Raw genomic sequence first — 57,671 nt, 5'->3', positions numbered from 1 at the left:
GACGGTAGGACCGGTTGGCGGGAGCCGCACCACTTCAGCTTCGGGATCATCCATTTTCAGTTCAGGGTATTGCGTGGCATACCAGATCAGGAACAGGTAACCCACCAGCATCACTACGCCAGCAACAAGGTAAGAACCATCGCCCAGATAGGTTTTTGTCCAGCCAAGACCGTAATAGATCGCCAGAGAACCAATACACACACCCAGAATGATAAACGCCCATACCGTCAGTTTTTGAGCAAGGGTTGCGGTATTACTGGAAGGCAATCCCTCCATACCGGCTTTCATCGCCTCAAGATGCACGATATAGATCAGCGCGATATAGGAGATTAAGGCAGGCAAAATGGCATGCTGGATCACTTCTATGTAGGAGATGCCCACATATTCAACCATCAGGAAAGCAGCAGCCCCCATGATAGGTGGCGTTAACTGTCCATTTGTTGACGCCGCAACCTCTACAGCTCCAGCCTTGTAGGCAGGAAAACCAACTCGTTTCATCAGTGGAATGGTGAATGTACCGGTTGTCACCACATTGGCAATTGAGGAGCCTGAGACAAGCCCACTCAAGCCCGAAGAAACCACAGCCGCTTTCGCAGGCCCGCCACGCATATGACCCAACAATGAAAACGCGACCTGCGTGAAGTAGTTACCGGCACCCGCCTTATCCAGCAGTGCACCGAACAGTACAAACAGGAAAACAAAACTGGTCGACACACCTAATGCAACACCAAACACACCTTCCGTGGTGAGCCACTGATGTGACATAGCTTTATTCAGGCTTGCCCCTTTATGCGAGATCACTTCAGGCATGTAGGGTCCGGCAAAGGTGTAGGCCAGAAAGACTGTAGCCACCACCATCAACGGTGGACCCAGGGCTCTTCGGGTCGCTTCCAGCAGCAACAGCATGCCACAGACAGCCACCACTATATCCTGCGTAATGGGTGCTCCGGCGCGGTCTGCTAACTGCGCATGAAACACCACCAGATAACTGGCACTGAATGCACCCGCCAGGGCAAAAAGCCAGTCATGCCAGGGCACTGAATCGAAAGAGGAATTTTTGAAGGCCGGAAACGCAGTAAAGGAGAGAAAAATCGCAAAGCTCAGATGAATGGCGCGCGCTTCAGTGTCATTAAAGACAGCAAAGTTAACGATAAATGGCAAAGGTGATGCATACCAGAGCTGGAACAACGCCCAACTGAGTGCCACCAGCCATAAAAATTTACCGGGCAGACCTGCTGGCGATCTTGCACCTGAGTCTGCCTGCGCAACCATCTGCTGAACTTCTTCAGACACACGATGAGAATGCTGAGATTTCTCTTCCATGGACGACTCCTTAACGTTAAACCTTACGCGACTGCCCGGGACCTAGCCCGGGCAGATGTGCTTAGAGCAGCCCAGCTTCTTTGTAGTATTTAAGTGCGCCAGGATGTAGAGGCGCGGAGAGACCATCTTTAACCATCTCTTCTTTGGTGAGATTTTCGAAGGCCGGGTGTAATTTGCGGAAGTCATCGAAGTTTTCAAAGACTGCTTTTACGACCTGATAAACAACGGCATCAGGTACTTTCGCTGAGGACACAATCGTTGCACCCACACCAAAGGTTTGCACGTCGTCTGGATTACCACGGTACATGCCACCTGGAATTGTTGCTTTTCGGTAGTAGCTGTTATCTGCGATCAGCTTGGCTACATCAGCATCATCGACATTTACCAGCGTGCTGTCACATGAAGTTGTTGCTTCCTTGATGGCACCACTCGGGTGTCCCACCACATAGACCATGACATCTATTTTGTTATCACAGAGTGCACTGGCCTGTTCCGATGCTTTCAGCTCAGACGCCAGAGCAAAATCGTCTGTTGTCCAGCCTTTAGCATTCATCAACACTTCGATAGTGCCGCGCTGACCTGAACCCGGATCACCGATATTGACCCGTTTCCCTTTGATATCATTAAAATTTTTGATACCGGAGTCCGCCCGCGCCACTACGGTAAATGGCTCGGGATGAATTGAGAAGACAGCGCGCAGATCCGGATTAGGCCCCATCTCTTCAAATTTACTGGTGCCATTGTAGGCATGATATTGCCAGTCAGACTGAGCAACACCCATATCCAGCTCACCGGCCCGGATCGTATTCAGGTTATAGACAGACCCACCTGTGGACTCAACAGAACAGCGAATACCGTGTTCCTTGCGCCCTTTGTTGACCAAACGACAAATAGCACCACCGGTCGGGTAATAGACCCCCGTGACGCCCCCTGTACCAATGGTTATAAAATCCTGCGCCTGCACGGTTGGAGCAGATACAGACATACCCAACCCCAGTGCAGTACCCACCACTGTGGTAATCAATCTTTTTTGCAATTTCATCTTACTCTCCCTGCTAGCAGAACCCTGACGCTCTATCGGGTCAGATTTTTTTAAGGCAATTTTTAGCCTAGTTCCAATCCTTTGATTTTCAAGAAAATCAAAGGATTAATCGTTGCGAGGAAAACGATTCAATTGTCGGTAGGGAAACACATCCACCAGCACACCCTGTCTAACCTGAGACTGCATGCCTTGCCAGAACCCCACCGTGAGCAAATCTCCATGTAACTCATTGAAAATTTTACGTACAGAGGGATCGCAGGCAGTTAACAGACTGAACTCTTCCGGGAAAACATCATTGGGACCGACCGAGTACCAGGGTTCACTGGAGAGCTCCTGTTCAGGGTAGAGGGGTTCCGGAATCGCACGAAAATGACAGTCGGTCAGATAGAGGATTTCATCATAGTCATAGAATACAACCCGGCCATGACGGGTCACTCCAAAGTTTTTAAACAGCATATCCCCGGCAAAGATATTGGCCGCCGCCAGCTGTTTGATCGCTTTGCCGTATTCATTGATGGCATGAAACAACGCGGTAGCATCCTGCCGCTCAAGCGCATCATCAATGAAGATATTCAGTGGCGTCATATAACGCTCCGTCCAGAGGTGACGGATAATCAGCCGGTCTCCCTCAACTCTCAGAGAACTACCCGCAACCGCCTCAAGCTCATTGATAAGCTCTGTCGAAAATCGCTCAAGCGGAAAACTGAAATTCGTAAACTCCTGTGTGTCCGCCATTCGGCCAACCCTGTCATGACGTTTCACCAATTGGTATTTTTCCTTCACTCCCTCCCGCGTAATCTGTTTGGAGGATGAGAAATGATCCTTGATTACTTTGAATACGACGGGATAAGAGGGCAGTGTAAATACCGTCATCACCATGCCCTTTACACCCGGGGCGATAATAAATTGATCCTGACTTTGCTCTAAGTGGGAAACAAAGTTACGAAAAAACTCAGCCTTACCCTGCTTATAAAAACCAATTGAACTGTAAAGCTCGGGAATCGACTTGGCCGGAATCAGCGTATGCAGAAATCTGACAAATTCTGACGGCACATCCACATCCACCAGAAAATAGGAACGGGTAAAACTGAAAATAATTGAGACATCGTTCTCATCACAGATCAGTGTGTCGACATAAAGCTTACCCTGTCCATTATTGAGAACAGGCAACACGAACGGGACACTTTTCTCACCCAGATGCACCCTGCCGACCACATAGGCTGCTTTATTGCGGTAAAAAAGACTGCGAATCACCTGCACCACAGCACCACGTTCAGACAACTGAGCCAGCGGCAGAATCGTGCGGGCGCGCAGCAGAATGTTGCGAATATCACGCCGTAAACTTTCCCAAGGCGCCTGAAAAGGCAAGTCCTGCAACAACCTGAACAGAACCCTGACACCGCCCTCCTCTGCCAGAGGATAGGTCTGATAGATCCCCCCCCCGGTGTTAATAAGACGGTCCCGCCAGGAGGAAAAGATAAACATATGCTCATCATCGATCTGTCCGTGCCGGAATACCCTGCAATAGACCGAGTTATAGAAAGTTTCTGCCAGTTCCGGATCGGTCCTCTGCTGCAGCAGTCGCCGATAATATGGCTTTGCTTTATTCCAGAGACGGGATAGATACAACTCCTCACCGAGCAGATGCTCCATCTCAGTGACTGCGGCAGCCACCATCGCTTCGTAGAGATCTATTCGCTGCGCAGAAAGGTCCTGGATAGCTCCCCAGTCGCCCGATTCAAAACACACACGGGCCTGCTCTGTCATCTCCTGGAAATTGAGCCGGTATTCAGCAAAGTACACCATCACACTGGCAGCAATACGCTGGTAGGGCTTTCGCTCCATAACCGATATTTCCAACCTTAAACCGCTGCGAAAATTTAACCTGATTTTAGTTCAGGGATAGGATGATTCTGTCACTTAGCATAGATTACACTGAGAACAAATCCTGCCACGGACGCCTTTTATGTACAGCATTCCAACTCTGGAAGTGACCCATAAACCCAATGCGATTGCCGTCCTGACCAGCGGTGGCGACTCGCCCGGCATGAATCCCGCCATCCGAGGGGTTGTAAGGGCGGCCCTGAATCAGGATATCCGGGTCGTGGGCATCCACAAAGGTTACAGCGGTTTGATTACCGGCGACTTTGAGGAGATGAACTCAGCTTCAGTGACGAACATCGTTCAGCGCGGCGGCACTCTGCTCAAGAGCGATCGCTGTCTGGCCTTCAAGGATCCGAAAGTACGCAAACTGGGTGCTGAGATACTTGCCGATAATCAGATAGATGCCTTGGTTGTCATTGGCGGTGATGGCTCCCTGACCGGCGCTCACCTGCTCTGCAGAGAGACTGGCATTCCTGTCATCGGCCTGCCCGGCACCATCGACAATGACATCTATGGCACCGAGGATACCATCGGCTTTGATACCGCGGTTAACACCGCTTTAGACGCCATTGACAAGATTCGTGATACCGCCCTGTCCCATGAAAGTCTGTTTCTGGTTGAAGTCATGGGACGAAATTCCGGCTTTATTGCGACCCATGTTGGCATCGCCTGCGGTGCAGAGATGATTGTGGTACCGGAATATGAAGTTAAAGTCGATACCATCTGTTACCAACTGGCCCATAACCGACAAACCGGTCAGGGTTCCAGCGGTATCATCGTCGTCGCAGAAGGCCCAATACCCGGTCTGACCTATAGCCTCGCCCATCAGCTTGAAGCCAATGGCCAGGCCCCCAAGGTCTGCATTCTTGGGCATATCCAGCGCGGTGGCAGCCCCTCCGGTCATGACAGGGTGCTGGCATCCTGCCTCGGCGCTTCGGCAGTAGACTACCTTTGTGCAGGCATATCCGACATTATGGTGGGCGTACAGAATGGTGCGATCTGCGCCACCCCTCTTGCCGAGGTGATCGCCCACAAAAAAGCGCTGGATCCTGTGCTCTTTCAGCGCGCATTACTGTTGCACAAATAAACCCGATTACCCTCAAGGAATGGATGCATGAAAAATCACCTGATTTTCCGCAGCCTGCTCAGGTTCTTTTTTCAGGGCTTGCTGATCCTGCTACCGGCGGTTTTGACCGTGTATCTGGTGTATCTGATTTTTGCAGCACTCAACAACACCGTTTTTTCGGCCATCGGGCGTTTATTGCAGGTTTTCTTTCCCTCAGTATCACCTGGTGTAGAAACCGTTGTTTTAGGGGGTATCTGCACACTGGCGCTGATCATTCTGACGGGGGCAATTGCCTCAAACTACCTGGGCGCAATCATACTGTCCTGGCTCGACCGTCTGTTAGAAAAAACACCGGTTGTAAAGCTGCTCTACAACACACTTAAAGATCTGTTTCAGGCGTTTTTGGGTGACCAAAAAAGCTTTGAAACACCGGTGCTGGTGACACTGACACCGGATGGCGCCATTAAAGCGATGGGGTTCATTACTAACGAGAATCTGGCGGATTTCGGGCTGGAACAGGATGTCGCCGTCTACCTGCCACAGTCTTATAATTTTGCAGGCAATCTGATCATTGTCCCCCGCGAGCGAATCTCGATGCTGGACGCAAAAGCCAGCCGGGTCACCACCTTTGTCGTCAGCGGTGGTATTACCGGGGCTGGCAAAGCAGATTCAGACGCGGCCAAAATTACTGAATAAACGGGTTGGAGCGACGTTCAACGCCTAACTGGGAATTAGGTCCGTGGCCTGGAATAAAGGTCACCTCATCTCCCAGAGGCAAAAGTTTCTGCTGAATCGCCTTAATCAGATCAGCGTGATTGCCTCGGGGGAAATCGGTCCGTCCAATCGACCCTCTGAACAGCACGTCGCCTACCAGCAACAACTGATCCTGACGGTGATAGAACACCACATGTCCCGGTGTATGCCCGGGGCAGTGCAACACCTCAAGTGTTTCCTCTCCCACCGTGACGGTATCCGCATCATTTAACCAGCGATCAGGCGTAAAGCTCTCACATTTTGGAAAATTGAACATCCGGCACTGTTCAGCCATACCGTCTATCCAGAACTTATCGTCAATATGCGGCCCCTCAACGGGAAGCGACTCACGTTGCATAAGTTCTGCTGTTCCACCCGCATGATCGATATGCGCGTGCGTCAGCAGAATTTTCTCCAGACAAAGTCCTTTATCAGCAACAAAAGCAAGAATACGGTCGATTTCACCACCCGGATCGACAACAGCCGCTTTGCCTGATTTTTCACACCAGATAACAGTGCAGTTTTGTTGGAACGGGGTAACCGGAATAGTTTTAAATTTCATAACCCTGACTGAGTCTATCAAAGAATAGTTGGCTAAAAATTAACACGAATTGTTACTATCTATCGCAATCTGTCTCATAATAGAGACAGGTTTTTTTCTGGAAAGACGTCAGTTTAACAGACTGACCACTTATCTTGACCATGCCGATAGATAAACAGGTGATTTTGCTGGCAATTCAAAAGCCTAAGAGTAGGCACAGCCAAATCGGATGAGTGAGTTTGAAGCGTTAAGGAAGTAAGCCAGAAAAAGAAAAAAGATCTCTCTCGTTCGGTAGTCAGACTATCCACTGAGGGACTCTTGACTTTGCGTCCCGTGCTTTCACACGGTTTGCCTTTTTCGAGAGAGGATCTTTTTCGCTGGAGACGGAAGTGACCAGATCAGGTCGATCTGAATCACAAACCTTAACGTAAGATTAACAGAGATGAATGCAAAAGCAATTCTCAAACGTTACAATTTTTCACTAAATTGAAAAAAATACCTAAAAATTTTCCATAAATGACCGATCAAGAATATTATCTTTAAAGATTCAGCTTGTACTGACAGGAAACCCTTATATGGAAACCGGCATTAAAACCAAGACAGCAGCCTCTTCAGCAGACTTCCTGGATTGTATGCGCCTCATTGAGCGCCTGCACCGGCGAATCCTCGATCTGTTGAAACTTCGGCTAGACTCTCTGGGTTATACCGATGTAAACAGCGTACAGGCACTTCTGATGCACAACATCTCTGATCGTGAGATGACTGCAGGTGAACTGAGAACCCGCGGTTATTACCTCGGCTCTAACGTGTCCTATAACCTGAAGAAACTGGTCTCCAATGGTTATATCAATCAGGTACGTTCAGAACACGACCAGCGTTCAGTCCGCATCAGTCTGAGTGATAAAGGCAAGGCGATTCACGATCTTGTTCAGGAAATGTTTGATAAACAGCTGGAACAGATCAATGCTGACAATGTAATGAGCAATACCTCGTTTGGTCAGCTCAGCGGTCAGCTGAAAGAAATCGAGAAGTTCTGGGATCTGCAGATCGGCTTCTCCTGAGGCTCTGCTACCCCGCTATAAACAAAAGGGCGAACCCGATGGGTTCGCCCTTTTTTGTGATCAGAGCTTATGGTAAATCTCGGCTCCTGAGGACTTAAACTCGGCTGACTTTTCCTGCATGCCCTGCTCAGCCTGGGCATTAATAGCGGCCACCTGATCCGCATCCAGTTCCCGCACCTCCTGAGAGATCTTCATTGAACAGAATTTCGGACCACACATTGAGCAGAAGTGAGCCACCTTGGCAGACTCTTTCGGCAGGGTCTCGTCGTGATAGGCCCGTGCGGTATCCGGATCCAGACCAATATTGAACTGATCTTCCCAACGGAATTCGAAACGCGCTTTCGACATCGCGTTATCACGGATCTGAGCGCCGGGATGCCCCTTGGCCAGATCAGCTGCATGGGCTGCAATCTTGTAAGTAATGATGCCGGTTTTCACATCATCCTTGTTCGGCAGACCTAGATGCTCCTTCGGCGTCACATAGCAAAGCATGGCACAGCCGTACCAGCCAATCATTGCAGCGCCAATACCTGAGGTGATGTGGTCGTAACCCGGCGCGATATCCGTGGTCAATGGACCCAGCGTGTAGAAGGGTGCTTCGTGGCACTCTGTCAGCTGCTTATCCATATTTTCTTTGATCATATGCATCGGCACATGACCCGGACCTTCAATCATGACCTGAACATCATGTTCCCAGGCAATTTTCGTCAGCTCGCCCAGTGTTTCAAGTTCGGAGAACTGCGCTTCGTCATTGGCATCATAGACTGAACCCGGACGCAGGCCATCCCCCAAAGAGAAGGAGACATCATAGGCTTTGCAGATTTCACAAATTTCTTCGAAATGGGTGTAGAGGAAGTTCTCTTTGTGATGCGCCAGACACCACTTAGCCATAATTGAACCACCACGGGAGACGATACCCGTCATACGTTTCGCGGTCATTGGCACGTAACGCAACAATACACCGGCATGAATCGTAAAGTAATCGACCCCCTGCTCAGCCTGCTCAATCAGAGTATCCCTGAACACTTCCCAGTTCAGATCTTCTGCGACCCCGTTCACTTTTTCCAGTGCCTGGTAAATTGGCACAGTACCGATTGGCACAGGAGAGTTACGGATAATCCACTCCCGGGTTTCATGAATGTTCTTACCGGTTGAGAGGTCCATGATGGTATCCGCACCCCAGCGAATACCCCAGGTCATTTTCTCTACTTCTTCCTCAATGCTTGAAGTCAGCGCAGAGTTACCAATGTTGCCGTTGATTTTCACCAGGAAATTACGACCAATAATCATCGGCTCAACTTCGGGGTGATTGATATTTGCCGGAATAATCGCCCGCCCTTCAGCCACTTCTTTGCGCACAAACTCGGGCGTGATCTCCTCCGGCATGTAGGCACCAAAGTTTTCACCCGGATGCTGTGTCGCAATCAGATTACCTTCCGCACGGGCCTTGGCCAGCTTCATATTTTCGCGGATCGCGATATATTCCATTTCCGGCGTCACAATGCCTTTGCGCGCGTAATGCAGCTGCGTCACATTCTGTCCGGCTTTGGCACGCAGCGGTTTACGCTGCAACTGAAAACGCAAAGCGTCCAGTCGCAAATCCGCCTCACGCATACGGCCATATTCCGAGGTCAGCGCTGAGAGCTGTTCAGTATCCTGACGCTCTTCAATCCAGGCTGCCCGCAATGGATTAAGGCCTTTGCGCACATCAATCTGTACATCCGGATCGGTGTAAGGGCCAGAGGTATCGTAAACGTACAGTGGCTCATTCTTTTCACCACCAAACGCCGTTGGCGTGTCATCCAGTGAGATTTCACGCATCGGCACACGAATGTCAGACCGTGATCCTTCCACATAAACTTTACGTGACTTGGGAAACGGCTGAACCGAATCGCGGTCAACCTGAGCTGTCTGACTCAGTACTTTTGCTTCTGCTGCCTGCTGAGGCGATTTATCCGTCATAACATTAACCTGTTTTATTTATTGTCATTCAACGCTCGGCTGAGCGCGCATAGAAATGGTTGACTGGCCCGTGACCAGAACCTACGTTCAGTTCATTCGAATATCTGATGGCCTCAGTCACATAGTGCTTGGCATGACTCACCGCTTCAGCCAAATCTAACCCTTTAGCCAGGCCGGTTGCTATCGCCGAAGCAAGAGTACAACCTGTGCCATGTGTATTGGCTGAATTCAGTTTTGCTGCCTCAAACAGATGAAACTCCCGGCCATCAAAGAGCACATCGGTACATAGATCTCCATCCAGATGCCCTCCTTTAAGAAGTACCGCCTTTGCTCCGAGCTCATAAAGTTCACCAGCGCGTTGTTTCATTGTGATGATCGAATCCGGCACTGGCTGATCCAGCAATTTGGCGGCCTCTGGCAAATTGGGGGTAATCAGGGTCGCAAGTGGGATGAGCTCCTGCAGATACGCATTCACAGCGGCAGTCTCTAAAAGACTGTCTCCACTGCTTGCCACCATCACCGGATCAACCACCACTGGACCTGAAAAATGTTCTTTAAGGTATGCAGCAACAACCTGAATCACTGCCGCATTACCCATCATCCCGGTCTTAATTGCACTGATGCCAAGGTCATCAAGTACTGCTTTCAACTGAGCATTAACCAGTTTGGGTGACAATACTTCGCTGGCGCTGACACCCTGAGTGTTCTGCGCGGTTATTGCCGTGATTACAGAGCAACCATAGCCGCCTAACGCAGAGATAGTTTTGAGATCAGCCTGAATACCAGCACCACCACCGGAGTCAGATCCCGCGATTGTGAGCACATTAGGTAGATGTGAAGAAGATGTTTTATGCACAACTGCACCCCGTTAAATCAAAAGTCGGGTCACAGCATCGCAAATTTGAACAGGATGAGGACATCTCGATTTCCTACGCCGGTACCAGCCGGATCAGGTTCTACGGGTATATTCTCAGCTCCAAAAGAGCACCCCGACCAAGATAATTGTCCCAGTGTATCGCCGAAGAAGCCGACTGTCCATTCACAACCCGACGGGATCGACACACTGAGCCACATATGAAAATAGGAAATTTTCTTATACCAAAAACAGCTAATAAAAAGCATCATAGCTTTATGGATCATGCATTCATGGATGAATTCAAAGGCTTATAAAGCGGCAAAGGAAAACGGATTCACAGGGATGAATCATTGCCGCAGGGATGATGGAAGCCAGCATATCAGGCGCTTCATATATTGGAGCGCCTTTTTTTATTTTAGGCCTACCGCACAACGGTCTGATGCTCGGCATTTTCCCGCTTAAGATCAGCCATCTAAGATAAACACACTTAAAATTAAGAAGTTTTCTTATACCAATTACTTAGCAAACTCCCATAATGGATCAGGTGGATCTCCTGTTCACGGAATGAATACAAGGACGGCACGACAGCGACAAAGGACAGCAGGAAGCACAAGGACGAACACCGTCGCATGGAAAAATGGATACCAGCCAAGGGGCGCTTCAAGGACTGAAGCGCCCCTTTTATTTTTGCCCCAACACATTCGGTTTCCCCGAATACCTCACCCGGCCAACCAAAATTAAGAACTTTTCCTATATCGCTTTTACCAACCATCACCATACTTAGTAACAGTGGATCTCCTAATCACGGATTGGTTTTAAGGACGGCAGGCAAGCGGCACAGGAATGCAGGAAGCGCAGGGATGGCATTACAGCCGTATGGAAGAATGGATACCAAATAAAGGGCAGCTCAGAGGATGAGCTGCCCTTTTTAATTTCAGGTTCGTTCAATCATTCCCGAATGATGATTGTTGACTGAACTCACCTGGTTATTCGAAACAGACGCCCAGAGACGCTCGCCCAACTCAGGCAGTGAGAGCTGCCGGCCTGAAACCAGCCAGTCAGCCAGCATCCCCCCAACATCAGGCCACGGAGTAGCCATCGGCGCACTTTGGTCAAACCAGGTTTTCACTTCAGGTGCCCGCAGATTTTTCACAACGGTGCCCCTTTCCAGCTGAGCCAGTATCCGTGCATTTGAAATCTGCTCAGGCTGCCCCTGCTGTGGCAGGCAGAGGATTTTTTTACCGTATTGCATCGCCTCGCTTAGCAACCCAAACCCCGCATTGCAGATCACGCCCGCACAACTGGCCAGATCACGCTGAAACCCTTCACGAGAAAATGGGCACAATACGATGTTGCCAACCTCACTTCGTTCTGTAACCCCGCAATAGATATAGAATTGTTGGTCACCATATGACTGCAGAGCCTGCCTTAATTCAGCAAGGTCATCATGCGGCAGATACACAACATACTTCTCTGTTACCTGCGTGGGGGTGAACAATGGCGGCTGTATCAAGGGGGGCAGACAATGCCCACCAAACGAATCCCAATGCAGACCAATGGCCTGCTGAACTGGCGCAAACAGCTTCACCTGAGGTTTAAGTACCCGCCACTTGGCGCCATCAGGCAACGCATTCAAAAAAGCATACTGATGCGCGATCCCCACCGATGGAGCACCTTGGTTACGTGCCGCCCAGGCCGTCACTGGTTCAAAATCACTGATCACCAGATCATAATTGCTGACGTCCAGAGCTCTGATATCACGGATAAGTTGCCTGTACTGATTACCAACCAACGTTTGCCAGAGGTTGACCTTGCCTTTTGACATACTGAAGGTCAGCCCGCTTCGGCATTGATAATCACCAAAAGGCTCCATGTTGAAAAGCTGGTCCGGCGCCCGACCACTGAACAGAAAATCAACTTCAGCGCCTCTCTCAGCCAGCGCAGGCGCCATCACTCTGGCCCGCGTAATATGCCCATTACCTGTCGCCTGAACACCATAGAGGATTTTCATCGATTAGATATACCCGCCCAGATTCAGCACCAGTGCTGCGCAGCTCGTTCCCAGGAGGGCGCCTGCCAGAATATCTGCCGGATAGTGAACGCCTAGCATGATACGTGCAGCGCCAATCAGCACAGCAAACAGATAACCGACAATCAGCAAAGAGGGATAAAAACACGCCAGAACCGTGACAAAGACAAAGGCAGCCGAGGCATGACCAGAGGGAAAACTGAAACGATCAGCAGGTTGAATAAAGGCCTGGTGAGCCTCTAAAACCACAAACGGACGATCACGACGAATTGTGCGTTTCAGCAGCAGGTAAAGCGGTAGTTCCAGCAGAAATGCCAGCAAACCGGCTTTTAAAAAATCCGCACCATCTTCAGCTTCAAATAACGCCAGCAGAATACCGACAGCGAGGTACAGAAACCCATCTCCCAGACGGGAGATCTGACGACTGACACGCGCCATCTGCTTGGCTTTAGGTAGTTGGAGGCACCAGCTAAACGCCAGAGTATCCAGATCAGAGAGTTTTTGCAGGCTGTTCATCCATCAGGCTCCGCTTATTCGCGTATAGCTCTGATGCTGAAGCGCTATGATGACATCGGCGTGATATCACTATGACGATTGGATGACAACTTATTGATGTTTATCGGCTACCTGATGCAGCCATTCGGCTGCCTGACCTACAACCCGGGCGGGCCATAGCCAGGGGGTAATATGCCCCTGGCGTTTCAATTCGATCAGACCGACAGGATGCTCACAAAATTGCTGCAATGAACGGGTATAAGAGATCGGCAACACTTCATCACGGTCGCCGTGCATCACCATCAGATCAAACGGCATCACCTGCCGTGCGATTTTACAGCGGTAGTTGAAGATACTTGAAAGGGTTTCCAAGGGGTAATCATAGATCATCAGCGGATCATTGAGCAGCTCTTCAACCGCCGGATGGTTTCCGAGCAACCGCTCAAAATCCAGAAATGCTTTCAATGGCACCTTGTAGGTCGGAAACCAAAAGGAAGAGCCCCACAACCAGTTCCAGCCAATACGATGCATCATGTCCGGCGCGCGATCTGGCAGCAATAATGTATGGCATAACACACCTTTCACCCGGCTATCTCTTTCAGCCAGCGCCAGCGCCAGCAACGCACCAATGGAATAGCCGTAAACCATGACAGGACCCGCATACCGCTGTTGCAAGACGTCCAATACTGCACTGACAGCGTGGCTCATCTGTTCAACTACATAATGACCACGATCACCCGCACTGTAACCATGCCCGGGCGGATCAATTGCAACAACATTAAAGCCCTCGCGGGAAAGCTTGTATAACAACTCGGCATAAAGCTCGGAATAGGTACCAATACCCGGCAAAAAGAGTACCACCGGTGCCTGAGGATCATATTCGTACAATTCACAATGAACCCCGGAGGCACCAACATTAAAGGCCTGACGTTGTTCCAGATAGGGATCAAGCTTCAGTTTCTGACGCAGACGCATTCGCGAAGGCAGGTGTTCGTGGGAGATAACGGGGTGCCTGATCTGTACATCCATACTTCTACCTCTACCTTAACGCTGACAATAACGACAAAATACCGTTGACCGCTGCCCCAGTCTGATCTCTACCAAAGGTTCCATACAGCGCACACAGGGCTTACCACCGCGACCGTACACATTCAGCTTCTGCTTAAAATAACCGGGCTTACCATCTGAACCACTAAAATCACGCAAGGTGGTACCACCCTGCTCTATCGCCGCCTGCAATACCTGCTTGATGGATTCGGTCAGGACATCAAGACGTCGGCCTGAAATATTGCCAGCCGGACGCTTCGGACTGATCCCTGCCAGAAACAAAGCTTCATTGGCGTAAATATTTCCAACACCAACCACGACCTTGCTATCCATAATCAACTGTTTGATAGCCGTCTTACGACCTTCACAACGCTGTTTCAGATAATCCGCATTAAAGTCGCCAGACAAAGGTTCAGGGCCAAGATCCGCCAGCAACGCGTGAATTTCACCTTCAGGCTGCCATAAAACGGAGCCGAATCGACGAGGGTCAGTCAGACGCAACATCTGACCGTTTGCAAGAACCAGATCGACATGGTCATGTTTACCGGCAGGTGTCGCTTCGGGCAGGACACGCACACAGCCCGACATACCCAGATGAATCATGACTTCACCGCCCTGTACTCTCAGCAATATGTATTTGCCGCGGCGTGATACAGAGACGATTCGGTTGCCCGGCAACACTTCATTCAACAATTCAGGTACCGGCCAGCGTAACCTACGCTGGCGCACCTTCAGATGACTGATGACCTGTCCGTCAAGATGAGGGCGTATCCCCCGGCAACTGGTTTCAACTTCAGGTAATTCTGGCATGACACTTAAACAACTGTGCAATTGATCAGCATACCACTGCACTGCCGGCAGGGCACCCAATGCAAAAAAAAACCCGGCATTGCCGGGTTTTTTTCAACAGAAGCAATTATTTGATTTTTGCTTCTTTGTACATCACGTGCTTACGAACAACTGGATCATACTTTTTGAATTCCAGTTTGTCTGGCGTGTTACGCTTGTTCTTGTCAGTGGTGTAGAAATGACCTGTACCAGCAGAAGAAACCAGCTTGATCTTATCGCGAATGCCTTTAGCCATGACTGCGCTCCTTATACCTTGATGCCAGCGGCACGAACGTCAGCCAGGACTGTGTCGATACCTTTTTTATCGATGATACGCATACCTTTAGAAGATACACGCAGACGAACAAATTTCTGCTCGCTTTCTACCCAGAAACGGTGCCAGTGCAGGTTTGGCAGAAAACGACGACGCGTTTTACGCTGTGAGTGGGAAACGTTGTTTCCTGTAACCGGGCCTTTGCCAGTTACCATACATACTCGAGACATGGTAATACCTTAAACAGTGTTGAAGTTACGTTTCTACCCAGGATATTTATCGACGTGACTATGGCCAACAGCGTCCGCACTCTCCGGACTGGCAGTCACATCTCAGGCGGAGCGTCCCGTAACTAGACAGAATTACCGTACCCGAGTGTGGATAGAAGGAGGCGAATTATACAGTAATTGAGCATTTTGCCAACACTTTATAACATTCCGCGCTCAGCCAGAGAGACCGCCTCACCCTCTCCGATGACCATATGATCGAGCAACCTCACCTCAAGCAGTCCTAAAGCGTCTTTTATCTGTCGGGTGATCTGCTGGTCAGCAAGACTGGGCTCAGCCACACCAGAGGGGTGATTATGAGCCAGGATCACCGCCGCTGCATTGAGCTGCAAAGCCCGCCGCGCAATCTCCCGCGGATAGACCGCAGCCGCGGTCAAGGTGCCAAAAAACAGCTCCTCGTAGCGGAGCACCCGATGCCGGTTATCCAGAAACAGACAGGCAAACACTTCACGGGACTGATGCCGCAGACGGCTGGAAAGATAATTTCGAACGGCTGCAGGATGCTCCATGACATCTTCATGCACCAGAGCCGCAGCAAGATGACGCCTTGCCATCTCCAGCACGGCCTGCAACTGGGCATATTTTGCTTCCCCCAATCCATGAGCCTGACAGAAGGTCGACTTATCACATTCGAGCAACGCCCTTAGTCCGCCAAAAGTGTTGAGTAACTCCCGCGCCAGATCGACGGCACTTTTACCCTGCACCCCGGTGCGCAGAAAAATAGCCAGCAGCTCCGCATCCGATAACACATCGGGACCACGTTGCAGCAGTTTCTCCCGCGGGCGCTCCAGTTCAGGCCAGTCCGTAATCGCCATTATTCACCTCCCTGTGAACCACGACAAAGGTTTAAATTCTCTTAAAACCCGGTAAGTCAATCTACGCAAGTCTAGTCGAAAATGATAAGGTAGCGACTTCAAACCTGACGCAGGCTCAACGGGCGTCAAATCAACTGTGAACATGTCTCACGGTACTTTTCAGGTATGCACAGACTTACTAACAAGCGAATCATCCTTGGCATTACAGGGGGCATTGCCGCCTATAAAAGCGCCGAACTGACACGTGTATTAAAAGGTGCCGGCGCCGATGTCCGGGTTGTCATGACCGCCGCCGCTACTGAGTTCATTACCCCGCTAACCCTGCAGGCCCTCTCCGGCCATCCGGTGCACCTGCACCTGTTGGATACAGCCGCAGAAGCGGGCATGGGGCATATTGAACTGGCTAAATGGGCTGATCTGATACTGATCGCCCCCGCCAGCGCGGACTTCATGGCCCGACTGGCCACCGGACAGGGCGATGACCTGCTGACGACACTCTGCCTGGCAACCGATGCGCCAATCTGTCTTGCACCGGCCATGAATCAGGCCATGTGGCGTGACAGCAGCACCCAGCATAACCGTACGCTTTTAGAATCACGTGGCGTTCGCCTGTTTGGTCCAGGCATCGGCGAGCAGGCCTGCGGTGATACCGGCGCCGGGCGGATGCTGGAGCCTTTGGAGCTGGCCGAACTGGCCAGTCAGTGTTTCAGTTCCGGTAGTCTGTCAGGCAAAACCGTTTTTATTACTGCAGGTCCTACCCGCGAGCCGCTCGATCCGGTGCGCTATCTGTCTAACCACAGCTCCGGCAAAATGGGCTACGCCCTGGCTGAAGCCGCTATCGAGGCTGGCGCACGGGTCAAACTGATTACCGGCCCGGTAGCACTGACCTACCCTGACCGGGTGGAGTGCGTCCAGGTTGAAACCGCACAACAGATGCTTGAAGCCGCTCTGAACAATCTGGAGCAGTGCGACATCTTTATAGCCGCTGCTGCGGTTGCTGACTATCGCCCAACGGCAGTAGCAGAGCATAAGATCAAAAAAGGCGCGGAAGAGATCATGGAGCTGCATCTGGTGAAAAATCCGGACATTGTCGCCACCGTCGCCAACCATTCGGAACGGCCTTTCACTGTCGGTTTTGCCGCCGAAACCCGTGACCTTGTGGACTATGCCCGCAGTAAACTGGAACGCAAAAATCTTGATCTGGTCATCGCCAACGACGTTTCACAGCAAGGCATTGGCTTTGGTAGTGACGACAATGCCGTCACTCTGGTCAGCTTGGACAGCGTGACCAGCTTACCCCAAACCAGTAAACGACAACTGGCCGTGCGTTTAATCAGTGAAATCGCCAAACGCGCCAACGCTGTAGCACTGAACAGCTAACATCCCTTAGGAAAACTTATGCGTTACCCACTCCACACACTTGATCCAACCATTTTTCGTGCCTACGACGTGCGCGGCATTGTCGGTACAGCCCTCAGTGACAGCACGGTGTACCATCTTGGCCGGGCCTTTGCAGCCGAAGCCCGAAGCCAGGGCGTGCATCTGGTGCACGTGGGTGCTGATGGCCGGCTTTCGAGCCCTGCACTGAAAGAACTGTTCAGTGAAGGTCTCACAGACGGTGGGTGCGATGTGTGCGACGTGGGTTATCTGCCAACACCCGGCCTGTATTATGCGGCCCACCAGCACAGCGAATGCTCCGGCGTGATGATCACCGGCAGCCACAACCCCGCTGACTACAATGGTTTCAAAATGATGCTGGCCGGACACACTCTTTCCGGCGATGACATTCAGAAACTACAAACCCGTATTCGTGCTCAGGATTACAGCGAAGGTGCCGGCAGCGTGCAGCACCTGGATATTCGTCAGCAGTATCTGGAACGGATCCTGGGCGATGTTACCCTCGCCAAACCGATGAAAGTGGTCGTAGACTGCGGTAATGGCATTCCCGGTGATCTCGCTCCCCAACTGATTGAACGACTGGGTTGCGAGGCAATCCCGCTTTATTGTGAGGTGGATGGCAACTTCCCTAACCACCACCCGGACCCGGGCAAACCGAAAAACCTGCAAGATGCGATCGCCAAGGTACGCGAAACAGGTGCTGACCTCGGTCTGGCATTTGACGGTGACGGTGACCGTGTTGGCGTCATCACTGCCAAAGGCCATATTGTCTACCCTGATCGCCTGATGATGCTGTTTGCCGAAGATATTCTGTCCCGCAATCCGGGGGCGGAAATTATTTTTGATGTGAAGTGCTCGCGCCTGTTGGCAGAGGTTATCCGTAATGCCGGCGGTACCGCCACCATGTGGAAAACCGGTCATTCGCTGATCAAACAAAAGATCAAACAGAGCGGCGCCCTGCTGGGCGGTGAAATGAGTGGCCATATCTTCTTTAAGGAACGCTGGTACGGCTTTGATGATGCACTCTACAGCGCAGCACGCCTGCTGGAGATTCTGTCAGCCAGAACAGACGATGCCGACGCCCTGTTCAGCGCCTATCCGGAAGATATCAGCACCCCGGAACTGAACATTACGGTTACCGAAGAAAACAAATTCGACATTGTGGCTGATCTGCAACAGCTCAGCTTTGACGGCGGTGCTGCCAATCATATTGACGGGGTCCGGGTTGACTATCCTGATGGCTGGGGATTGGTGCGCGCCTCCAATACAACCCCGGTTCTGGTACTGCGGTTTGAAGCTGAATCCGAATCAGCCCTGAATCGGATCAGAACCGACTTTCAACAGAAATTACATGCGATTGATCCGGAACTGACCATTCCGGCCGAATAATACTGAATCATGCCCTCTCAGACCGGGGGCAATTGAACGATCAATAAGGAATTACCATGCCACTGTCCCGCAAAGAAGCCATCACCACTGCACAGGTGCTGAGTCAGGCGATGCCTTATATTCAGCGTTTTGTTGGTAAAACCATTGTCATCAAATACGGCGGTAACGCCATGATTGATGAAAAGCTGCAGAACAGCTTTGCCCGCGATATTGTGATGATGAAACTGATCGGTCTGAATCCGATTGTAATTCATGGGGGTGGCCCGCAGATTGGCCAGCTGCTGAATGACCTTAAAATTGAATCTCACTTCATCAACGGTATGCGAGTCACCGATTCCAAAACCATGGACGTGGTCGAAATGGTACTGGGCGGCATGGTGAACAAACAGATCGTGGGGCTGATTAACAGTAACGGCGGACAGGCTATCGGCCTGACCGGTAAAGATGGTCAGTTGCTGCGCGCCCGCAAACTCAAAGTGAAACACAAAACTCCGGAGATGGAAGCGCCCGAGATCATAGATATCGGACATGTTGGTGAAGTTGCCAGCGTCAACGTCAAGGTGCTGGATATGCTGGTCAACTCCGACATTATCCCGGTCATTGCGCCGATCGGTGTCGGTGAAGATGGCGCGTCTTACAACATCAACGCCGACCTGGTGGCCGGTAAGGTCGCTGAAGTGTTGCAGGCAGAAAAACTGATTCTGCTGACCAACATTGCCGGTCTGATGGACAAAGAGGGCCAGGTACTGACCGGTCTGACCACACAGCAGGTGGATGCACTGATCGAAGATGGCACCATCTACGGCGGCATGCTGCCAAAAATTGACTGCGCCCTGAGTGCCGTAAAAAGTGGCGTGACCAGTGCGCACATTATTGATGGTCGAGTGGAACACTCCTGCATGCTCGAGATCTTCACAGATGAAGGTGTCGGTACGCTGATCACCAACCGGGGTTAAGGATTTCGCATGAGTGAAGCAAAAATCAGCCGACGTGATCAGATCCTGCAGGCACTGGCTGAAATGCTTGAGGAAAACGCCGGTCAGCGTATCACCACCGCCGCGCTGGCCAAGACGGTCGGCGTTTCGGAGGCGGCCCTGTATCGCCATTTCCCCAGCAAAGCGCGGATGTTTGAGGGACTGATCGGCTTTATTGAAGATACCGTGTTCACCCGCGTCAGCACGATTCTGCAAAATGAAACCAACGGGGTTCGCCAGTGTGAGCAGATCCTCACCCTGGTTCTGACCTTTGTCGAGCGTAATCCCGGTATGGCGCGCCTGCTGACCGGCGAAGCACTGACCGGCGAAACAGATCGCTTACGCCAGCGTATTAATCAGTTTTTCGAGCGCCTGGAAACCCAGTTGAAGCAGATTCTGCGTGAAGCGGAACAACGCGACGGTCTGCGCACACACAGCCCTGCTGGCACCACAGCCAATCTCTATATGGCAGCCATTGAAGGACGGATTCGCCAGTTTGTGCGCAGCGAGTTTCGTCGTCGCCCTACAGAATTATGGACTGACCAATGGACCCGTCTGGCTGAAGGCACCTTCCGGCCTGTTTAAGCCGGTCCTAGTCTGAACATGGACCTGTTACTCGAACAGCTCAGCCTGCTGCTACTCTCGCTGGTCGCCAACGGCCTCTCGGCCATGGCCGGCGGGGGTGCAGGGCTGCTGCAGTTGCCTGTACTGCTGTTTCTTGGGCTGAACTTCAGCATGGCCCTCGCTACCCACAAAATTGCCAGCGTTGCGCTTGGTGTCGGTGCAACGCTCAGGCATATGAAAGAAGGCAAACTGGACTGGCGGTTTTGCAGCTTTATTCTGCTGACCGGTCTGCCCGGTGTCATTCTGGGCGCCGACCTGATACTGGATATTCCGGAAGGCTGGACCGTTTTTTCCCTCGGGGTGCTGACCGGCGGACTCGGGCTCTACTCTGTCTTTAAAAAAACGCTGGGGATGGAGCATGCCCCCAAACACCGTGACCTCAATGGCATGATCATTGGTGGGCTTGGCCTGTTTTTTATCGGCACCCTGAATGGCTCACTGACCTCAGGCACCGGCTTGTTTGTCACCCTCTGGCTGGTACGCTGGTTTGGCCTGGACTACAAAACTGCTGTCACCTATGTACTGATCCTTGTCGGCCTGTTCTGGAACAGCACCGGCGCCATCACCGTGGGCCTGCAGCAGGCACCGCGCTGGGACTGGCTGCCCGTGTTGATTCTGGGCGCTATTGCCGGTGCGTATTTGGGTGCACATATTGCCATCAGTCGCGGCAATGGACTGGTGAAAAGAGCATTCGAAACTCTGACCATTCTGGTGGGCTGCAAACTGATCTATGACGGGGTCTTAATGCTCAGCGCAGTTAACCCGACCCTGGGGCTGACAGAATAGATCCTTCAGACGCTGCGGAATTCGATCCGGTATAACCAACAGGCGGGAGGCCGGGACCAGTTCAATCCCCTGAGCTGATAAGCGAGGAATGTTTTCCTCCAGAAAATCGAGGGTTTCCGGATAGGGATGACCAATCAAAACAGCAAAACCCTGTGAGCGTGCTGTATTCAGTGCCAGCGCGTATTGCTGCTGCAGATCCTGAGTGTCCACTTCGTTATCGAGAAAAACATCCCGAATCAGGAACGGTACACCGGCATAATGGGCCACCTGCCAGGCAACCGATTCAGGGTTGGTAAAACTGTCGATGAAAAATAGATCTTGCTCGATCAACACCGACATAACATCGGCCATACTGGCCATATCAGTCGTCATGACACTGCCTGTGTGATTATTAATACCGACCACATGGGGCACAGAAGCCAGTGAATTCAGAAGTACGGATCGTTTGGTATCAGTCGGCATTTCAACCAGCAAACCACCCTTGCCTAGCCAGCGGTCATGTGAATTTTCCATCGGTTGATGCAGCAGGATTTCACGCTGCAAGCCATGCGCGCGTTCTGCCAGTCGTTTGGTAAAGGTTCTATGTGGCAGGAATGCCAGCGTCACCGGGCCTGGCAGATCAACAGCGCGTTGTCCAAGCTTAAGGTTGTCGCCAAGGTCATCAATCACGATGGCAAGTTTGGGTGAGGAAACCTCGGCAGCACTTATCTGCCAGGGTAACAGCAGGGCAAAAAGCAGCAGGCACAATTTTTTTGTGCCTGCTTTCACTGAATTCATCGCTGGATAATGACCAGAGCCTTCAGCAAACCAAGCGCTTCATAAAGCAGGTAATCTTTGCTGGCCAACGCTTTGCTGTCTTTATTAGCTTGTTTTTGCGGGATGGAAGAGCCATTTTCAAGGTGCCCGCTCAATTCACGCTCCTTGATGAATTCAGGTTGCTCTTCCCTTAATTTGAGTTCTGCATCTTCTACCCGAATATCCGGCACAATGCCCTGGGCCTGAATCGAACGACCACTTGGCGTGAAATACCGCGCAGTAGTCAGCTTCAGAGCACGATCTTCACTCAGCGGCAGAATAGTTTGAACCGAACCTTTACCAAAACTGTCCTGCCCCATAATGACTGCGCGTTTCTGATCCTGCAGGGCACCCGCCACAATTTCAGAGGCAGACGCAGAACCGCCATTTATCAACACCACCACCGGAATATTATCGATCGTGGTAGTGGGCGTCGCACGAAATTCGTGTTTCGCTTCTTCCAGTCGTCCTTCGGTGTAAACAATCAGTCCCTCTGACAGGAAAGCATCACTGACCTCTACAGCAGCCTGCAACACTCCGCCCGGGTTGTTACGCAGATCAAGTATCAGACCTTTCAGCTGCGCTTCTGCTTTGAGTTTCTCCAGCTGACGATTCAACTCTTTGCCGGTATCGACCTGGAACTGGGTAATCCGCAGGTAACCGTAGTCGTTATCCAGCAAACGACTTTTTACGCTGGCGACCTGAATTACCGCGCGCTCCACTTCAATCTCCAGGGGTTTTTCTTCCCCTTCACGGATAATGGTCAGCAGCAATGTAGTGCCCGGCTTACCACGCATCAGCCCAATCGCTTCATTGAGATCCATACCCTGAACGGCACGATCACCCAGTTTGGTAATCAGATCCCCTGCTTTGACACCGGCACGCTGCGCCGGGGTATCGTCAATGGGGGCGATAACACGCACAAAACCATCTTCCATACCCACTTCAATCCCCAGCCCACCAAACTCACCACTGGTATGTTCCTGCAGATTGGCAAACTCGTCTTCAACCAGGTAAGTGGAGTGTGGATCAAGCCCTGCCAGCATTCCCCGCAGGGCATCTTCCAGCAGTTTGGCATCACTGACCGGTTCGACATAGGCCGATTTGATGCGCTGAAAAACTTCGGTAAACAGTCTCAGCTCTTCGAGGGGCAACTGATTTTCCTGCGCTGCAGAGGTCTCCGCCTCAGCAGCCTGAACAGGAACAGACGCGGTCACCCCCAGTGCCAGACATAACCCCAGCGCACCGATCAGTTCGGACCATTTAACCGTCATACTCATAATCTGTTCCTTATTGTTCTCATCTTCCGGCCTAACGCCGGCTTAGCCACCCCGAGGGATTCTGTGGCTCTCCCTTGTATCTGACCGCAAAATACAGCCCTGTTTCCTGGCGCCCGCCGCTGTCACCCACCGTAGCGATGGCATCGCCTGCAGCAACCCAGTCACCGGCTTCTCGCAACAACGTCTGATTGTATCCGTAGAGGGTCATGTAGCCGTTGCCATGATCCAGAATTGTCACCAGACCATAGCCACGTAACCAGTCAGAAAACACCACGCGACCGTGATGAACCGCACTTACAGTCTGTCCGGCATCGCCCTGAATCCAGATTCCATCATAACTGATATTGTTTTGCATGCTACCAAAATCCCGACCGATCCGGCCTTTAACCGGCCAGGCGAGACGTCCCTTACGCGTCTTGAAGGGGGTATCATCCGCCACCAGCGTAGCGACATTGAAACTGGCCTCAATCTCTTTCAGGACAGCCTGCAAACGGGTTTGATCCAGCTTCAGCTGTTTGAGTTCACCGCCACCCTGTTGCAGCGCTTTTTTCAGCGCAGCCAGATCTGTCTGCCGCTGTTGGCGCAACTGCTGCAGCCGGTCCAGTTCCTGCTGCAGGCTGGCCTGCCTGTCGAGAATTGCCTGCCGGGTTTCAGCAAGACGGCTATCGGTGGTTTGTAACGCTTCCAGTTGCGTCCGGAAGGCACGAATATCGTTCGCCAGGGTCTGACTTAAAGCATCGTGATAGCGCAGCATGCGGTCCAGCGCTTCTGGGTCCTGCTGATTCAGGAGCATCTCCAGCCGCGGTTGCTTGCCTGCTGAATAACGCACTTTTATCTGCTGCTCGAGCCGTATAGCCCGCTGCTTCAGATCTTCCAGGATACGCGCCTTTTTCCCCTCCAGATCAGTTTCCTCACCCCCTAAGCTGGCTAACTGCTGATCCAACTGTCGGATCTCACGGGCAACCTGACCGGCTTCCTGCTCCGTTTTTTTCAACGCAGCCGTAACCGATTTGGAGTCACCTTCCTGAGCCCGGAGTTTTTCCGTCAGCTTTTCAATGCGGGACTGGAGCTGTTTGATCTGCTTTTGAGTGGCGGCCTTATCCGTGGCCGAAATAGAGACGAGTGGGGCCAGCAACAGCATGAGCCCCAAAAGTAGAGTCGCCTTGTTCACCGCCATGCTGTGAACAGCCCTGCCAATCAGTGCTTGAACTGCACCAGGGACTGACCTGTCATTTCATCTGGCGGCGGCAGGTCCATCAGCGCCAGCAGGGTCGGCGCCAGGTCACACAGCGCACCGTCAGCCAGCTGGATGCTGTCCTGACGAGGGCCCGCATAGATCAACGCTACCGGCCAGTTGGTGTGAGCCGTGTGTGGCTGACCGGTTTTTGGGTTGACCATCAGTTCAACGTTGCCATGGTCGGCTGTGATCAGTGTCTCACCACCCACTTCCGCCATCGCGGCCAATACCTGTGCCAGACTCTCATCAATCACTTCGCAGGCTTTCACCGCGGCATCAAATTTGCCGGTATGACCCACCATATCGCCGTTGGCAAAGTTACAGACAATCAGGTCAAACTTGCCACTCTTAATTGCCTCAACCAGTTTTGCGGTTACCTCAGGTGCACTCATTTCAGGCTTGAGGTCATAAGTGGCCACATCCGGAGAGGGCACCAGAATCCGCTCTTCACCGGGGTAAACCTCTTCCTGGCCACCGTTAAAGAAGAAGGTCACATGAGCATACTTTTCAGTTTCAGAGATACGTAATTGTGTTTTCCCCAGCCCTGACAGGTATTCACCCAAATCATTGTGAATTGCCTGCGGCGGATAGGCACAATCAGCCTGAATATCGGCAGCGTACTGGGTCAGCATCACATAACCACACAGCTGAGGGCGTTTGCGACGCTCAAAACCGGTGAACGTTTCGCCTTCAGTAAAGGCATAGGTAATTTCACGAGCGCGGTCTGGACGGAAGTTGGCACAGATCATGGCATCGCCATCATTGATGGTTGCCACCGGCTGGCCATCGGCTGATACCAGCACCGTAGGTGCCACAAACTCATCATTTTCGTTCCGCTCATAAGCCGCCGACAATGCATCCAGGCCACTCTGTGCCTGACAGGCCGCTTCACCCAATGCCATGGCATTGAACGCTTTTTCAATTCGGTCCCAGCGCTTATCGCGATCCATCGCAAAATAACGGCCACACACCGTAGCCAGTTGAGCAACGCCCAGCTCATCACACACCGCCTGCGCCGCTTGCAAAGAGGGTTCCGCAGAGCGTGGTGGCATATCCCGACCATCAAGAATCGCATGCAGATAGACTTGTTTGGCCCCACGCTGTGCTGCCATTTTCATCAGACTGAAAATATGCTCTTCATGACTGTGAACGCCACCCGGTGAAAGCAACCCCATAATGTGTACCGCCTTATTGGTCGCAATCGCCTGATCCATTACTTTGACCAGAGCTGGATTACTAAAGAAATCACCGTCAGTGATTGCTTTCGAAATGCGGGTAAAGTTCTGATACACAATACGACCGGCACCAATGTTCATGTGCCCCACTTCTGAATTGCCCATCTGCCCTTCAGGCAGGCCTACAGCAAGACCTGAAGTTTTAATGCGGGCATTTGGATAGCTGCTCAGCAGGCTGTCCCATACCGGCGTATATGCGGCAGCAATAGCAGAGGACTCAGTCTGTTCAACACCATATCCATCAAGGATGATCAGGGCTTTAGGAGCACGTTGTGCAGTCATATCGGGCAAAAGACTCATTTTAAACTGGGGAAAACGCCAATTTTACTGCGATTCCAGCCTCAACGCTAACCTGCGCTATGGCCGACCGAAACCGCAATTGAAGTTTACCCCTTATGCCACTGTGGTTCGCATTGTATACTTACCGCCTCACACTAACCGTCACGTGCGATGCTTGGAAATACAATGGATCAACTACTTGAATTTATTAGTAATCATTATCTATTGATCGCAGCCTGGGTGTTCACCCTGATCATGCTGCTGATGACTGAAAGCCGAAAATCAGGCAAATCAGTCAGTCCGTCTATCGCTACCCAGATGATCAACAAGGAAGATGCTGTCGTTCTCGATATCCGCGCCAAAAAAGAGTGGGCCGCAGGACACATTACAAATGCAATCAACATCCCCCTGGCTGATCTGGATCGCCGGATAGGTGAACTTGAAAAACACAAACAACACCCCATTGTTGTTGTGTGCAACCTGGGACAGTCCGCCTCAGCTGCGACGAAAAAGCTCAAAGATGCAGGTTTTAATGCCGTGCGCCTGTCAGGCGGCATGACAGAATGGAAAGGCCAAAGCCTGCCAGTGGTGAAATAATGCAACCGAATGTTGTGATCTACACCACGGCCTGGTGCCCCTTTTGTATCCGTGCCAAGATGCTGCTGGAACATAAGCAGGTCGCTTACACAGAAATAAAAGTGGATAGCGACCCGGCTAAACGACAAGAGATGACTGAGCGCAGCCAGCGCCGGACTGTACCTCAAATTTTTATCGGCGATACCCATGTCGGCGGCTGCGATGACCTGTTTCATCTGGAAAGGACCCAAGCGCTGGATCCCTTGCTGGGCCTCACCCCGACCACAGAACAATAAGGATTAGATATGTCTGAAGAAAATCAAACTGCAGGCCAGCAGGCTGCGGGACCTCAATTTGCCGTACAGCGCCTGTACATCAAAGACGCCTCATTTGAAGCACCAAATATGCCGGGCATCTTTACCAAAGGCTGGAAGCCCGAAGTAAACCTGGAGCTGAACAACGCATCCCGTCGCATTGGCGAAAACGTGTATGAAGTTGTCCTGACGCTGACCATCACAGTAAAACTGGAAGAAGAAACCGCTTACCTGGTTGAACTGCAGCAGGCGGGTATTTTCACTATCAGCGGCCTGGGCGAAGCTGAACTGCACCACACCCTGGGTGCATTCTGTCCAAACCTGCTGTTCCCGTACGCGCGCGAAACCGTTGACAGCATGGTCACCAAAGCCAGCTTCCCGGCATTGATGCTGCAGCCAGTCAACTTTGACGCCATGTACGCGCAGCAGATGGCGCAACGTCAGGCCAGCCAGCAGGCAGCCGCTGAAGCTGAAGCTGAAGCTGAAGCAAAGCACTAAGACTGACACACAAAAAACGGAGCCGAGGCTCCGTTTTTTATTTCAACTGTTAACCGCCCCGGGATAACCCAGCTGTCGCCAGGCCTCATACACCACCACTGCGCAGGCATTGGAAAGGTTAAGACTGCGACTATCAGGACACATTGGCAACCGCAGCCACTGCTCGTTCGGCAATGCCTCTCTCACCTCCAGTGGCAAGCCACGCGTTTCCGGCCCAAGCAGCAACACATCCCCTTCGGAAAATTTTGCCTCAGAATGACAGATATGCCCTTTCGTGGTCAGCGCCCACACTTTTGCAGCGTCGGACAAGGTCTCGTAAAAGCTCTGCAGATCAGGATGCACCTTAACTGCAGCAAACTCATGATAATCCAACCCGGCACGGCGCAGGCGTTTGTCATCCAGCTCAAAACCCAACGGCTCAATCAGATGTAGCTGAAAGCCCGTGTTAGCACACAATCGAATAATATTGCCGGTATTCGGTGGAATCTCCGGCTGATAAAGCACAACATGCAACATAAAAAAATCCCCGCAAGGGCGGGGATTATAGAAGATTAAGACACAAAAGCAGACTTAAAGATCATCCGCATCATCACCCTTACCGTCTTCCATGCCCAACTCTTTAATCTTACGCGTCAGCGTATTTCGGCCCCAACCAAGCAACTCTGCAGCATCACGCCGACGACCCGCCGTATGCTTCAGGGCGGTTTCAATCATGATACGCTCAAAAGCAGGAACCGCTGCATCCAGCAGACTACGCTGCCCCAGACTCAACTGCTGATCAGCCCAGTTACGCAGACTGTGTTCCCAGTTACTGCCGGTCACTGCCAGCTCCTGACTGCGCTCCATCAACTCCGGCGGCAGATCCTCAATCAATACTTCGCGGCCGGTTGCCATTACGGTAATCCAGCGACAGGTGTTTTCCAGCTGACGCACGTTACCGGGCCAGCTCAGATTACAGATATGCGCTTCGGTTTCCGGGGTCAGAATTTTAGGTTCAACATTTAACTCTTCACCGGACTTTTTCAGGAAATATCGCGCCAGTCGCGGAATATCTTCGCGCCGTTCCGCCAGCTTTGGCAGACGGACACGAATAACGTTCAAACGGTGGAAAAGGTCCTCACGGAACCGACCCTGCTCCACCAGCTTTTCCAGGTTCTGATGGGTAGCGGCAATAATTCGCACATCCACTTTTACCGGGGTATGGCCACCCACGCGGTAAAACTCACTGTCAGCCAGTACACGCAACAAGCGGGTCTGAGCATCCGCGGGCATATCGCCGATCTCATCAAGGAACAGCGTGCCGCCATCAGCCTGTTCAAATCGACCACGGCGAGCCGCCGCCGCACCGGTAAAGGCGCCTTTTTCATGACCAAACAGCTCAGACTCAATCAGATCATGTGGAATCGCCGCCATGTTCAGCGGGATAAACGGCTTCTCGCGGCGGGGGCTGTGTTTATGCAGCGCATGCGCCACCAGCTCCTTACCGGTGCCGGATTCGCCGTTGATCAGTACGGTGATATTGGATTGAGAAAGTCGACCAATCGCACGGAACACTTCCTGCATCGCAGGCGCTTCGCCGATAATCTCAGTAGTATCCTCCGGCAACTGTTCAATATCACTGCCGCGCTGCTCCACCGCATGCGCCAGTGCGCGCTTGACCAAACCCACCGCATCATCCACATCAAAGGGTTTTGGCAGGTACTCAAAACCGCCGCCCTGATAGGACGCTACGGCTGAATCAAGGTCGGAATGCGCCGTCATAATGATCACCGGCACCTGTGGACAGTTGGTCTGTATGAAATCCAGCAGTTCCAGACCATCAGTGCCTGGCATCCGGATATCACTGATGATGGTATCAGGCCGGTCCATATCCAGGCGTCGGATTACAGCATCAGCATTATCGAATGATTCAGTATCAACGCCAGCGGATAACAACGCTTTTTCCAACACCCAGCGAATTGACCTGTCATCGTCGACAATCCAGACCTTACCTGGCAGATTCATGATTCAGCTCCAACGGTATAAAGATTTGAAAACGGGTTTCACCAGGACGGGTATCACACTCTATAAGGCCCTGGTGCTGATTAATAATTGATTGCGCAATGGAGAGCCCTAAACCGCTGCCATCAGCACGGCCACTGACCATCGGGTAAAAAATGCGCGACAGAATCTCTTCCGAGATGCCAGGGCCGTTATCGATCACTTCAACACAACAGACCAGACGGTGTTTCTCAGCACCCAGCGTGATCTGACGCAGCGCACGGGTCCTCAGTTGAATACAGGGGTTTTCAGTACCGGCCACTGTAAGCGCTTGCATTGCATTACGCACAATATTCAGAAATGCCTGAATCAGCTGCTCACGATCACCAATAAACTCGGGAATACTTGGGTCATAATCACGTTCGATACAGATACCCTGCTCTGTCTCTGCGGTGATCAGACTGCAGACACGTTCCATGATGGCGTGAATATTCACCGAGGTCATCTGCGGCAGCTTGCGCGGGCCCAACAGGCGATCAACAAGATTACGCAGACGGTCCGCTTCTTCAATAATGACCCGGGTATAATCGTGCAGCAGCGGTTCGTTTAACTCACGTTCCAGCAACTGAGCCGCCCCACGAATACCCCCCAACGGATTTTTGATTTCATGTGCCAGACCACGTACCAGGGAACGCGCCGTAGCATGCTGGGTCAACAAATCCTCTTCACGCTCGATCCGCATCAGGCGATCACGTGGCTGGATCTCAATCAGCAGGTACTTGGTACGTCCGATAAACAATGGGTTAACACTGTAATCAACCGTCAACTCATGCCCCGCCAGAGTGCGTAATTTGGCTTCACGCAGGGTATAGGGATGACCTGAAAGAAACGCCTCACGCAAATTGGCACTTTCCAGCACAGAGGCGGGGAACCAGTCCTTCACATCAGCTTGCTCAAGACGACGCAAACTGGCTTCAAGCAACATCTCTGAAGCCGGATTGGCATATTCCAGACCCAGGTCTTTATTCAGCATGAGCACTGCCGTGGAAAGGTTCTCTAGGATCTGCTTATGGCGCTCAAATTCAGGCACGTTTTATTCTCTCTACTAACTATCCAAATCTATTTGCAAAATGCGCACCAAGATTCAAATAGCGCCAAACGCCCCAAAACAGGGGGTTACAGACCCAGACACGGGCATCCTACTATCTACGCAACAACCATAGCGCACCATTTAAGTGCACACAATGCATCACGCCCCAGACTAATGCTTTTAAGCAACACCCAGATTTATCAAACGGAATTTCAGGTAAAAAAAAACCTCCACAAGGGAGGTTTTTTCACAGCTCAACTGATCTTATACGGAGTAGTACAGATCAAATTCAACTGGGTGAGTGGTCATGTTCACACGCGCATTTTCTTCACGTTTCAGCGCGATGTAAGCATCCAGCATATCGTCGGTGAATACACCGCCTTTAGTCAGGAACTCACGGTCAGTTTCCAGTGCATTCAGTGCTTCTTCCAGTGAGCTGGCAACAGTTGGGATTTCTGCTGCTTCTTCTGGAGGCAGATCGTACAGGTCTTTGTCAGCAGACTCGCCTGGGTGGATCTTGTTCTGAATACCGTCCAGACCCGCCATCATCAGTGCAGCAAAGCACAGGTATGGGTTAGCGGCTGGATCAGGGAAGCGAGTCTCGATACGACGCGCTTTAGCGCTGGTTACGTATGGAATACGGATAGATGCAGAACGGTTACGCGCAGAGTAAGCCAGCATTACAGGGGCTTCGAAACCAGGTACCAGACGCTTGTAAGAGTTGGTAGATGGGTTACAGATACCGTTCAGGGCTTTAGCGTGCTTGATGATACCGCCGATGTAGTACAGCGCCATTTCGCTCATGCCAGCATAAGCGTCGCCTGCGAACAGGTTAACGCCGTCTTTGGACAGGGACTGGTGAACGTGCATACCAGAACCGTTATCGCCTACCAGTGGCTTAGGCATGAAAGTCGCAGTTTTGCCGTACGCGTGAGCAACGTTGTGTACGCAGTATTTCAGAACCTGAACTTCGTCAGCTTTCTTAATCAGCGTGTTAGGACCAACGCCGATCTCGCACTGACCAGCAGTTGCCACTTCGTGGTGGTGTACTTCAACGTGCAGATCCATGGCTTCCATGGCATCACACATTGCAGCACGCAGGTCGTGCAGAGAGTCGATTGGTGGAACTGGGAAATAACCGCCTTTAACGCGTGGACGGTGACCCGTGTTACCACCTTCAATTTTGTGGCTGGAAGCCCAGGCAGCTTCTTCAGAACCGATGGAGTAACCACAACCACCGATATCTGCATGCCAGGTTACTTCGTCGAATACGAAGAATTCTGGCTCAGGACCAAACATAGCAGTGTCAGCGATACCAGTAGACTTCAGGTACTCTTCAGCGCGACGCGCAACAGAACGTGGATCACGCTCGTAACCCTGACCAGTTGAAGGCTCAACAATGTCACAACGAACGATAACAGTTGGAGCTTCAGAGAATGGATCCAGCAAAGATGCGCTGTCATCAGGCATCAGGATCATGTCGGATTCGTTGATACCTTTCCAACCTGCGATAGAAGAGCCATCGAACATTTTGCCTTCTTCGAAGAAATCATCGCCCATGTCGGTCACAGGGATGGTTACGTGCTGCTCTTTACCTTTGGAATCGGTGAAACGCAGGTCAACCCACTTTGCTTGACTTTCTTTGATCAGATTCAGAGTCTTCTCTGACATTGCCATTCTCCACACTTATAATTGTCAGGCGTGCGGTGATTAGCACCCCTGAAACACTGGGAAATAAACTCGGTGATACATTTGAGCAATCTTTATGCCAATACATAAGCCTCGTAAACGCTTGAAATTAAGGCGTCCACAACACTCATAACGGCAGCCCGTGCATCATTACTGTGCACATAGGTAAAATATGCACAATAATAGCGCAGACATGATTGCCTCAGCCATACGACTTCACCAATCCTGTGCAATGATAATCCAAGATGATCAAAAACGCTTGGCCTGCATGATTGAAAATTAGTTTTATCTTGCCTTGCCACGTACAAAAGCCGTCAGACCAACTGCCAATACTCCGCTTCCTTCAGGTATCACTACCCTGAAATTAAACGCGACCACCTTTAACTGATTATTTACCTATCCGCACCGACCTAAAACGGTTAAAATGCCGCCAACTTTTTATGTGCCCTTTCAGACTGCCCTCATAACGGCAGAGCCTTAGCGCATAACCCTTTTTAAACCTCACAAAGATCTTCTATCCATGTCGCTGAATATTAACAACCTTCGCAATATCGCCATTATTGCTCACGTTGACCACGGTAAAACCACACTGGTTGATAAACTGCTTTCACAGTCCGGCACTCTGGGCCGTCGCGATGAAGGCACAGAACGCATCATGGATTCCAATGACCAGGAAAAAGAACGCGGCATCACCATTCTGGCGAAAAACACCGCGATCACCTGGAATGATTACCGTATCAATATCGTAGACACACCGGGACACGCCGACTTCGGTGGTGAAGTAGAACGTGTACTGTCGATGGTTGACTGCGTATGTCTGCTGGTAGACGCCGTTGACGGCCCAATGCCGCAGACGCGTTTCGTTACCCAGAAAGCGTTTGACCAGGGCCTGCGCCCTATCGTTGTGGTGAACAAGGTTGACCGTCCGGGTGCGCGCCCTGACTGGGTCATCGATCAGGTATTTGATCTGTTTGACAGCCTTGGTGCCACTGAAGAGCAGCTGGACTTCCCGATTGTCTATGCTTCAGCGCTGAACGGCATCGCCGGCCCTGATCCGGACGCCATGGCGGACGATATGACGCCTTTGTTTGAAGCGATCATTGAACATGTATCACCACCGGAAGTGGATGCCGCTGGTCCTTTCCAGATGCAGATCTCTGCACTGGACTACAACAGCTATGTGGGCGTTATCGGTGTGGGTCGTATTACCCGCGGCACCGTATCAACCAACACACAGGTAAAAGTCGTTGACCGTGAAGGCAAGGTTCGCAGTGGCCGTGTACTGAAAATCATGGGTTACCATGGTCTTGAGCGTATCGATGTTGAACAGGCCCAGGCTGGCGACATCGTTTGTATCACCGGTATCGAAGAACTGAACATCTCTGACACCCTGTGTGATCCGAACACGGTAGAAGCCTTGCCTGCGCTGACCGTAGATGAGCCAACAGTCTCTATGACCTTCCAGGTAAATGATTCTCCATTTGCAGGTCAGGATGGTAAATACATCACCAGCCGCAACATTAAAGAGCGCCTGGAACGTGAACTGATCCATAACGTAGCGCTGCGCGTTCAGGATGGCGACAGCCCAGAAAAATTCAAAGTATCCGGTCGTGGCGAACTTCATCTCTCGGTTCTGATCGAAACCATGCGCCGTGAAGGTTTTGAGCTGGGCGTTTCCCGTCCGGAAGTTATTCAGAAAGAGATCGATGGCCAGATCCAGGAGCCTTATGAGCTGGTAATGATCGATGTTGAAGAAGCCCACCAGGGTTCTATCATCGAAGAGCTGGGCAAACGCCGTGCAGACCTGACCAACATGGAAGTGGATGGCAAAGGCCGGGTGCGTCTAACCTTTATGGTGCCTTCACGCGGCCTGATCGGTTTCCGCTCCCAGTTCCTGACAATGACTTCCGGTACCGGCATTATGACCTCCATCTTTGACCATTACGGTCCGGTTAAAGAGGGCGATGTTGCCAGCCGCATCAACGGTGTACTGGTATCTATGGTGACCGGTAAAGCACTGGGTTATGCCCTGTGGAACCTGCAGGAACGCGGACGCCTGTGTATTGATCCGAATATTGAAGTTTACGAAGGTATGCTTCTGGGCATTCACAGCCGCAGTAATGACCTTGCCGTTAACCCAACCAAAGGCAAGCAGCTTACTAACGTGCGCGCCTCCGGTACTGATGAAAACATCCAGCTGACGCCACCGATTCGTTTCACACTGGAACAGGCGCTGGACTTTATCGAAGACGACGAGCTGGTAGAGGTCACCCCTAACCACATCCGTCTGCGCAAAAAGCTACTCAAGGAACACGAGCGTAAGCGCTCTAAAAAGTGATCCGGCAATAAGGGCAGCTCAGGCTGCCCTTTTTCATATCTGGGCGTATTTGCACAGTGCACATATACTGTTATCACAAGGATTGACGGAGCTCACTGATGCGCACCCTTTACCCGGAAATATATGCCCACGCCGAATACCAGATCCGCGTCTCTTCACTGCACACCCTGTATGCTGAAGAGAGCGGTAATCCCAATGGCATTCCGGTCCTGTTTGTCCACGGGGGCCCCGGTGGCGGCTGCAGCCCACAGCACCGCCGCTTTTTTGATCCGGAAAAGTATCGCATCATTCTGTTTGATCAGCGCGGCTGTGGCCGCTCCACCCCTCATGCCTGCCTCGAAGACAATCACACGCAAGCGTTGATTGATGATATGGAGCAGATCCGCAATCAACTCGGCATTGATGAGTGGCTTCTGTTTGGAGGCTCCTGGGGATCAACCCTCAGCCTGCTATACGCGCAAGCTCATCCGGAAAGAGTCATCGGCTTGATCCTGAGAGGCATTTTCCTCTGCCGTCAACAGGATCTGAACTGGTTCTACCAGCAAGGAGCCGATGCCATTTTCCCTGACTACTGGCAGGACTACCTGCAACCTGTGCCACCCCTGAAACGGGACAATTTACTCAAGGCGTACCATGAGTTACTGACATCCCCTAACGAAGTTGCACGCATGGCTGCAGCAAAAGCCTGGTCTGTCTGGGAAGGTCGCTGCTCTACCCTCGACCCTAATCCGGATGTTGTGGAGCACTTTGCTGATCCTCATGTCGCACTCGCCATGGCGCGCATAGAGGCACACTATTTCATCAACCATGCCTTTATCGAAGCAGACCAGATACTGCAGAACTGCAGCACCATTGCCCATCTCAAGACCATCATCGTACATGGTCGCTATGATATGGTGTGTCCACTGAATCAGGCACATGCCCTGTATCAAGAGCTGCCTGAATCCGAGTTACATATTGTTCGAAATGCAGGTCATTCCGCTTTTGAACCCGGCATCACCGATAATCTGGTGCGCGCTACAGACAGCTTTGCCCTCGCTTTGGCATAATCGCCGCTTTACTGCTGATATCAGATATTGATTATGAAAGGGTTAATCCAACGGGTAACACAGGCGTCAGTTGCGGTAAACGGCGAGATCATTGGCCAGATTGATCATGGCATTCTGCTGCTGCTCGGGGTTGAAAAAACAGACTCTCAACAAACCGCCGACAAGCTGCTGCAACGGGTGCTGAACTACCGCATTTTCCCGGACGCTGAGGGCAAAATGAATCTGAATCTGCAGCAGGCTGAGGGAGGATTACTGGTAGTTTCTCAGTTTACCCTGGTCGCCGACACGCAGAAGGGGTTAAGACCGGGCTTCTCGGTTGCCGCCAGTCCCGCTTTGGGTGAAGCGCTTTATAACCATTTTCTGCAACAGGCGTGCTCACTGCACCCGCGCGTCGCCAGCGGCCGCTTCGGGGCTGACATGCAGGTCAGCCTGATCAATGATGGTCCCGTGACCTTTATGCTCAACGTCTGATGCCAGCTCCAGCAATTGTTTCAAAAACCCTTTGGCTGGCATCTCTTCATTAAGCGGCCGACTCAGACGTGCAGCACGATAGTGTTCATTAAACACCTCAAAATAGGCCATCAACACCTCTGCTCCGACGCCATCACCAATCATTGCCAGCAATTCAGCGGCGACTTCAGCGGTACACAACTGCCCCGGCTCAACCGCCTTCCGCAGATGATAACGGCTGGACGAGGGCAGCTCTGGCAAGGTAATCACCGGCAAACCCTGCAGATAACTGCTATGGCGGAACATGCGTCTGGCCTGACGCCAGGTACCATCTAACAGAATGAACAACGGACGCTTCTGAGACCCGTCATACGTCACCATACGATGCTGATAATCATCCCCTTCCGGAAACACCAGATAAGGTTGATAACGTACATCCTGTAACAGCTGCAGAAACTCCGGGGCAGGTTCAGTTCTGGACCATTCAAAAATTTTGGTATCACTGAAACAATCCGCAATCAGCCTGCCGGTGTTTGTCGGTTTGAAACGCTCATTGTGATGCATCAACAGCACAAAACAGGCTTCAGCCTGACCCGCAATCTTGTATTCACAGATACAGGCCCGCTGCCCCAATAAACATCGGGGACAACGTTCTATACGTGAACCTCTGGCGATAAAAGGCTTAACAGGAGCGACTGGGTTCATGATGCATTACTGAAGCGTGGGCGCTTTAATCTGAGTATCAAACAGGTTTTTAGGTACACCCCAGTCAAGGGTTTGGGCACCTTTATGCAACAGATGCAAGAACTGATGCAGTTCATCAAGGGTCAGCACTCCTGTGGCGACTGGTTCTTGATCCTGACCATAGAACTTTAACTGAAAACGCCCGTTACGGTGACTCACATCCAAACGATGGAGTACGTCCGCTTGCTCTGTTGTCAGGCTTTGATCTTCCCGTTCAACCTGAACATTCTGCTGCGCTGACTCGTGATAGAACTGAGCCAGCTCCGCTTTATGAGGCTGCGCGGCCTGTTCTGAGCTTTCCTGCATTTTACTGAGCATTTCAGGCATCGCGGTGATTAACCGGACCACCAGTCGGCGTGTCATCCAGAAATCAATTCGCGGATCGGCACTCTTGAGATTACCCACCAGCAGAATTCGATCTTCTATTGGATCAAATTTCAGGGTAAATGCCGCAATATTAATCATCTGGATTCCTGTGCCGATTAAAATTGGTTAAGGTTAGATATAAGATCACCGATTGCAGTTTCCGGTCCAAGGACGCCCCCATGCCCAGCCAACTGAATGCCTTTCGTTTTGCCATTCCGCCCAGACCGGAGGTGTTAGTTACCATCAATCAGTTACTTAAAACAGAAGACCCCGATATTCCGGCGATCTGCAAACTCATCAAGCAGGATGCTGCGCTCTATTCAGCCGTTCTAAGCACCATTAACTCAGCAGCATTTTCACTGGTTCAGCGTATCACCAGTATTGAACATGCCGTATCCCTGCTGGGAGTGGGCCGTTTGTACAACATTGTACGCTTAAGCGCACTGAAAAACAGTTTATCCACCCGTTGCAGCCTTGAACGTTTCTGGGACAGTGCGGCAGAAATTGCCCAACTCTGTTGTTTTATTGCCCGTAATTTCAGCGCCCTGAACTCTGAAGATGCCTATACACTTGGCATGCTGCACGACTGTGGTATCCCGTTGATTCTGGCCGAAGATGAAAACTTTAAACAGATGCTGCAGCAGCTGAACAGGTTGCCGATTGCCGAAATAGAACAGGCTCAGCTAAAAGCCTATGGCACAAGTCACTTTCGCCTGGGCGCCAAAATGCTCCATGACTGGGGCTTTTCCGACGATTTATCGCGTGCAGTCGCAGCACAACCCCACTTTCAGGATGTGTTGGCACAACCTGTGGATGAACGCGAGACCATGCGCTTCGGGCTCAGCTGCCTGACCCTGGCCCGGGATATCAGCGATAGCTACCGCCGGTACTGGCGCATGACTGACCGTACCACCCAGTTGCACGAACTGGATGCTGCCCTCAAATTCCTCGGCCTAACCGATGAGGAATATCTGGATATGAGAGAAGATTGTGCGGATTGGCTTACCGCCACTGCCAGTCGCTCATAGCTGCCGCCCTTCCCTCTCTGCTACAATTCGCTGAGTTTTCAATACGGCCATCTTGATCATTATTTGTGGCCTGTTATGTGCGGAGTGAAGCGATGTTTGAGCTGCCGACCCTAAACCTTCAGGGCAAAGTCAGTGAAGAGGAGTGGCAGATTCGAGTGAATCTGGCTGCCTGTTACCGACTGGTTGAACACTTTGGCTGGGGAGATTTGATTTATACCCATATCTCAGCCCGTATTCCCGGCACCGATCATTACCTGGTCAATGCTTTTGGCCTGGGCTTTGACGAAGTGACCGCGTCTAATCTGGTGAAAACCGACCTTCAGGGAAACATTCTGGATGACACGCCCTTTGAGATTAATCCGGCTGGTTTCACCATTCACAGTGCAGTACATGAAGTACGCCATGATGCTCACTGCGTTGTTCACCTGCATACCAATGCCACCATTGCGGTCGCGACACTGGTAGAAGGGCTGCTGCCTCTGAGTCAGTACTCCACCTTTTCGCTCTCCTCCATGGCTCATCATGGCTATGAAGGGCTGGCCGTAAACCCCGCAGAGAAAAGACGCTTACAGGAGGATCTTGGCGATAAGAATCACCTGCTGTTACCCAACCACGGCGCCCTGACAGTCGGACCCACCGTCGGCGATGCGTTTATGCGCATGTACGACCTGCAGCGGGCCTGTGAGGTACAGCTGCTGATTCAGGCCACCGGCCAACCCGCCATGTCAGTGGCACCTGAAATCCTGCAGGGCATTTTCAATCAGGCCAAAGTGGTGCACTCCGGCTCTACGGGCGGCCAGAAAGCATGGCCCGCCATGTTACGCAAAGCCTACCGACTTGATCCCGGCTTCTGTCTATAAATTTCCGATCACAAGGCGATTCCATGAAAGTTACCCGCGTAGAAATATTTGATATCCATTGCCCTAAACGTCCGGTGTGGAACCCTGTTTTTGTCCGGATTCATACCGATGAAGGCATCTCCGGCGTTGGAGAAGCCGGTCTGGCCTACGACCTTGGCCACAGCGCTGCCGCACATATGATTAAAGAGTTTGCTGAAGAGATGCTAATAGGATTTAACCCCTTTCAGACGGAACTGCTCTGGAGCCGGATGCTGCGCGAGAGTTTTTGGGGCTTAGGCGGCGGACCGGTTATTTATTCAGCAATGAGCGCCATTGATACCGCGCTGTGGGATATCAAAGGTAAAGCATTGGGCCTGCCGGTCTATGAACTGCTCGGCGGCCGCGTTAATGGCGACCTGCGTACCTATGCCAGTCAGCTACAGTTTGACTGGGATGCCGAGGTAAACCGACTCAACCATCCGGCAGAGTTTGCCCGGGCCGCCGAAAAAGCGATGGCCGAAGGCTACGACGCCGTGAAGGTGGATCCCATCATGTATGACAAACATGGCGTAACCCACTTTGACCGTACCAAATTGTTTGGCCGGGAAGAGATGCGCCTGTTCCGCGACCGTATGGCAGCCATCCGTGATGTGGTGGGTGAAGATGTCGATATCATTTTTGAGTGTCACAGCCTGCCAGGTGCTTCAACCGCAATTCAGCTTGGCGAAATCGTGGAAGAGTTCCGCTGCATGTATTTTGAAGAACCGGTTAACTACCTTAACTCTGCGCTGCATAAACGCGTGGCCGATAAGGTGAATGTACCGATTGCTGGCGGTGAGCGACTGTATAACCGCTGGGGCGTGCGGCCTTATCTGGAAGACCAGAGCCTCGATGTGCTGCAACCGGATGTTGGCTTATGCGGCGGCCTCACTGAAACCAAAAAAGTATGTGACTATGCCGATATCTATGATGTGCGTATTCAAGCGCATGTTTGTGGAGGACCGGTGGCGACCATGGCTGCCCTGCATCTGGAAACGGCCATTCCGAACTTCCTGATCCATGAACACCATACCTATGCGATCAAGGACTGGAACCGCGAGCTGTGTTTGCAGGACCCACAACCGGTCAATGGTCAGTTCCGCTGCCCGGATGAGCCGGGTTTGGGCATTGAGTTGAATGATGAGGTGGTGAAACGTTCACCTCATATGGAAATCAAATAAGCCTAAAGCTCATCAAAACCATACACCTGCCAGGCGGTGTCAAAAAACAGCTCGGCAGGTAACAGCCCGCCCAGTTGCTCAGCATAACGTTGCCAAAGCTCAGCATAGGAGCACGACAGCTCACTCACCGGGAAATTGCTGGCCAGCATCAGACGCGAAACCGGCAGTGTTTCCAGCAGAAAAGCAATTACCGGAGAAATCGCCTGCATTGACCAGTCCGGCTGCTGCATCTCCCAGCCTGAACATTTAACGATGCAATTGGGGCGCTCTGCGAGTGCCTGAATAGCCGCACACCATTTTGGACACACAGCAGTCGCCAAACCGGCATGATTCAGGACAATGGTTAGTGTTGACCATCGATCAGCAAGCCACAACAGTGTCGTTAAGGCCTCTGAATACTGCAGATCAAGTTGCAGCTCCAGTATCAGGTTGTGCTCAACCAGAAAATCCAAATAGCCTGCCGTTCGCGGGTTTTTGAGCATGTTCAGCGCGTCATTGGCGACGATATTACGAATACCCACCAGACTGGTGTAATCAAGCTGTTGCTCAACAGTATGGACGAAATTATCTGAAGTCAGATCGGCATAACCGACACTACGAAACGGCAATTGGCAATGCTGCTCAAGCCAGGCAATTTCACGCCATGGCTGGCGATTATCAAAGCCAGCCTCAATATGGACAAACCCCGCCAGCTGCAAACCCGGGGGCAGTTGTAGATCTGATTCACCATAATCACGGACCAGAGCGCTTTTACCGTGCCAATAAGGGGGTTGATCAATATTAAGCCAGTGATAATCGCCCTGGCTCAGATTAAACAGATGCAGATGCGAGTCTATAATACGCATCGGTGCCTCACTGTGCGGTGTAGCCGCCATCGATCACCTGCAAACTGCCGGTAATAAAACGCGCGTCATCACTGACCAGAAAAGCCACCAATGCGGCAACCTCCTCCGGCTGACCGAGTCGGCCCAAGGGCTGGAGAGCAGCTTCTTCTGCATGAACCTGTTTGGGATCTGCACCACTTTTATCGCAGTATCGCTGAATCGCCTGATGATAGAGTGGTGTTTCAATGGTGCCCGGACAGACGGCGTTAGCCCGAATACCGTAACGGGCGTAATCCAGAGCGGTGGTTTTTGCCATGGAGGCCAGCGCTGCCTTGCTCATGTTGTAAGCAAAAGAGTTCTGCTTACCCACCAGCGCCTGGTCAGAGGACACCAGAACGACACTGCCACTCTGTTGCTGTCGCAGTAACGGTAAGGTGGCATGCAACAGGTGATAGGCACCTTTTATATTCACATCAATCAGCCGATCCAGCATCTCCGGACTGGTTTCTTCCAAGGTGGCGGACAGATGCACACCGGCATTGGCAATCACCGCATCAATCTGACCACACCGGGCCATAACGTCTGCAACCGAGGCATTAACCTGTTCTGCACTGGCCATATTGCAGGCAATATAATCGACAGCATCTACAGGCGGTTTCAGGTCGAGATTAAACACACGCCAGCCATTCTGGCGTAACCGCATTACCACGGCCTCACCAATCCCGGCTGAACCACCACTCACCACTGCAACCTGGGTCATTGATGCTCCTCTGATCTGCTTTCAGCAACCGCAAAGGCCAGAATATAGTCCTTTTCATCGGAGTAACTCAGATGAATCTGGCCAATGCCTTTTTGATCGGCCCAGACTTTGGCGCCCGCTTCTAACTGTACCAGCGGTCGACCCAGACCATCTTTTTCGATTTGAATATGCCGCCAGCTCACACCGTGCCCAATGCCACTGCCAAGCGCTTTGACGACGGCTTCTTTAGCGGCAAAACGCTTGGCCAGATAACGAGCTGGGTCTGCCGTCAGCTCAAATCCAGCCAGCTCAGTGGTCGTCAAAATACGGGCGGGCAGCTTGGGCGTGCGGGTTATCGCAAGGCCAATCCGCTCAATAGCCAGTATATCTGTGCCCACCCCCAGAATCATCGTATCAGTGCATCTCGTGCTGACTGAACACGCTGCTGCGTTTGTTCAAGCAACTGTTTCATTTCGCGGACCGCAGGCTGCAGGCCACACAGCACCGCACGTGCCACAATCGCATGCCCAATATTCAGTTCATTCATCTGGGGGATTTCCGCAATCGGTTCAACGTTATGATAATGCAGACCATGGCCGGCATTCACAACCAGACCAGCATCCCAGGCATGCTTAGCCGCCTGCTGAATACGTTTCAACTCAGCTAAACGAATAGCGGGATCTTCCGCCTCTGCATAGGCACCCGTATGCAATTCAATCACCGGTGCACCGCAGCGAACCGAGGCATCAATCTGGGCCTCATCCGGGTCAATAAACAACGATACCTCAATACCTGCTGACGCCAGACGCTCACAGGCGTCCCTGATCCGAGCTTCCTGTCCGACAATATCCAGACCACCCTCTGTGGTCAGCTCTTCCCGTTTTTCCGGCACCAGACAACAATGTGCCGGTTTAACATCCAGCGCAATCTGCAGCATCTCTTCGGTCACCGCCATTTCAAAATTCATTCGGGTCTGCAGGGTCTCTTTGAGCAGATAGATATCCCGATCCTGAATATGGCGTCGATCTTCACGCAGATGCACGGTAATACCATCAGCCCCGGCGTCTTCAGCCATTGCAGCCGCCTGAACAGGATCAGGATAACGGGTCCCTCTGGCCTGACGCAGTGTGGCGATATGATCTATGTTGACGCCTAACAGTAAACGATTTGGCTCTAACAAACTGGGCTCCTTACATTTTTTTAAACAGACTGCGGCTACGCAGTGGGGTTCCACCCAATTGGTGATCGATCGCCAAACGCATTAGACGTTTTGCTGCACGCTTAACGTCCGGCTCCGCATAATCATCTACCGCTATCGATTGTAGGTGCTGCCCCCAAAAGCAGGCCGGTTTATCCTGTTCGGCTGGATGGGTCGCCAACAAAAAACCCTGCTCAGGATGAAACTGATACAGCTGCGCTGCATCAAGAGTATCCAAAGCTGGCAGACACCCTAATTCATGCAGTAACCGATGCTCAAAGGTGCGCAAGCCCCCTTCCACATCCGATCCCGAAAGTAGCTCGTTCAACACATACTGATAATAGACATAGAGCCTGGGATGGGCATCAAACGGCTGCAGTAATCGCTGCAGCAGTTCATTCACATAGAGTGCACAGAGCAAGGCATTGCCTTGCAACAGCATCATGGTGCCCACGGCTTCAGCCTGCTGCAGGGTTTTCAGTTCCTGACGACCACGCCAGCGGATCTGAATCGGGACAAAGGGTTGTAAGATACTACGCAGGCGGGAACCCGGACGGCGTGCCCCCTGCACGACCGCCGACACACGTCCCTGTTCAAGGGTAAAGAAATCGACCAGCAGGCTGGTATCTCGGTAAGGGCGACTGTGCAGCACATATGCGGCATGCTGCTCAAATCGCTCCGCCATCAGTTATCGCTGTATCCCAGACTGCGCAGTGCACGCTCATCATCAGCCCAGCCACGACGGACTTTGACCCACAGATTAAGCATCACTTTAGACTCGAACATGCGCTCCATGTCCAGTCGCGCATCACGACCAATGGTTTTGATACGAGTGCCTTTGTCACCAATCACGATCCGCTTTTGACCATCTCGCTCAACCAGAATCAAAGCACTGATATGCAAAACACCATTTTCAGCGTACTTGTATTCTTCAATTTCGACAGTGGTGCCGTAAGGCACTTCATCACCGAGATTACGCATAAGCTTTTCGCGCACCATCTCAGCAGCCAAAAAACGTGAACTTTTATCGGTCAGCTGATCATCCGGAAAATGGTGGAAACCCTGCGGAATATGCGCCTTGATCAAGGCTTCCAACTGATCAATATTATGACCCTGCTTGGCAGACAGCGGTACCATCTCGGCAAAAGACATCCGCTTGGCATGGCTTTCCATAATAGGTAAGAGCGCGGCTTTATCTTTAAGCTGATCGACTTTATTTACCGCCAGAATGACAGGGCAGTGGGCGTGTTTAACCTTATCCAGGACCAGCTGATCTTCTTCGGTCCATGCGGTGCGATCCACCAGAAAAACGATCAAATCCACATCACGCAGCGCATCGGAGGCTGCTTTATTCATGTAGCGGTTCAGTGCTTTTTTACCATCATCTTTATGCAAACCAGGGGTATCCACATAGATAATCTGCAGATCACCTTCAGTTTTAATGCCCATGATCTGATGACGTGTGGTTTGCGGTTTACGTGAAGTAATACTCAGTTTTTGCCCCAGAATGTGATTCATCAGGGTCGACTTGCCGACGTTGGGACGGCCAACAATGGCAACAAAACCACAGCGCTGATCTGGGTTTTGCGGTTCTAACAGGTGCATTAAATCATCGGACATCAGGCTTTCTCTACCTCTAAAGCAATCAATGCCATACGTGCCGCTTCCTGCTCGGCTTTACGTCGGCTACTGCCCTCACCCCGGGCGGGTGTATCAAGCCCTGATACACGGCATGCAATATAAAAAGTCTGGTCATGCGGATCACCATGGACCTTCTCTAGGTCATATTCAGGCAGATCCAACCTGCGAGACTGCAAAAACTCCTGCAACCGCGTTTTTGGATCCTTCAGTGTAACCTTGAGATCGAGCTTTTCCAGACGACTACCTAACTGCGCCAGAATAAACTGCCGGGCGGTATCCAAATCACTGTCAAGATAGATCGCGCCAATCAGCGCCTCTACGGCATCCGCCAGAATTGAGTCCCGACGGTAACCACCGCTTTTTAATTCACCACTGCCAAGACGAAGATAATCACCCAATTCCAGCTCACGACCGACCTCTGACAGGGTCACGCCTTTAACCAGTTTAGCGCGCAGACGACTCAGCTCACCTTCGCGAGCTGACGGAAAATGATGAAACAACGCTTCAGCGATGACAAAATTAAGAATGGAATCACCCAGAAACTCTAAACGCTCATTATTTTGCTTACCACAACTACGGTGGCTGAGCGCGAGTTCACACAGCGACTCGTCTTTAAAGGTATAACCGATCCGACGGATCAGTCCGGCAACAGGTTTGATCAAGGCAGTTTAGCTTGTACGGTTTCGTCAAATTTAACCAGGGCATCCACGTTGTAGTAGATGGGGATCTGGTCCTGATACTTTACTTTAAAAATGATAAAGCCCTGATCACGGGTAATGGTCAGCCAGTCTTCTTTCTCTTCGCCCCTGAATTTATAGATCGAATTGATAGTCAATCTACGATTGACTAAACCACGAATCTGCCGGTTACTCTGCACAATCTGATCCTTGTTCTGCAGCACCTCATTCAGAATACCCATGATGACACGATGATCGGTATAGGATGGATAAAGCTTCATGGCCACACTGAAAATACCCGCACCCAAACCAATCATCAGGATGATCAGCAGAATAGAGGCACCAGATTGCATTCCAGGGTTCTTAACGTTCATCTCAGAGTCCTTCATTGAATCAAACGTGAATCACTAAACTGAGGAATGCTGAAGAAGGTCGGCCAGTGCATCCAGACTGCGAATGCTTTGCCCACCAGTAACTCATCAGGCACAAACCCCCAGTAACGGCTGTCGTTACTGTTATCCCTGTTATCACCCATCATGAAATAGTGACCGGCAGGAACAACCCATTCGTTATTAAGTGCAGGACGCGGCAGATCATTAAATATCTGATGGTCCACCCCATCCAGTACTTCTTCAAATACCATGCGCTGCGGTCGGCTCGGCGGTAATTGTGCCAGCAACGTTTTGTCCTGTTCTACACCGTTAATATACAGAGTTTTATCCTGATACCGCACAGTATCGCCCGGCAGACCCACGACACGCTTAATGTAATTTATCGCAGGTTGTTTTGGATACTTGAATACGACAACATCGCCACGCTCAGGTACATGTACGGATACAAATTTGGTGTTGAGGACCGGCAAACGCAAACCATAGTGAAACTTGTTAACCAGAATAAAATCACCCACTTTCAGGGTCGGCAACATTGAGCCAGAGGGGATCTGAAACGGCTCTACTAAAAAAGAACGGAGCAGCAATACCAGCAGCAATACCGGAAACACTGATCGACCCGTATCAATCCAGCCTGACTCCCGATTCAATTCAGCCAGAGCCTGCGTTGGCAGTTCCCCACCCGCCTGTATCTGTGCGGCCTTTACCCGCGCGCTGCGTTTTGGTGCCAGCAGGACCCGGTCATAGAGCCAGATCAAGCCAGACAGAAAGGTCAGTACAACAAGAATCAGCGCGAAATCAAAATCCATTCAGAATACCTATCCCTATCAGCTATCCACTTTGAGTATGGCCAAGAAAGCATCCTGCGGGATTTCCACACTGCCCACCTGCTTCATGCGTTTCTTACCCTCTTTCTGTTTCTGCAGCAGTTTTTTCTTACGGCTGACATCACCGCCATAACACTTTGCCAATACGTTTTTACGCAGCGCTTTTACAGTGGTACGGGCAATAATTTTACCGCCAAGTGCTGCCTGAATGGCCACATCGAACATCTGACGAGGAATCACCTCTTTCATCTTTTCACATAACTGGCGGCCCCGATACTGGGCATTATCACGATGTAAAATGACCGCCAAAGCATCCACCTTATCACCGTTGATCAAAATATCCATCCGCACCAATTTGGCGGGCTCAAAACGGATGAAGTTGTACTCCAGCGAGGCATATCCACGACTGACCGATTTCAGGCGGTCAAAAAAGTCCAGCACCACTTCAGCCATCGGCAGTTCGTAGGTTACCTGAACCTGCTTACCGACATAGTGCATCTGTTTCTGCACACCACGTTTTTCAACACACAGACCGATAACCTGGCCAAGGTAGTCCTGCGGCACCAGAATATTTGCTTGGACGATCGGTTCTCGCATCTCCTTGATGCTAGCCGGGTCGGGCAATTTGGATGGGCTGTCGATGTGAACAACATCACCATTATTCAGTTCCAGCTCGTAGACAACGGTGGGTGCCGTGGTGATCAGATCCAGATTATATTCACGTTCCAGTCGCTCCTGAATGATCTCCATATGCAGCATCCCGAGGAAACCGCAACGGAAACCAAAGCCCAGCGCATCAGACGTTTCAGGCTCGAAATAAAGTGATGCATCATTCAGGGTTAGCTTATCCAGTGCTTCTCGAAAATCCTGATAATCATCCGCACTGGTTGGGAACAGACCGGAATAGACTTGCGGTTGCACCCGCTGAAAACCAGGCAAGCTATCAACGTCAGGTGTTTTCTGATGCGTCAGGGTATCCCCCACCGGCGCACCATGAATATCCTTAACGCCCGCCACGACAAAACCCACTTCACCGGCTTTAAGTTCGGTACGTTCTGTTCTTTTTGGCGAAAAGATACCAAGTGATTCGACCTGATGGCTGATTCCAGTGGATTTCACCAGAATCTTATCTTTTTTGCGCAAGGTCCCATGTTTGACCCGTACTAATGAGACTACGCCCAGATAGGGGTCAAACCAGGAATCAATAATAAGCGCCTGCAGCGGGGCAGATACATCACCTTCGGGTGCAGGAATCTTGCGAATTAACTGCTCCATGACATCTTCAACACCCATACCGCTTTTAGCGGAGCAAGGCACTGCTTCAGTCGCATCGATCCCGATTACCTCTTCAATTTCGATTCTGACGCGATCCGGATCAGCTTGCGGCAGATCCATCTTGTTCAGGATCGGGACCACTTCCAGCCCCTGCTCAATTGCGGTGTAGCAGTTGGCGACCGATTGCGCTTCAACACCCTGAGCCGCATCCACTACCAGCAACGCACCTTCACAGGCTGCCAGTGAGCGGGAGACCTCGTAAGAGAAATCGACATGTCCCGGGGTATCGATGAAATTCAGCTGATAGGTATTCCCATCTTTAGAGGTGTAGTTAAGCGTTACACTCTGAGCTTTAATGGTAATGCCACGCTCACGCTCCAGCTCCATGGAGTCAAGCACCTGCGCAGCCATTTCCCGATCACTCAGACCACCACACATCTGAATAAAGCGATCCGCCAGCGTGGACTTACCGTGGTCAATGTGGGCAATAATTGAAAAGTTACGAATATGATCGAGGTTACTCACGTGTTGCGTTTCCAATACCTAGAGCGGAAATAAAGGCGGCAAGTTTACCGTAAATACCGTAAACCGGCTATTAGCAGCTCACAGAAAAGGGGGCAAAGGCCCCCTTACTTACAAAATAAATATCCGTTAATCATCCAGTTTTAAAGGAATAAACATTGGGCTTCCCCGGCGAACAATTCGCAGCGGTACAGCGCGGTCATCGGGCAAGCCGGAAACGACTTTCTCGAACTCAGTCACAGAGCTGACAGATTCTCCATTCAGCATGGTGATCACATCACCCACCATCAGCCCTGCCTGAGCAGCAGGTCCGGGCATTACCTGACGTACCACTACTCCAGAAGCAACCTGCCATTTGGAACGACGTTCGTCATCCAGTTCTGCCACATCAATTTTCAGACGATTACTGCCGCCCGTCACATCAGGGACCGACGCTTTAGCTAATTGCTGCTGATCGGGCAAGGCGCCAATTTCAACCTGGATGGCCTGTTTTTTACCACCACGAACAATGTTCAAAGATGCCGTATAACCAGGCTTTACACGACCCACATAGTGCGGCAGATCCGCTGAGTGGACCACTTCACGTCCGTCAAAACTCAAAATAATATCACCCTCTTCAAGGCCCGCTTTCTGGGCCGGACTATCGGGCAATACCTTAGCAACCAGCGCACCGGAAGGCTTCTCAAGACCGAAGGACTCAGCCAGATCACGGTTCACTTCCTGGATGATCACACCCAGCCATCCTCGCGTAACAAAACCTTTATCTTTAATCTGGTTAGCCACTTCCATAGCAACATCAATGGGAATCGCGAATGACAACCCCATGAAACCACCTGAGCGCGTGTAGATTTGCGAATTAATACCTACCACTTCACCTGCCAGATTAAACAGGGGACCGCCAGAATTGCCCGGATTAATTGCCACGTCGGTTTGAATGAAGGGCACGTATGTTTCATTCGCCAGCGCACGCTGTTTGGCACTGACTATGCCCGCGGTGACACTATGATCAAAACCAAAGGGGGAACCAATCGCGAGAACCCACTCGCCGACTTCAAGCTCAGAAGATTTACCCAGCTTCACTACAGGCAGATCCACCGCATCGATTTTAAGCACCGCAATATCTGACCGTTCATCACTCCCCACCACCTGGGCTTCGAGTTCCCGCCGGTCTGACAGGCGAACAGTCACCTTCTCAGCATCTGCTACCACATGATGATTGGTCAGCAGATAACCATCCGATGAGATAATAAAGCCTGACCCCAGAGACTGTGGCGTTTTATGGCGAGGCGGCTGTACCCCATCCGGAAATTTGAAGAAATGTTTAAAAATATCGGGAAGCTCTTCGCCGTTCGGGCCTCGAAATATCTGGGCAGCCTGATCCTCGTTTTCCTTTTGCACAGTGCTGATATTAACCACAGCCGGTGACGCTTCTTTAACCAGCGTTTTAAAATCGGGTAATTCTGCCGCCCCTACGGGCAAAACTGTTAAAACAAGGAAAGCACAGACAAGGGAAAACACGCGCTTCATAAAGCAATTCACCTGTTCAAATAGTTATTGCACAAGAATCTTGGTCAGAACCGGCTGGAACTTGCTGGAACGAAACAGTAGCTGACTGATCGCCCTTACGAGCCCAAAACCGATCACCAGACCTACGAGTGATATTGTGACAACCCACCCTTCCGGCCAGCTCAACTGATGAGCCACAACAGCAAAGAGCATTAATGTCAGCAAGGGGATCAGATATGTAACAAGAGTTGCCTTCAATAAAGACCCCTCCTCAACACCTACCATTACCGCATCATCGACCTGCACGATGAGTTGCGACGGATTCAGAACATTGAAAATAAAAGCCTTTTGACCGGAAGCCTGAACCAGCAGTTTTTGACCACAGCCGCTTTTCGCTGCACAAGCAGCACAAGCGCTCGTCTTGCTGGTTTCAACCCAGATCCCCGTAGAATCGACCCCGACTACACGGCCTCGTTCTTCGATCATAAATTTACTCTACGGGATGAACCGATGTCGCAATACGCTCAGCAATCATCAGCGGAACATCACCGACCACGGTGACAAAATGATCACCTACACGCTTACCGACAGCCACAACATTATCTGTCTGGCTGACACCCGGAGGTGCTGATTGATGATCAATATCTTCAATACACACTGTGAAGGCGTTGCGGCCATTGCTGTAAACCAATAGTTCAGCATGCGGAATTACATTACGGCGCATGGGAACATAACCTTCAGGCAACCAACCTGCGCTCCACTGAGGCTCTTTGGGTGCCAGCATCTGCTGATGCTGTTCAATGTAACGATCCATGCCCTGCGGCAGACGAATAATATCGGGTTCCTGAATTTGCTCAGACAGCGTGCGACCCTCGCCATATTGAGCTCTGACAATACCATCGGCAACAGGGGCAGACGGTAGAGTAAAAGTCGGTCTTGAATCAGCCAGGGGAGCTGTTTGAGGCACCGTATCTGTTTGGTAAGTTTGGGCACCAAAGATCACTGCTGCTGTTACGGAAGCAGCAACAGCCATACTGGCAAACGGCTTCCAGAAAGACCCGGATGCATCAGAATTATCGACAGAGTGATCCCCTTTGATTTGATGAGCAGGTTCACTCTCAAGCAGTTTCAGCACAGCCCCGCTGATGTCCATAGAAGGTGATGAGACCTTCTCGGCCAGCAAACCAGAACGCGCAACATGATAGCGCTGCCAAGTTAAACCCAGCTCTGGTTCATCCTCCATGCGTTGCAAAAGACGCCGCATTTCAAACTCACCCAGCTCACCATCCATTAAGGCGGAGAGAGATTCGCCGGACTGTTCAGACATACGCATTACCTCTGAATTCTATTTTATCAACTGGCCAGTAATGGCCGGATTTCTTTATCAATCGACTCACGTGCACGAAATATACGCGACCTGACAGTACCTACTGGACAGTCCATGATACTGGCGATGTCCTCGTAACTCAGGCCTTCAAATTCTCTGAGCGTCAATGCAACACGTAAATCTTCAGGCAGACGATCAAGTGTTCGTTTGATCACCTGCTCTAATTCATCCCGATACAGACGATTTTCTGGGGTTTCAATGTCTTTAAGATCACTGTCACCCTCAAAATACTGGGCATCGTCCACATCTACATCAGCGGGTTTTCGCCCTCTGGCAACCAGGTGGTTTTTAGCTGTATTAATGGCTATACGATACAGCCAGGTGTAAAACGCACTGTCACCTCGAAACCGCGGAATTGCACGGTATGCCTTAATAAACGTTTCCTGCGCCACATCCATAGCTTCGTGGGAGTCGTATATATACCGACCAATCAATCCCACTATCTTGTGCTGGTATTTCTTTACCAGCAAATCAAAGGCACGCTTGTCACCGGCTTTAACCCGGTCAACCAATTGTTGGTCGATCACTGCCTGATTTTCGTTTGACACTCAAAATTCCTTAATACCGACTTCTCAGAGTGGGACAGCGCCGGTATGACATTAACCCACGGCTGCAGTATCGCTGTTAGATAAACCAATGATCAACCCTACTGAGCATCAGGACACTGTTAAGAACATGAGACATGTTTGAAGTTCCACTCTGTATAAAAAAAAACTTACAATAGATACCTCGCGATACAGCCTCAGGAAATAGCAGTTCTATGGCCACCCACCACTACTATGATGCGCTTATTATTGGCAGCGGTGCTGCTGGCCTCAGCATGGCATTGCACCTGGCGCCCAACGCCCGGGTTGCAGTGCTCAGCAAACGAGAGCTGACAAGTGGCTCCACCTGGCTCGCACAGGGCGGTATTGCTGCCGTGTTGGACACAACCGATACCACTCAGGCTCACATTCAGGACACCATGATCGCCGGTGGCCACCTGAGCCATAAGGATGCCGTGGAATTTACTGTCAATAACGGCAAAGCCAATATCGAATGGCTGATTCAGCAGGGTGTTTCATTCACCCAGCAAAGTGCAGACGACTATCATCTTACGCAGGAAGGTGGACACTCACATCGACGTATCATCCATTCAGCTGACGCAACGGGACGCGCACTGCAGGAAACGTTGATCGAAAAAGCCAAGGCGTCTCCCAACATCGATCTGTTTGAGTTTCATATCGCAGTCGACCTGATTACAAGACGCAAGTTGCGACTACCTCACAACCGCTGTATTGGCGCCTATGTGCTTAACGAATCCACTGGGCATGTAGAGGTATTTCAGGCGCGCAATGTGATTCTCGCGACCGGCGGCGCATCCAAAGCGTACCTTTATACCAGTAACTCTGATGGTGCCACCGGTGACGGCATTGCCATGGCCTGGCGTGCGGGCTGCCGTGTCGGCAACATGGAATTCAATCAGTTCCACCCCACCTGTCTCTATCATCCTCAGGCCAAATCTTTCCTGATTTCTGAGGCCGTCAGGGGTGAAGGCGGTAAACTGTTACTGCCTGATGGATCTCAATTCATGCATCTCTTTGATGCCAGAGCCGAGCTCGCCCCCCGCGACATCGTTGCCCGAGCCATAGACCACGAAATGAAACGACTCGGCTGCGATTGTGTTTATCTGGATATCTCGCACCGTTCAGAGCCATTCATCAAGGAGCATTTCCCGACTATCTATCAACGGTGTCTAGAGCTTGGTATTAATATCGCCAAAGAACCGATACCTGTTGTACCGGCCGCACATTACACTTGCGGCGGCGTAGTGACAGACCTGCACGGCAAAACCGACATTGACGGTCTGTATGCCATTGGAGAAACCTCTTTTACCGGCCTTCACGGCGCTAACCGTCTTGCCAGCAACTCACTGTTAGAGTGCCTGGTATATGCCCGGTCAGCTTCCGATGACCTATTGCAGTCCCTTGCAAATCCACTTGATTCTGCCCTGATACCTGACTGGGATGAGTCTCAGGTCACCGATTCAGATGAAGATGTTGTGATCGCGCATAACTGGGATGAGATCCGACGATTCATGTGGGACTATGTGGGCATTGTACGCACAACAAAACGCTTACAGCGGGCCAAGCACCGTATTGAACTGCTCCAGCAGGAGATTGCCGAATACTACAGTAACTACAAAATCAGCAACGACCTGCTAGAACTGCGTAACCTGGCGGTTGTAGCAGAATTGATTATTCGCTCAGCCATGCAAAGACAGGAAAGCCGCGGTTTACACTATACCCTCGACTACCCCGACGAAAATCCCGAAGCGCTGGACACAATACTGATGCCGGATAATTTCTCCTGGCGAGGGCGCTAGACAACAGGTGCCTCAATTGTGGCGTGGTTTGCAAGAGCCTTGAGGCGCCGAAAACCATCAGTTGAGCAACTATCTCTAAAGATAAACAGCACTCTGGGCCAACGTTGTCCAGTGATTGTCACATTTAGAATTACAAGAAAAGACAACACCATTTTCGCCTTCAGGCGACTGACAACCAGTACCTTCCCATTGAGACACCTCAACTTAAGGCTTTTGGAGTCCGGTAACCACTGCAGCCCGCGCACTGATGTTTGCGCGGACAGAAGGACATCCCGTTTCCATAACGGGTAGGCCCAAAAGATCAACAGGATGCAGAAGACAGTTCGCAGAACAATCGATAGATCTATCAAGCTTAACGCATACAGCGCACACGAATGCGTAATGACCACCCAAATTGCAAACTGTCTTGATGAGTTTAGGATCAGGAGATCAAGGCTGAACACGGTCAAGAATGATCCGTACAATGCGCTTTAAATCCGGATCAGAAGGCTCTTCACGCTCCATGAGCCAGACGAATAAATCCTGATCTTCACACGCCAGCAACTGCACGAAGGCATCCTGATCATCTTTATTCAGATCACGAAACGCCTCATTCACAAAGGGAACAAATAGAACATCCAACTCCAGCATACCCCGGCGACTCTGCCAGGCTAAACGTCGAATATCTTCATCTGAATACATAACACGCCCTCATACCGCAAAAAATATCCTTCTGGCCAAATTCGTGGATCCATAACACTGTCACATCCAGACACGGCCGGTGTTGGAGAAGCACTATAAACCAAGGCCTGAATCGCTGCAGTAAGAAACATTCGATAGAAACCACGAAAGTTTATAAGCGAACCAAAAACAGCGTAATTTGCAACATAAAATTTTATTCCGACAAAACCGAGCCATAAACGCAACAAACGCATTTAAATAAGCCCAAAACAACAAAACAGCAGTACCAAAGTAGTATTTAAAAAAGCCTGAATTAATTAAAAATGACCGAAAGCTTTATTAAAATTTTACTTAAATTTATGTATAACTGTTCTTAGCTTGCCGCTTGCTTTTACAAGAAGCCTCACGGTACTGCAAAAGAGAGTGAGCAATCAGCTCACATCAAGGACTGAAGAAAAGTCTAAAAAACAAAATAACAGGATACGCAGACAAGGATCTCCTCATTATGAAATTTAACCCTAACTTCAAACCTCTTGCTCTGGCAGCCCTGATGGCAGCAGCGACGGCTGCAAACGCTGACGAAGCAATCCTCGACGTGGCACTGGACGCTTCCGCTGGCGCTACAGGCCCACTGGTTGCAGCAAGTGTAGATGTAACTGCAACAGGTTCCGTTGTTGTAGAAACACCTACTCTGCCAGCTGCTGGTGAGGTGGTAACCGAAACGCTGGCAACCGTAACCGACCTGACTGGCGGTTTACCATTGCCGGGTGACGCCCTGGGTACTGTAACAGGTGTCGTTGGCACCGCTACAGGATTGGCTGGCGGTGTTGTTGATACTGCAACAGGTCTCGTTAGCGGCCTGCCAGTTGTTGGCGACCTGCTGGGCGATGTAACCGGCGTGGTTGGTGATCCGCTGGGCACCGTGACTGGCGTCGTTGGCGACCCAACAGGTGCTGTAACCGGTCTGGTCGGCGAACTGCCACTGGTGGGCGGTGTTGTTGATACCGCAACTGGCCTGGTAGGCGGTCTGCCGGTTGTTGGCGATCTGCTGGGCGATGTAACTGGCGTGGTTGGTGATCCGCTGGGCACCGTAACGGGTGTAGTCGGCGATCCAACAGGCACCGTAACCGGCTTGGTTGGCGAACTGCCACTGGTGGGCGGTGTTGTTGATACCGCAGCTGGCCTGGTAGGCGGTCTGCCGGTTGTTGGCGATCTGCTGGGTGATGTAACCGGCGTGGTTGGTGATCCGCTGGGTACCGTAACTGGCGTAGTTGGCGATCCAACAGGCACCGTAACCGACCTGGTTGGCGACCTGCCACTGGTTGGCGGTGTTGTTGAAACAGCTACCGGTCTGGTTGGCGGCTTGCCAGTTGTTGGCGATCTGCTGGGTGATGTAACCGGCGTGGTCGGTGATCCTCTGGGTACCGTGTCTGGTGTTGTTGGCGATCCAACAGGCGCTGTAACCGGTTTGGTTGGCGACCTGCCACTGGTTGGCGGTATTGCTGATACAGCTACAGGCCTGGTTGGCGCACTGACCGACAATGCTGGCCTGTTGCTAGACGACACTTTGGGCACCGTGGGTAGCCTGCTGAGTGATGACGGTATGCTAGGCGATGGCTCTTTGACCATCATCCCTGACGCAAGTGAAACCCTCGCACCTGTGACCGGCCTGACTGAAGGTCTTACCGATGACTTGCCACTGGATGCACTTCCTGTAGACCTCGCATTGGTAGACGGCGTTGTTGGCACCGCCACTGGCCTGGTTGATGGGGTGCTCGGTACTGCTACTGGATTGGTTGGGAGTACACTGGACACATCTACAGGCCTGCTTGGCGGTCTGTAAGACAAAAAAGACACACTTCCCTTTTAAGTGGCTCAATAGAGCCACTTTTTTTTGCTTAAAAAATCCTCTATCAGCCCAAGGAAATCACTGAGCCTGCACAGCAGAAATAGCTAACATATTGAAATATTTTAGTTTTTATACAAAGAACAAGACTAAAGTAGCATTTAAACAAATGCCATTTACGCAAAAACTAGATATGCTTTTTAATAAAATTTTATTTTAATTTAAAGCATATGACTAGCCAGTGATAGATGGAGAACACTGGTCATAGAGCCTTGAGCTGACACATGTCACTCAACTAAAACCTCTTACAAAACATAAAGGTTGATAAGCAAAATGAAAAAGCCTTACTTGAAAATGCTAGCCCTCACAACGCTGATTGCTGCAGGATCAGCAAATGCAACACTGACTGACTTACCTGTTGATCTGTCATTGGTTGATAGCCTGACTTCCGATCTGCCACTGGAACTGGGTGCTGTAGACGGCGTTATCGGCACCGCCACTGGTCTGGTTGGCGGTTTAACCAGCGATCTGCCTGTTGATCTGTCTCTGGTAGACGGCGTTGTTGGTACTGCTACTGGCCTGGTCGGCGGACTGACCAGCGATCTGCCTGTTGACCTGTCTCTGGTAGATGGCGTTGTGGGCACCGCTACTGGTTTGGTCGGCGGACTGACCAGCGATCTGCCTGTTGACCTGTCTCTGGTAGACGGGGTTGTTGGTACTGCTACTGGTCTGGTAGGCGGTCTGACCAGTGATATGCCTGTTGATTTGTCACTGGTTGGCGGTGTAGTGGACACTGCCACAGACGTGGTAGAAGGTGTCCTCAATACGGCTACTGGCCTGGTTGACGGTTTGACAACTGACCTGCCTTTGGATCTTTCTGTACTGGATGGCGTCGATCTTGCGGGTGATGGACTTGTAAGCAGCCCGCTGGGCGATCTGCCGGTGGACCTTTCTCTGGTAGACGGTGTTGTTGGCACGGCAACTGGCCTGGTTGATGAAACCCTGACTACTGTTACTGGCCTTGTTGGCACTTTGTAAATTTTGACATTGCATCAAAAGGGCTGGTTAATCAGCCCTTTTTTTATTCCCAAATACACCCTATCCGACTGCAATGGTGATGACTTACGACCTGGCAAGTCCTTACCCACTCAGCACGTTGTGCTTGGGACCGTCATCGCAAGTCCGACGTTTACCTCTGCCTGCTCATTATCGGAATACTTGGGACTCCCCATGTTCTTGCGCTGTCTCACCGGCAATAAAAAAGCCCCCTGCACAGCGTGCAGAGGGCTTATTTTATTAGGTGCTTGGCGATGACCTACTCTCACATGGGGAAGCCCCACACTACCATCGGCGATGTTGCGTTTCACGTCTGAG

General features: G+C 51.3%; 58 protein-coding genes and 2 riboswitches (1 of these 60 running past the window's edge). Of the genes, 20 read left to right on the top strand and 38 right to left on the bottom strand.

Annotation, left to right across the window (positions count from 1 at the left end; all coding sequences use genetic code 11):
* The 3 genes from P2G53_RS13660 to aceK all read right to left on the bottom strand — a co-directional run.
* Positions 1–1,323: the 5' portion of a TRAP transporter permease gene (locus P2G53_RS13660; protein WP_275818179.1), read on the bottom strand. 1,260 nt of this gene lie to the left of the window's left edge; only the first 1,323 of its 2,583 coding nucleotides appear in the window; its start codon is at positions 1,321–1,323; its stop codon lies beyond the left edge, outside the window.
* Between the two features lie 61 nt (positions 1,324–1,384).
* Positions 1,385–2,365: a TAXI family TRAP transporter solute-binding subunit gene (locus P2G53_RS13655; protein ID WP_275818177.1), complete on the bottom strand. Its 981-nt coding sequence runs from the start codon at positions 2,363–2,365 to the stop codon at positions 1,385–1,387.
* Positions 2,366–2,470: 105 nt separating this feature from the next.
* The gene (gene aceK / locus P2G53_RS13650; protein WP_275818175.1) at positions 2,471–4,210 is read right to left on the bottom strand and encodes a bifunctional isocitrate dehydrogenase kinase/phosphatase; all 1,740 of its coding nucleotides are present in this window, start codon (positions 4,208–4,210) and stop codon (positions 2,471–2,473) included.
* A 121-nt stretch (positions 4,211–4,331) separates the two neighbouring features.
* Between aceK and pfkA the strand changes: the two genes are divergently transcribed.
* Both pfkA and P2G53_RS13640 read left to right on the top strand, forming a co-directional pair.
* On the top strand, positions 4,332–5,336 hold the full coding sequence (gene pfkA / locus P2G53_RS13645; protein WP_275818173.1) for a 6-phosphofructokinase: 1,005 nt from the start codon (positions 4,332–4,334) through the stop codon (positions 5,334–5,336).
* A 27-nt stretch (positions 5,337–5,363) separates the two neighbouring features.
* Entirely contained in the window at positions 5,364–6,011 is a 648-nt protein-coding gene (locus P2G53_RS13640; RefSeq protein ID WP_275818172.1) for a DUF502 domain-containing protein, read from the top strand.
* Here P2G53_RS13640 and P2G53_RS13635 read toward each other — a convergent pair.
* Positions 6,001–6,630 carry an MBL fold metallo-hydrolase gene (locus P2G53_RS13635; protein ID WP_275818170.1) on the bottom strand — a complete coding sequence of 210 codons (630 nt, stop codon included), beginning with the start codon at positions 6,628–6,630 and terminating at the stop codon, positions 6,001–6,003. The two genes, P2G53_RS13640 and P2G53_RS13635, sit on opposite strands and share 11 nt — an antisense overlap.
* Positions 6,631–6,896: 266 nt before the next feature.
* A riboswitch (cyclic di-GMP riboswitch) is annotated at positions 6,897–6,972 on the bottom strand.
* A gap of 212 nt (positions 6,973–7,184) precedes the next feature.
* Here P2G53_RS13635 and P2G53_RS13630 point away from each other — a divergent pair.
* The gene (locus tag P2G53_RS13630) at positions 7,185–7,670 is read left to right on the top strand and encodes a winged helix DNA-binding protein (protein ID WP_275818168.1); all 486 of its coding nucleotides are present in this window, start codon (positions 7,185–7,187) and stop codon (positions 7,668–7,670) included.
* A 60-nt stretch (positions 7,671–7,730) separates the two neighbouring features.
* Here P2G53_RS13630 and thiC read toward each other — a convergent pair whose 3' ends face one another.
* The 9 genes from thiC to radC form a co-directional block, all read right to left on the bottom strand.
* Positions 7,731–9,632 (bottom strand): phosphomethylpyrimidine synthase ThiC, encoded by a 1,902-nt coding sequence (thiC, locus tag P2G53_RS13625; RefSeq protein ID WP_275818166.1) that lies wholly within the window; start codon positions 9,630–9,632, stop codon positions 7,731–7,733.
* A gap of 28 nt (positions 9,633–9,660) precedes the next feature.
* Entirely contained in the window at positions 9,661–10,488 is an 828-nt protein-coding gene (gene thiD / locus P2G53_RS13620) for a bifunctional hydroxymethylpyrimidine kinase/phosphomethylpyrimidine kinase (protein WP_275818164.1), read from the bottom strand.
* Between the two features lie 53 nt (positions 10,489–10,541).
* Positions 10,542–10,634: riboswitch (TPP riboswitch) on the bottom strand.
* A 788-nt stretch (positions 10,635–11,422) separates the two neighbouring features.
* On the bottom strand, positions 11,423–12,499 hold the full coding sequence (locus P2G53_RS13615; protein ID WP_275818162.1) for a glycosyltransferase family protein: 1,077 nt from the start codon (positions 12,497–12,499) through the stop codon (positions 11,423–11,425).
* 3 nt (positions 12,500–12,502) lie between these two features.
* Positions 12,503–13,033 carry a phosphatase PAP2 family protein gene (locus tag P2G53_RS13610; protein WP_275818159.1) on the bottom strand — a complete coding sequence of 177 codons (531 nt, stop codon included), beginning with the start codon at positions 13,031–13,033 and terminating at the stop codon, positions 12,503–12,505.
* A gap of 90 nt (positions 13,034–13,123) precedes the next feature.
* Complete coding sequence (locus P2G53_RS13605) at positions 13,124–14,041, bottom strand: alpha/beta fold hydrolase (RefSeq protein WP_275818158.1); 918 nt, start codon at positions 14,039–14,041, stop codon at positions 13,124–13,126.
* Between the two features lie 15 nt (positions 14,042–14,056).
* Positions 14,057–14,869 (bottom strand): bifunctional DNA-formamidopyrimidine glycosylase/DNA-(apurinic or apyrimidinic site) lyase, encoded by an 813-nt coding sequence (gene mutM / locus P2G53_RS13600; protein ID WP_275818156.1) that lies wholly within the window; start codon positions 14,867–14,869, stop codon positions 14,057–14,059.
* Positions 14,870–14,975: 106 nt separating this feature from the next.
* Positions 14,976–15,131 carry a 50S ribosomal protein L33 gene (gene rpmG, locus P2G53_RS13595; RefSeq protein WP_016417370.1) on the bottom strand — a complete coding sequence of 52 codons (156 nt, stop codon included), beginning with the start codon at positions 15,129–15,131 and terminating at the stop codon, positions 14,976–14,978.
* 23 nt (positions 15,132–15,154) lie between these two features.
* On the bottom strand, positions 15,155–15,391 hold the full coding sequence (rpmB, locus tag P2G53_RS13590; protein WP_275818152.1) for a 50S ribosomal protein L28: 237 nt from the start codon (positions 15,389–15,391) through the stop codon (positions 15,155–15,157).
* A 197-nt stretch (positions 15,392–15,588) separates the two neighbouring features.
* Positions 15,589–16,263, bottom strand: coding sequence for a DNA repair protein RadC (radC, locus tag P2G53_RS13585; protein ID WP_275818150.1), 675 nt, complete (start codon positions 16,261–16,263; stop codon positions 15,589–15,591).
* A gap of 165 nt (positions 16,264–16,428) precedes the next feature.
* Between radC and coaBC the strand changes: the two genes are divergently transcribed.
* From coaBC to P2G53_RS13560, 5 genes are read left to right on the top strand one after another with little or no spacing between them, the layout of a single operon-like run.
* Positions 16,429–17,643, top strand: a complete 1,215-nt coding sequence (gene coaBC / locus P2G53_RS13580) for a bifunctional phosphopantothenoylcysteine decarboxylase/phosphopantothenate--cysteine ligase CoaBC (RefSeq protein ID WP_275818149.1) — start codon at positions 16,429–16,431, stop codon at positions 17,641–17,643.
* An 18-nt stretch (positions 17,644–17,661) separates the two neighbouring features.
* Complete coding sequence (locus tag P2G53_RS13575) at positions 17,662–19,050, top strand: phosphomannomutase/phosphoglucomutase (RefSeq protein ID WP_275818147.1); 1,389 nt, start codon at positions 17,662–17,664, stop codon at positions 19,048–19,050.
* Positions 19,051–19,106: 56 nt separating this feature from the next.
* Entirely contained in the window at positions 19,107–20,006 is a 900-nt protein-coding gene (gene argB, locus P2G53_RS13570) for an acetylglutamate kinase (protein ID WP_275818145.1), read from the top strand.
* A gap of 9 nt (positions 20,007–20,015) precedes the next feature.
* Positions 20,016–20,609: a nucleoid occlusion factor SlmA gene (gene slmA, locus P2G53_RS13565; protein ID WP_275818143.1), complete on the top strand. Its 594-nt coding sequence runs from the start codon at positions 20,016–20,018 to the stop codon at positions 20,607–20,609.
* Positions 20,610–20,627: 18 nt separating this feature from the next.
* Positions 20,628–21,434, top strand: a complete 807-nt coding sequence (locus P2G53_RS13560) for a sulfite exporter TauE/SafE family protein (RefSeq protein WP_275818141.1) — start codon at positions 20,628–20,630, stop codon at positions 21,432–21,434.
* On the opposite strand, the gene P2G53_RS13555 is transcribed toward P2G53_RS13560, so the two are convergent.
* From P2G53_RS13555 to gpmI, 4 genes are read right to left on the bottom strand one after another with little or no spacing between them, the layout of a single operon-like run.
* Entirely contained in the window at positions 21,390–22,211 is an 822-nt protein-coding gene (locus P2G53_RS13555; protein ID WP_275818139.1) for a divergent polysaccharide deacetylase family protein, read from the bottom strand. The two genes, P2G53_RS13560 and P2G53_RS13555, sit on opposite strands and share 45 nt — an antisense overlap.
* A complete protein-coding gene (locus P2G53_RS13550) occupies positions 22,208–23,503 on the bottom strand; it encodes a S41 family peptidase (RefSeq protein WP_275818184.1) in 1,296 nt (431 codons plus the stop codon). Before P2G53_RS13550 ends, P2G53_RS13555 begins: the two co-directional genes overlap by 4 nt.
* A gap of 37 nt (positions 23,504–23,540) precedes the next feature.
* Entirely contained in the window at positions 23,541–24,686 is a 1,146-nt protein-coding gene (locus tag P2G53_RS13545) for a peptidoglycan DD-metalloendopeptidase family protein (protein WP_275818137.1), read from the bottom strand.
* A gap of 20 nt (positions 24,687–24,706) precedes the next feature.
* The gene (gene gpmI, locus P2G53_RS13540) at positions 24,707–26,263 is read right to left on the bottom strand and encodes a 2,3-bisphosphoglycerate-independent phosphoglycerate mutase (protein WP_275818135.1); all 1,557 of its coding nucleotides are present in this window, start codon (positions 26,261–26,263) and stop codon (positions 24,707–24,709) included.
* A 183-nt stretch (positions 26,264–26,446) separates the two neighbouring features.
* Between gpmI and P2G53_RS13535 the strand changes: the two genes are divergently transcribed.
* Genes P2G53_RS13535 through secB form a run of 3 tightly spaced genes read left to right on the top strand, consistent with a single transcriptional unit; the run spans position 26,447 to position 27,648 of the window.
* On the top strand, positions 26,447–26,857 hold the full coding sequence (locus P2G53_RS13535; protein ID WP_275818133.1) for a rhodanese-like domain-containing protein: 411 nt from the start codon (positions 26,447–26,449) through the stop codon (positions 26,855–26,857).
* Positions 26,857–27,132: a glutaredoxin 3 gene (gene grxC / locus P2G53_RS13530; protein ID WP_275818132.1), complete on the top strand. Its 276-nt coding sequence runs from the start codon at positions 26,857–26,859 to the stop codon at positions 27,130–27,132. The genes P2G53_RS13535 and grxC overlap by 1 nt, the downstream gene beginning before the upstream one ends.
* Before the next feature lie 9 nt (positions 27,133–27,141).
* Positions 27,142–27,648, top strand: coding sequence for a protein-export chaperone SecB (secB, locus tag P2G53_RS13525; protein WP_275818131.1), 507 nt, complete (start codon positions 27,142–27,144; stop codon positions 27,646–27,648).
* A 42-nt stretch (positions 27,649–27,690) separates the two neighbouring features.
* Here the strand turns inward: secB and trmL are convergent, their stop codons facing one another.
* The 4 genes from trmL to glnA form a co-directional block, all read right to left on the bottom strand.
* Complete coding sequence (trmL, locus tag P2G53_RS13520; protein ID WP_275818129.1) at positions 27,691–28,164, bottom strand: tRNA (uridine(34)/cytosine(34)/5-carboxymethylaminomethyluridine(34)-2'-O)-methyltransferase TrmL; 474 nt, start codon at positions 28,162–28,164, stop codon at positions 27,691–27,693.
* A gap of 54 nt (positions 28,165–28,218) precedes the next feature.
* Positions 28,219–29,652 (bottom strand): nitrogen regulation protein NR(I), encoded by a 1,434-nt coding sequence (gene glnG, locus P2G53_RS13515; protein WP_275818127.1) that lies wholly within the window; start codon positions 29,650–29,652, stop codon positions 28,219–28,221.
* Positions 29,636–30,718, bottom strand: coding sequence for a nitrogen regulation protein NR(II) (glnL, locus tag P2G53_RS13510; RefSeq protein ID WP_275818125.1), 1,083 nt, complete (start codon positions 30,716–30,718; stop codon positions 29,636–29,638). Before glnL ends, glnG begins: the two co-directional genes overlap by 17 nt.
* Before the next feature lie 264 nt (positions 30,719–30,982).
* Complete coding sequence (gene glnA, locus P2G53_RS13505) at positions 30,983–32,389, bottom strand: glutamate--ammonia ligase (protein ID WP_275818123.1); 1,407 nt, start codon at positions 32,387–32,389, stop codon at positions 30,983–30,985.
* 538 nt (positions 32,390–32,927) lie between these two features.
* Here glnA and typA point away from each other — a divergent pair.
* The 3 genes from typA to dtd all read left to right on the top strand — a co-directional run bounded on the left by typA (position 32,928) and on the right by dtd (position 36,265).
* On the top strand, positions 32,928–34,745 hold the full coding sequence (gene typA / locus P2G53_RS13500; protein WP_275818121.1) for a translational GTPase TypA: 1,818 nt from the start codon (positions 32,928–32,930) through the stop codon (positions 34,743–34,745).
* Between the two features lie 98 nt (positions 34,746–34,843).
* Positions 34,844–35,794 (top strand): prolyl aminopeptidase, encoded by a 951-nt coding sequence (gene pip, locus P2G53_RS13495; protein WP_275818119.1) that lies wholly within the window; start codon positions 34,844–34,846, stop codon positions 35,792–35,794.
* 33 nt (positions 35,795–35,827) lie between these two features.
* Positions 35,828–36,265, top strand: a complete 438-nt coding sequence (dtd, locus tag P2G53_RS13490) for a D-aminoacyl-tRNA deacylase (protein WP_275818117.1) — start codon at positions 35,828–35,830, stop codon at positions 36,263–36,265.
* Here dtd and P2G53_RS13485 read toward each other — a convergent pair.
* Complete coding sequence (locus P2G53_RS13485; RefSeq protein WP_275818115.1) at positions 36,170–36,949, bottom strand: DTW domain-containing protein; 780 nt, start codon at positions 36,947–36,949, stop codon at positions 36,170–36,172. The genes dtd and P2G53_RS13485 overlap by 96 nt on opposite strands.
* Positions 36,950–36,955: 6 nt before the next feature.
* Complete coding sequence (locus tag P2G53_RS13480) at positions 36,956–37,453, bottom strand: hypothetical protein (protein ID WP_275818113.1); 498 nt, start codon at positions 37,451–37,453, stop codon at positions 36,956–36,958.
* An 80-nt stretch (positions 37,454–37,533) separates the two neighbouring features.
* Between P2G53_RS13480 and P2G53_RS13475 the strand changes: the two genes are divergently transcribed.
* From P2G53_RS13475 to P2G53_RS13465, 3 genes are all read left to right on the top strand, one after another.
* Positions 37,534–38,382: an HDOD domain-containing protein gene (locus P2G53_RS13475; RefSeq protein ID WP_275818112.1), complete on the top strand. Its 849-nt coding sequence runs from the start codon at positions 37,534–37,536 to the stop codon at positions 38,380–38,382.
* Positions 38,383–38,474: 92 nt separating this feature from the next.
* Positions 38,475–39,242, top strand: a complete 768-nt coding sequence (locus tag P2G53_RS13470) for a class II aldolase/adducin family protein (RefSeq protein ID WP_275818110.1) — start codon at positions 38,475–38,477, stop codon at positions 39,240–39,242.
* Between the two features lie 23 nt (positions 39,243–39,265).
* The gene (locus P2G53_RS13465) at positions 39,266–40,441 is read left to right on the top strand and encodes a mandelate racemase/muconate lactonizing enzyme family protein (RefSeq protein WP_275818108.1); all 1,176 of its coding nucleotides are present in this window, start codon (positions 39,266–39,268) and stop codon (positions 40,439–40,441) included.
* A 2-nt stretch (positions 40,442–40,443) separates the two neighbouring features.
* On the opposite strand, the gene P2G53_RS13460 is transcribed toward P2G53_RS13465, so the two are convergent.
* From P2G53_RS13460 to rpoE, 14 genes are all read right to left on the bottom strand, one after another.
* On the bottom strand, positions 40,444–41,286 hold the full coding sequence (locus tag P2G53_RS13460) for an amidohydrolase family protein (RefSeq protein WP_275818106.1): 843 nt from the start codon (positions 41,284–41,286) through the stop codon (positions 40,444–40,446).
* A 7-nt stretch (positions 41,287–41,293) separates the two neighbouring features.
* A complete protein-coding gene (locus tag P2G53_RS13455; RefSeq protein WP_275818104.1) occupies positions 41,294–42,025 on the bottom strand; it encodes an SDR family oxidoreductase in 732 nt (243 codons plus the stop codon).
* Positions 42,022–42,402 carry a holo-ACP synthase gene (acpS, locus tag P2G53_RS13450; RefSeq protein WP_345799210.1) on the bottom strand — a complete coding sequence of 127 codons (381 nt, stop codon included), beginning with the start codon at positions 42,400–42,402 and terminating at the stop codon, positions 42,022–42,024. Before acpS ends, P2G53_RS13455 begins: the two co-directional genes overlap by 4 nt.
* An 8-nt stretch (positions 42,403–42,410) precedes the next feature.
* A complete protein-coding gene (gene pdxJ, locus P2G53_RS13445; RefSeq protein WP_275818100.1) occupies positions 42,411–43,184 on the bottom strand; it encodes a pyridoxine 5'-phosphate synthase in 774 nt (257 codons plus the stop codon).
* Positions 43,185–43,194: 10 nt separating this feature from the next.
* Positions 43,195–43,887 carry a DNA repair protein RecO gene (gene recO / locus P2G53_RS13440; RefSeq protein WP_275818098.1) on the bottom strand — a complete coding sequence of 231 codons (693 nt, stop codon included), beginning with the start codon at positions 43,885–43,887 and terminating at the stop codon, positions 43,195–43,197.
* Positions 43,887–44,822, bottom strand: a complete 936-nt coding sequence (era, locus tag P2G53_RS13435) for a GTPase Era (protein WP_275818096.1) — start codon at positions 44,820–44,822, stop codon at positions 43,887–43,889. The genes recO and era overlap by 1 nt, the downstream gene beginning before the upstream one ends.
* Positions 44,822–45,505, bottom strand: a complete 684-nt coding sequence (gene rnc, locus P2G53_RS13430; protein ID WP_275818094.1) for a ribonuclease III — start codon at positions 45,503–45,505, stop codon at positions 44,822–44,824. Before rnc ends, era begins: the two co-directional genes overlap by 1 nt.
* Positions 45,502–45,894: a DUF4845 domain-containing protein gene (locus P2G53_RS13425; RefSeq protein ID WP_275818092.1), complete on the bottom strand. Its 393-nt coding sequence runs from the start codon at positions 45,892–45,894 to the stop codon at positions 45,502–45,504. Before P2G53_RS13425 ends, rnc begins: the two co-directional genes overlap by 4 nt.
* A gap of 11 nt (positions 45,895–45,905) precedes the next feature.
* On the bottom strand, positions 45,906–46,718 hold the full coding sequence (gene lepB / locus P2G53_RS13420) for a signal peptidase I (protein WP_275818090.1): 813 nt from the start codon (positions 46,716–46,718) through the stop codon (positions 45,906–45,908).
* A gap of 18 nt (positions 46,719–46,736) precedes the next feature.
* A complete protein-coding gene (lepA, locus tag P2G53_RS13415) occupies positions 46,737–48,536 on the bottom strand; it encodes a translation elongation factor 4 (RefSeq protein ID WP_275818088.1) in 1,800 nt (599 codons plus the stop codon).
* Between the two features lie 126 nt (positions 48,537–48,662).
* Complete coding sequence (locus P2G53_RS13410) at positions 48,663–50,060, bottom strand: DegQ family serine endoprotease (protein WP_275818086.1); 1,398 nt, start codon at positions 50,058–50,060, stop codon at positions 48,663–48,665.
* Between the two features lie 24 nt (positions 50,061–50,084).
* A complete protein-coding gene (locus tag P2G53_RS13405) occupies positions 50,085–50,525 on the bottom strand; it encodes a SoxR reducing system RseC family protein (RefSeq protein ID WP_275818084.1) in 441 nt (146 codons plus the stop codon).
* Between the two features lie 4 nt (positions 50,526–50,529).
* Positions 50,530–51,366 (bottom strand): MucB/RseB C-terminal domain-containing protein, encoded by an 837-nt coding sequence (locus tag P2G53_RS13400; RefSeq protein ID WP_275818082.1) that lies wholly within the window; start codon positions 51,364–51,366, stop codon positions 50,530–50,532.
* 26 nt (positions 51,367–51,392) lie between these two features.
* Positions 51,393–51,974 carry an RNA polymerase sigma factor RpoE gene (gene rpoE, locus P2G53_RS13395; protein WP_275818080.1) on the bottom strand — a complete coding sequence of 194 codons (582 nt, stop codon included), beginning with the start codon at positions 51,972–51,974 and terminating at the stop codon, positions 51,393–51,395.
* A gap of 212 nt (positions 51,975–52,186) precedes the next feature.
* Between rpoE and nadB the strand changes: the two genes are divergently transcribed.
* Complete coding sequence (gene nadB, locus P2G53_RS13390; RefSeq protein WP_275818078.1) at positions 52,187–53,791, top strand: L-aspartate oxidase; 1,605 nt, start codon at positions 52,187–52,189, stop codon at positions 53,789–53,791.
* 429 nt (positions 53,792–54,220) lie between these two features.
* Here nadB and P2G53_RS13385 read toward each other — a convergent pair whose 3' ends face one another.
* Entirely contained in the window at positions 54,221–54,472 is a 252-nt protein-coding gene (locus tag P2G53_RS13385) for a succinate dehydrogenase assembly factor 2 (RefSeq protein WP_275818076.1), read from the bottom strand.
* A gap of 484 nt (positions 54,473–54,956) precedes the next feature.
* Here P2G53_RS13385 and P2G53_RS13380 point away from each other — a divergent pair, with 484 nt between their 5' ends.
* Together P2G53_RS13380 and P2G53_RS13375 are read left to right on the top strand one after the other, a co-directional pair.
* On the top strand, positions 54,957–56,294 hold the full coding sequence (locus P2G53_RS13380) for a hypothetical protein (RefSeq protein ID WP_275818074.1): 1,338 nt from the start codon (positions 54,957–54,959) through the stop codon (positions 56,292–56,294).
* A gap of 336 nt (positions 56,295–56,630) precedes the next feature.
* Positions 56,631–57,335: a hypothetical protein gene (locus P2G53_RS13375; RefSeq protein WP_275818073.1), complete on the top strand. Its 705-nt coding sequence runs from the start codon at positions 56,631–56,633 to the stop codon at positions 57,333–57,335.
* Positions 57,336–57,671: the final 336 nt, after the last annotated feature.

Origin of the sequence: Neptuniibacter sp. CAU 1671, from assembly GCF_029222905.1 — a bacterium.
Classification (GTDB): Bacteria; Pseudomonadota; Gammaproteobacteria; order Pseudomonadales; family Balneatricaceae; genus Neptuniibacter.
This window is presented reverse-complemented; position numbering and strand designations above follow the sequence as displayed.

Excerpts from the sequence above, each read along its gene's own strand:
- P2G53_RS13655 (WP_275818177.1), bottom strand. The coding sequence starts at position 2,365 with ATGAAATTGCAAAAAAGATTGATTACCACAGTGGTGGGTACTGCACTG.
- aceK (WP_275818175.1), bottom strand. The coding sequence starts at position 4,210 with ATGGAGCGAAAGCCCTACCAGCGTATTGCTGCCAGTGTGATGGTGTAC.
- pfkA (WP_275818173.1), top strand. The coding sequence starts at position 4,332 with ATGTACAGCATTCCAACTCTGGAAGTGACCCATAAACCCAATGCGATT.
- P2G53_RS13640 (WP_275818172.1), top strand. The coding sequence starts at position 5,364 with ATGAAAAATCACCTGATTTTCCGCAGCCTGCTCAGGTTCTTTTTTCAG.
- P2G53_RS13635 (WP_275818170.1), bottom strand. The coding sequence starts at position 6,630 with ATGAAATTTAAAACTATTCCGGTTACCCCGTTCCAACAAAACTGCACT.
- P2G53_RS13630 (WP_275818168.1), top strand. The coding sequence starts at position 7,185 with ATGGAAACCGGCATTAAAACCAAGACAGCAGCCTCTTCAGCAGACTTC.
- thiC (WP_275818166.1), bottom strand. The coding sequence starts at position 9,632 with ATGACGGATAAATCGCCTCAGCAGGCAGCAGAAGCAAAAGTACTGAGT.
- P2G53_RS13615 (WP_275818162.1), bottom strand. The coding sequence starts at position 12,499 with ATGAAAATCCTCTATGGTGTTCAGGCGACAGGTAATGGGCATATTACG.
- P2G53_RS13610 (WP_275818159.1), bottom strand. The coding sequence starts at position 13,033 with ATGAACAGCCTGCAAAAACTCTCTGATCTGGATACTCTGGCGTTTAGC.
- P2G53_RS13605 (WP_275818158.1), bottom strand. The coding sequence starts at position 14,041 with ATGGATGTACAGATCAGGCACCCCGTTATCTCCCACGAACACCTGCCT.
- mutM (WP_275818156.1), bottom strand. The coding sequence starts at position 14,869 with ATGCCAGAATTACCTGAAGTTGAAACCAGTTGCCGGGGGATACGCCCT.
- rpmB (WP_275818152.1), bottom strand. The coding sequence starts at position 15,391 with ATGTCTCGAGTATGTATGGTAACTGGCAAAGGCCCGGTTACAGGAAAC.
- radC (WP_275818150.1), bottom strand. The coding sequence starts at position 16,263 with ATGGCGATTACGGACTGGCCTGAACTGGAGCGCCCGCGGGAGAAACTG.
- coaBC (WP_275818149.1), top strand. The coding sequence starts at position 16,429 with ATGCACAGACTTACTAACAAGCGAATCATCCTTGGCATTACAGGGGGC.
- P2G53_RS13575 (WP_275818147.1), top strand. The coding sequence starts at position 17,662 with ATGCGTTACCCACTCCACACACTTGATCCAACCATTTTTCGTGCCTAC.
- argB (WP_275818145.1), top strand. The coding sequence starts at position 19,107 with ATGCCACTGTCCCGCAAAGAAGCCATCACCACTGCACAGGTGCTGAGT.
- slmA (WP_275818143.1), top strand. The coding sequence starts at position 20,016 with ATGAGTGAAGCAAAAATCAGCCGACGTGATCAGATCCTGCAGGCACTG.
- P2G53_RS13560 (WP_275818141.1), top strand. The coding sequence starts at position 20,628 with ATGGACCTGTTACTCGAACAGCTCAGCCTGCTGCTACTCTCGCTGGTC.
- P2G53_RS13555 (WP_275818139.1), bottom strand. The coding sequence starts at position 22,211 with ATGAATTCAGTGAAAGCAGGCACAAAAAAATTGTGCCTGCTGCTTTTT.
- P2G53_RS13550 (WP_275818184.1), bottom strand. The coding sequence starts at position 23,503 with ATGACGGTTAAATGGTCCGAACTGATCGGTGCGCTGGGGTTATGTCTG.
- P2G53_RS13545 (WP_275818137.1), bottom strand. The coding sequence starts at position 24,686 with ATGGCGGTGAACAAGGCGACTCTACTTTTGGGGCTCATGCTGTTGCTG.
- gpmI (WP_275818135.1), bottom strand. The coding sequence starts at position 26,263 with ATGACTGCACAACGTGCTCCTAAAGCCCTGATCATCCTTGATGGATAT.
- P2G53_RS13535 (WP_275818133.1), top strand. The coding sequence starts at position 26,447 with ATGGATCAACTACTTGAATTTATTAGTAATCATTATCTATTGATCGCA.
- grxC (WP_275818132.1), top strand. The coding sequence starts at position 26,857 with ATGCAACCGAATGTTGTGATCTACACCACGGCCTGGTGCCCCTTTTGT.
- secB (WP_275818131.1), top strand. The coding sequence starts at position 27,142 with ATGTCTGAAGAAAATCAAACTGCAGGCCAGCAGGCTGCGGGACCTCAA.
- trmL (WP_275818129.1), bottom strand. The coding sequence starts at position 28,164 with ATGTTGCATGTTGTGCTTTATCAGCCGGAGATTCCACCGAATACCGGC.
- glnG (WP_275818127.1), bottom strand. The coding sequence starts at position 29,652 with ATGAATCTGCCAGGTAAGGTCTGGATTGTCGACGATGACAGGTCAATT.
- glnA (WP_275818123.1), bottom strand. The coding sequence starts at position 32,389 with ATGTCAGAGAAGACTCTGAATCTGATCAAAGAAAGTCAAGCAAAGTGG.
- typA (WP_275818121.1), top strand. The coding sequence starts at position 32,928 with ATGTCGCTGAATATTAACAACCTTCGCAATATCGCCATTATTGCTCAC.
- pip (WP_275818119.1), top strand. The coding sequence starts at position 34,844 with ATGCGCACCCTTTACCCGGAAATATATGCCCACGCCGAATACCAGATC.
- dtd (WP_275818117.1), top strand. The coding sequence starts at position 35,828 with ATGAAAGGGTTAATCCAACGGGTAACACAGGCGTCAGTTGCGGTAAAC.
- P2G53_RS13485 (WP_275818115.1), bottom strand. The coding sequence starts at position 36,949 with ATGAACCCAGTCGCTCCTGTTAAGCCTTTTATCGCCAGAGGTTCACGT.
- P2G53_RS13480 (WP_275818113.1), bottom strand. The coding sequence starts at position 37,453 with ATGATTAATATTGCGGCATTTACCCTGAAATTTGATCCAATAGAAGAT.
- P2G53_RS13475 (WP_275818112.1), top strand. The coding sequence starts at position 37,534 with ATGCCCAGCCAACTGAATGCCTTTCGTTTTGCCATTCCGCCCAGACCG.
- P2G53_RS13470 (WP_275818110.1), top strand. The coding sequence starts at position 38,475 with ATGTTTGAGCTGCCGACCCTAAACCTTCAGGGCAAAGTCAGTGAAGAG.
- P2G53_RS13465 (WP_275818108.1), top strand. The coding sequence starts at position 39,266 with ATGAAAGTTACCCGCGTAGAAATATTTGATATCCATTGCCCTAAACGT.
- P2G53_RS13460 (WP_275818106.1), bottom strand. The coding sequence starts at position 41,286 with ATGCGTATTATAGACTCGCATCTGCATCTGTTTAATCTGAGCCAGGGC.
- P2G53_RS13455 (WP_275818104.1), bottom strand. The coding sequence starts at position 42,025 with ATGACCCAGGTTGCAGTGGTGAGTGGTGGTTCAGCCGGGATTGGTGAG.
- recO (WP_275818098.1), bottom strand. The coding sequence starts at position 43,887 with ATGGCGGAGCGATTTGAGCAGCATGCCGCATATGTGCTGCACAGTCGC.
- era (WP_275818096.1), bottom strand. The coding sequence starts at position 44,822 with ATGTCCGATGATTTAATGCACCTGTTAGAACCGCAAAACCCAGATCAG.
- P2G53_RS13425 (WP_275818092.1), bottom strand. The coding sequence starts at position 45,894 with ATGAACGTTAAGAACCCTGGAATGCAATCTGGTGCCTCTATTCTGCTG.
- lepB (WP_275818090.1), bottom strand. The coding sequence starts at position 46,718 with ATGGATTTTGATTTCGCGCTGATTCTTGTTGTACTGACCTTTCTGTCT.
- P2G53_RS13410 (WP_275818086.1), bottom strand. The coding sequence starts at position 50,060 with ATGAAGCGCGTGTTTTCCCTTGTCTGTGCTTTCCTTGTTTTAACAGTT.
- P2G53_RS13405 (WP_275818084.1), bottom strand. The coding sequence starts at position 50,525 with ATGATCGAAGAACGAGGCCGTGTAGTCGGGGTCGATTCTACGGGGATC.
- P2G53_RS13400 (WP_275818082.1), bottom strand. The coding sequence starts at position 51,366 with ATGTCTGAACAGTCCGGCGAATCTCTCTCCGCCTTAATGGATGGTGAG.
- nadB (WP_275818078.1), top strand. The coding sequence starts at position 52,187 with ATGGCCACCCACCACTACTATGATGCGCTTATTATTGGCAGCGGTGCT.
- P2G53_RS13385 (WP_275818076.1), bottom strand. The coding sequence starts at position 54,472 with ATGTATTCAGATGAAGATATTCGACGTTTAGCCTGGCAGAGTCGCCGG.
- P2G53_RS13380 (WP_275818074.1), top strand. The coding sequence starts at position 54,957 with ATGAAATTTAACCCTAACTTCAAACCTCTTGCTCTGGCAGCCCTGATG.
- P2G53_RS13375 (WP_275818073.1), top strand. The coding sequence starts at position 56,631 with ATGAAAAAGCCTTACTTGAAAATGCTAGCCCTCACAACGCTGATTGCT.